This is a genomic window from Rhizobium sp. NZLR10 (assembly GCF_019685125.1).
Classification (GTDB): Bacteria; Pseudomonadota; Alphaproteobacteria; order Rhizobiales; family Rhizobiaceae; genus Rhizobium.
Genome location: NZ_JABDWE010000008.1, coordinates 169299 through 225296, shown reverse-complemented (window position 1 = coordinate 225296; position 55998 = coordinate 169299). Strand labels below are relative to the sequence as shown.

The window sequence follows — 55998 nt, the reverse complement described above, 5'->3', positions numbered from 1 at the left end:
GGCTGAAGGCTGCCCCTCACCCTAGCCCAACCGGGGGTCGAGCCGCTGGTCTCGACCCGTCCTTCGGCCCCCCGTAAAAAACGGGGAGAGGGGACGTGCCCTGCGAGAGCTTACCGAGGAACGGAGAGGTCGCGGCACACCCCCTTCGCTCCGTTTACCGGGAGCAGGGGCCGGCAGGCGGATGAAGGGCGAGCGTGGATCTCCTGGCGTGCTTCACCACGCCGGCGCGGCCCGACCATTCATCACGAAAATCGATATTCCATCACTGGATATCATGGGATTTGCCGACGCAAATCCACTATGAAGGCGGAAACCGGAGATATGCATGTCGATCGTGAAGAGCCTCAGCCCGCGCGCCATAGCGGCGCCCGAAAGCGGGATCGTCGAAGTCGTCAACTATGCCCGTGGCCGCGAAGGCCTGCTGCCGCTCTGGGTGGGTGAAGGCGACCTGCCGACGCCTGATTTCATCAGCAGAGCGGCGATGGCCGCGCTTGCTTCAGGCGAGACCTTCTACACATGGCAGCGCGGCATTCCGGAGCTTCGCCAGGCGCTTTCGGATTATTACTTCAGACATTTCGGAATCCGGCTTCCGGTCGAGCATTTCTATGTCACCGGTTCCGGCATGCAGGCGATCCAGATCGCCGTGCAGACGCTGACCTCGCCGGATGACGAACTGGTTTACTTCACCCCCGCCTGGCCGAATATCGCTGCCGCCCTCGAAATCTCGGGCGCGCGCTCCGTCGGCGTCGAGCTGCAGTTCGAAGGCGGCAAATGGGCGGTCGATCTGAACCGCGTCGAAGCTGCCATCACGCCGAAGACCAGGGGCATCTTCGTCAACACGCCGTCGAACCCGACGGGCTGGACGGCGACGAAGAAGGATCTTGCCGACATCCTGGCGCTCGCCCGCCGGCACGATCTCTGGATCATGGCGGATGAAATCTACGCTCTCTATTATTTTGCCGGCGGTCGGGCGCCTTCTTTCCTCGATGTGATGGAGCCGGACGACAAGATCCTCTTCGTCAATTCCTTCTCGAAGAACTGGTCGATGACCGGCTGGCGCGTCGGTTGGATCGTCGCCCCGCCCGAGATGGGCCAGGTGCTCGAAAACCTCATCCAGTATTCGACATCGGGCGTGGCGCAGTTCATGCAGAAGGGCGCCGTCGCAGCTCTGAATGAAGGCGACGATTTCGTCGCTGCCAATATCGCCAAGGCGGCCCGCTCCCGCGATATTCTCTGCGACGCGCTTGTCGCCACCAACCGCGTCGAGACGCTGAAACCGGACGGCGCGCTTTACGCCTTCCTCAAGATCGACGGCGTCGCCGACAGCCGCAGCGCCGCCATCGATATCGTCGACAAGACAGGCGTCGGCCTTGCCCCCGGCACCGCGTTCGGCGCTGGCGGCGAACTCTTCCTGCGCGCCTGTTTCCTGCGCGACCCTGCGCAGGTGGCGGTCGCGGCCGAGCGTCTCTGCGACTATATCCTCAAGCGTTGAGAAGCGGCTCGATCGGGCGATTTCGTGCCGGAATCGCCCGATCGATAAAACTTGAACAAAGCCCGAAATCGGCCTCTAACCACAAGTCCAAACATACCGGTTCAAAGGGCCTCGAACGGCCATTCGATAAGAAAATTGGAAAGAAAAACCGGGCCTGATGCCCCTGCTTATCAAACGAAAGCAGGGATGCGGGTCATGGCGGTTTTGGTGACGGGCGGCGCCGGATATATCGGCAGTCACATGGTTTGGGCGCTGCTCGATGCAGGTGAAGATGTGGTCGTGCTCGACCGCCTCTCCACGGGCTTTCGCTGGGCCGTGGCGCCGGCGGCGCGCTTCTATCTCGGCGACGTCGCTGATGCCGACATATTGAAGAAGATCTTCATCGAAAACGATATCGAGGCGATCATCCATTTCGCCGGTTCCGCCGTTGTCCCGGTCTCGGTTGCCGATCCGCTCTCCTATTATGACAACAACTCAGGCAAGACCCGGGCGCTGCTTTCGGCCTCGGTCGAGGCCGGGATCCGAAACTTCGTCTTCTCCTCGACGGCGGCCGTTTACGGTCAGCAAAAGACCGACCTTCCGGTGAAGGAGACGGCCTCCCTCAATCCGGAAAATCCTTACGGCCAATCGAAGCTGATGACCGAGTTCATGCTGCGCGATGCCGCCGCCGCCTATGATTTCAACTACGTCGCGCTGCGTTATTTCAACGTCGCCGGCGCCGATCCTGATCACCGGGCCGGCCAGTCGACCTCAGGCGCCACCCACCTCATCAAGGTTGCCTGCGAGGCGGCGCTCGGCAGGCGCGACAGCGTCAGCGTCTATGGTATCGATTATCCCACCCATGACGGCACCGGCGTGCGCGACTACATCCATGTCACCGATCTTGTCGATGCGCATCTGAAGGCGCTGCAGCATCTGCGCAGGGGCAAGGGCTCGCTCGTTGCCAATTGCGGTTATGGCAGCGGCTATTCCGTGCTCGACGTGCTGAACATGATCACGCGCCTGCACGGACATTCCTTCAAGATCCACATGGCGCCGCGGCGCGCCGGCGATTCGGCCAGCGTCGTCGCCGATGCTTCGCTCGCCCGGCAGGTGCTCGACTGGAGGCCCCGGCACGATTCGCTCGAAACCATCGTCCAGAGTTCGCTCGACTGGGAAATCTTCCTGTCGAACAGAAACGTCGACGACCTGCACAGCATCCACCGGGCACTGGCAGCCGCTTCGTTCTGAGTGGTGCTTGGAAAAGGGAAGATGAAGAACTTTCTGGCCTCACTGCAGCTGCAAAAAGACAATCCGACGCTTCTGACGGCGCAGTTCCGGGCCCTGTCGTCTCAGATCCCCATTCTCTATATCCTGCTGGTCATCAACGCCCTTGCGGTGGCGATCACCCACCTCAAATCCGCGCCGCTCTGGCTCTCGCTCTATATTCCTGTCGCCTTGAGCATCGTCTGTGTCTTCCGTCTCTGCTGGTGGGAGATCAGGGGCAAGGAAAACGTCACAGCCGAGCGGGCTTACAGGCTGATGAAGATCACCATATCGGGCGCCGGTATCCTCACGATCGCTTTCGGCAGCTGGGCGATCGCGCTTTACCAATACGGCGATGCTTCCCAACAGGGCCAGATCGCCTACTTCCTCGTCGTCACCGGCATTTCCTGCATCTTCTGCCTGATGCATCTGCCGATGGCGGCAGCGCTCACCACGGTCATCACCTTCTCGGCCATGGTGGCGACCTTCATGTTCTCGGGCAATCCGGTTTTCGTGGCGACCGCCGTCAGCGGCCTCTTCCTGATCCTGCCCTTCCTCAGGGTGATCAACAGCTATTTCCAGAATTTCGTCGGCCTAGTGCAATTGACCGAGGAATTGAAGCAGAAGCGGGCGGAAGCCGAGGAGCTGAACCTCGTCAACAGCCGCAACGCCCTGCATGACCAGCTGACGGGCCTCGCCAACCGCCGCAGCTTCTTTCTCTCGCTGGAAAAGCGGCTGCAAAAGGATCCGTCCGCGCCGCCCGTCCTCGGCATTCTCGATCTCGACGGTTTCAAGCCGGTCAACGATGTTTTCGGCCATGCCGCCGGCGATCTCGTGCTCAAGGAGACCGCCCGCCGCTTCACCGCGCTGGTCGGCGAAGAGGGTATCGTCTCCCGTCTCGGCGGCGACGAGTTCGGCATCATCTTCCCCTGTTCGATGACACGCCAGGCGATCGCCGATCTCGGCCAGGCGCTCTGCGCCGCCGTTCGCGATCCCTACGAAATCCCTGATGGCTCAGTTCGCGTTTTCGGCTCCTGCGGTATCGTCTATCCCGAGATCGGCAAATACACCGCCGAGGATCTCTACGAGAAAGCCGATTTTGCCCTCTACCAGGTCAAGAGCAAGCGCAGCAGCGGCGTCGAATTCTTCTCGGCGGAGCACGAGAAGATCCTGACGCAGCGCCACCTGATCGAGCTCGAGCTGCAGGCGAATGATTTCGCCAGCGAATTGAAACTCGAATATCAGCCGATCGTCGAACTGAAGAGCGGCCGCGTCGTCGGCTACGAGGCGCTTGCCCGCTGGGACAGCGCCCGCTTCGGCCGCATCAGTCCCGACGCCTTCATTCCCGCTGCCGAGCGCACGGCGGTCATTGGCCGGATAACACGCATCCTTTTTGCCAGGGCGCTCGAAGCGCTGGCGATCATTCCACGCCATCTCCGGCTCTCCTTCAATCTCTCTGCGCGCGATATCTGCGACCATGAGACATCGATGGCGCTGCTTGGCATGGTCACCCGCTCCGGCATCGATCCCAGGCGCATCGAATTCGAGATCACCGAGACGGCGCTGCTTTCCGATTTCGACACCGCCGACCAGGTCATCTCAATGCTGCGGGCTGCCGGCATCTCGATCGCGCTCGATGATTTCGGCACCGGTTATTCCAGCCTCAGCCATATCCACCGTCTCGGCTTCGACAAGCTGAAGATCGACAAGGCCTTCGTGATGAATTTCGATCGCGACGCCCGTTGCATGAACATCACCCGCTCGGTCGCCAATCTCTGCCAGAATCTCGGCATTGCCTCCGTCGCCGAAGGCGTCGAAAGCGAGGCGATCGCCGAGGGCTTGAAGGCGGCGGGCGTTCGTCTGGCGCAGGGCTATCATTTCTCGCGGCCGCTGCCGCTGGAACTTGCAATCGACTATGCCGCCCGGTGCGAAGCCGCAGCCTCCGCCCGCAATTCGCTCTCTGCCTGACCGGTCGATCCCCGGCCGATCTTAAATCGACTGGAGCGACGTTGCATCGTCGTCTATTCATGGTCTCGAGCCTTTCCCGGGCAGAATGCTTCAATCTGACCAGGAAAGACTTCGACAGCGGAGGTGAACCATGCAAGACGGCGAAGTCATCATTGAACAGCAGGGCACTGCCGGCATCATCCGGCTCAACCGGCCGCGGGCGCTAAATAGCCTGACGCTGCCGATGATCCGGACGATCACTGACGCTCTTGATGGTTTTGCCGGGGATGCCGACGTGGCGAGCGTCGTCATGAGCGGGGCGGGTGAACGCGGCCTCTGCGCCGGCGGTGATATCCGCGCCCTGCATGAAAGCGCCCGCGCCGGCGATGGTCTCGCGGGCGCCTTCTGGCGCGAGGAATTCCGCCTCAACCATCAGATCGCCGCCTACCCCAAACCCTACGTGGCGCTGATGGACGGCATCACCATGGGCGGCGGCGTCGGCCTATCGTCGCACGGCCGCCACCGCATCGTCACAGAGCGCACGCGGCTTGCCATGCCCGAAACCGGCATTGGCTATGTCCCGGATGTCGGCGCCACCTGGCTGCTGCCGCGCGCCCCCGGCGAAGCCGGAACATGGCTCGGCTTGACCGGGCTCGATATCGGTGCTGCCGACGCAATCCACGCCAGCCTTGCCGACCTTCAGATTGCGTCGTCGCGGCTCGGCGCGGTGATCGATGCGCTGTCTGTCCTGCCGCGCGCCGGCTCCCCCAGCGATGTCGATGCGGTGCTGCAGGCGCTTTCGGAGCCTGCAGGTGAAAGCCGGCTCAGGCAGAACGCATCGGTGATTGATCGCGTCTTCTGTTTCGACAGCGTCGAGGAGATCCTGGCAGCACTTGCCGGGGAGGAGGGCGACTTCGCCGCCGAGACCCGCCGGGTGCTGATGACCCGCTCGCCGACCAGCCTGAAACTCGCCTTGGCGCTGCTGAGAGCCGGCCGCCGCAGCGCTTCACTTGCCGAATGCCTCGGCCGTGAACTCGGCGCCTGCCTGCAGATGCTGGATAATCCCGATTTCTTCGAAGGCATCCGCGCCGCCGTCATCGACAAGGACCGCAATCCGAAATGGTCGCCGGCAAGTATCGAGGCTGTCGGGGCTGCAACGGTCGAGCGCTTCCTGAAACCGGCCGAGCCGCCGCTTTCGCTTTGATGGATTATCTGGTTATCGCCACATGCCGCGCATGCGGGCGCCGACATCGATGCGAACCTGCCGCGCCTGCGCTTGCGCGGCAGCTCCGGACTTTGCCTGCGGCCAGCTGCAGGCCTCGAAGAACTGCAGCAGAGTTGCCGGAATGAAGCGGCTGCGGGAGGCGTAGACGTGCCGGTCGCCCTGCGAATTCTGCCCATAGGTAAAGAAGCGTTGCGGCACGACGAGGTCGAGACCATCCCGGGCGCGGGTCATTGCCACATAGAGCAGCCGGCGCTCCTCCTCGATTTCCGCAGTGGCGCCGACGGCGAGATCGCTCGGAATGCAGCCGTCGACGACATTCAGCATGAAGACTTTCGTCCATTCCTGGCCTTTGGCGGAATGGATGGTCGACAGGATGAGATAGTCCTCGTCGAGCAGCGGCACGCCTGCCTGGTCGCTGGTCGCATCCGGCGGATCGAGAGTGAGCTCGGTGAGAAAACGCTCGCGCGAGGCATAACCGCCGGCGATCTGCTCGAGTTGCAGCAGATCGGCCTGCCGGGTCGCTGCGTCCTCGTGCAGCCGTTCCAGATGCGGCGCGTACCATTGCCGCGCCAGGCCGATTTCCGCCGGCCAGCCGGCCTTGCCGGATTTCAGCTCCTGCAGCGTCGACACGAAGGACGTCCAGTCCTCGCCGGAGCGCGGCGGCGCCGGCATGGCGGCAAGCGCCGATATCGGGCTCGCATCCTCGGCCATCAGGTCGAGCGCCTTCTGCGCCGTCGACGGCCCGACGCCCGGCAGAATCTGCATCAGCCGAAAGCCCGCCACCCGGTCGCGCGGGTTCTGCGCGAAACGAAGGGCGGCCAGCATGTCCTTGACATGGGCGCTGTCGAGAAACTTCAGCCCGCCGAACTTGACGAAGGGAATGTTGCGCCGGGTCAACTCGACCTCCAGCGGCCCGCTGTGATGCGAGGCGCGGAACAGCACGGCCTGCTGTTTCAGCGTCAGGCCTTCCTCGCGGTTGTCGAGCACCATGTCGGCGACATAACGCGCCTGGTCGGCCTCGTCGCGCACCGAAACCAGACGCGGCCGCTCGGATGATTGCCGCTCGGTCCACAGGTTCTTGGTGAAGCGCTCCGAGGCGAGATCGATGACGGCGTTGGCCGCCGCCAGAATCGGCTGCGTCGAGCGGTAATTGCGGTCGAGGGTGACGATATTGGCGGCCGGGCTGAAGGCGGCGGGAAAATCGAGGATGTTGCGCACCGTCGCGGCGCGGAAGGAATAGATCGACTGGGCATCGTCGCCGACGACGGTCAGCCCCTGGCCGCCGGGCTTCAGCGCCAGCAGGATCGACGCCTGCAGCCGGTTGGTGTCCTGATATTCGTCGACGAGCACATGGTCGAAGCGGCTGCCGATATCCTCGGCGATCACGCTCTCGCCGACCATTTGCGCCCAGTAGAGCAGCAGATCGTCGTAGTCGAGCACGTTCTGGCTCTGCTTCGCCTCGACATAACAGGCGAAAAGCTCACGGAGCTGTTTCTCCCAGGCCGCGCACCAGGGAAAGGCGTCGCGCAGCACCTGATCGAGCGCGGTTTCCGAATTCACCGCCCGGGAATAGATGGCAAGGCAGGTGCCCTTGGTCGGAAACCGGCTTTCGGTTTTTGAGAAACCGAGATCGTGCCGGATCAGGTTCATCAGATCGGCGCTGTCTTCGCGGTCATGGATGGTGAAGTCGGCATCGAGGCCGATCTGTTGGGCATAATCGCGCAACAGCCGCGCGCCGATGCCGTGGAAGGTGCCGGACCAGGACAGCGCATCGGCCATGACCCCGGCATTCGAGCCCAGCACGTCGCGGCAGATGCGCTCGACACGCCGCATCATCTCGGCGGCGGCCCGGCGGGAGAAAGTCATCAGCAGGATGCGGCGCTGATCGGCGCCCTTGACGATGAGATGGGCGACCCGATGCGCCAGCGTATTCGTCTTGCCGGAGCCGGCGCCGGCAATGACCAGCAGCGGCCCGGCAATATGACTGCCGTCGATGAGCGTGCCGTGCTCGACGGCCATGCGCTGCTGGGGATTGAGCTTTTCGAGATACATCCAGCCGTCCGGTCGGGCTCTCGCAGAATCACTGCGGAAAATTAGATGTTCCTTGAATGTTCGCGATTTCAGCCGCTGTCAAGCCTGCCGCTCCAACGCAACGTCAATCGGGGAAATCCGGTCCGATCACGCGCCGCACCAGCTTCAGGCTGCGGTCCGGCTGAAGAATATAGGTTTCCTCCACGCGCTGGCCGGTCCCATTGTAGAACTGGTTATAGACGGCGCTGCCGACCGGCGACTTGGTGAGCTTCGTTCGCGGCTGCCCGCCATAGGTGATGCTGCCGGGAATGGGGTCGAGCGCCGGCGTATCGGCCGACGAGCAGCCGGCAAGCAATACCCCGGCAAACAATGCCCCAGGGAATAAGGCGGGCAGCAGCACTTTCATCGTCGTCATCTCTCTTTCGACTACAAGCAAATATGGAAACCGCATCACCTTTCGCCAAGGGCACCGACGCCACGACCCGCAGGAAACGCTCTTGATAGCCCCACGACCGCAACGAAATGCCTCGCTGCAGCGTTACCCCACATCTACCAACATCAGGAGCGGTAACGGTGCCTGGCTTTCCAGCATTCACGGCCCATGAGGAGCCCGGCCGGCAGGGCCACAGCGATGCGGCGACCCGCGCCTCGGTAGAGAGCGCCCTTCATGCGGCCGGCGATATCGAAGCCGGTGAAATCATCGTCGGCATATCCGGCTCCTATGTCGTTCTGGAAGGTTTCGTGCACCGGCGGGGCGATGTCGAGCGGGCAGTCGAGATCGCCGAGAGCATTGTCGGCCGGGGCTACGTCCGCAGCCGGCTGCTCCGACGCTGAAACGCCTACAAATGAGAAGCTGCGCGACTCCTGTGCTCACGTGCCCTGACCACACATGACGGGAACCAAGTGCTCTCCCGCGTGTTGAAATGCCGGATCGAAACGCTGGAGACCCTCATGCAGTCCCTTCCTCGCCTCTCGGCAATCACCTTGATGTCAACCGGTGTCTTTGCCGGTTCCGCCTATGCCTCGCTGGAAACCGGCACCAATTATTCCGCTCTGCCGAAGGACCAGATCGCACTCAACGAATATACCGGCGCTGTCGCCTGCACGCCGGCAGAGCCGCATTATCTCCCCTCCTTCATCCGCGCCGGCGATGGCACGATCATCGGCGTCGGTTATATCGAGGTCGGGAATGAGGGCGCCGCGGACTGCTGAAATAGCCTCCTGCTCAAACGAGGCTCGCCTGCGTTTCCGCAGAGGTGACGAGCCTCTGACCATCATCATGATGGCTGCGCGTCTTCTATGAAGACACCGGTACCAGGCGCAACGCCCATTGCACCAAAACCCGGCACAAGTTCGCTGCAGGGTTAAGTAAATTAAAGCCTTATGCCGTTCCGGCACGCTTTATTTACGGAAAAGCCAATAGGGTCGGCAATGCTGACCGAAATACCAGTTCAATGTGATCAAGCGCCTGTGCGCTTCCTGTCGAACGCGCGAGTTAATGCAGCTTCAGCTTCGCCTCTTCGGCCGCCGCCAGGAATTCAGCTCTCGCCTCTTCCACGCTCTTGCGCCCGTCGAGTGCTGCCCGGCAGGTGCTGCGCGCCTTGATGTAACGGAGACCGCGCAAGTTCGGCCAGAAATCCGCCAGGCATTTCAGCGCGTCGAACGGCCCGTTGACCGTTCGCGCATCGGCATCTTCGAAACCGACCTTGACCGGGCTGTTCCATCTTTCAGTTGCCATCAATGCTCCTCCACGATTGTCGACAGAAACAAAGGATGCAGCGTCTCCGTATTCCTCCGCGGAGACGCCGGCCATGATCGCTATTCTAGCGTGATTTTCACGGCCAACAATGGTGAATCGTTTCTTGCTGCTGAGGCTCAAATGTCAGCCTGCGCAGGAGGGATCGCGGGTGCGCGCGCCAAACGAAATTTTTCGCAGTCGCAAATGAGTTGTATGGCGCAGGCCCCTTACCCTCTTCCCGCAAAAAAACGGGAAGACGGGACGTGCCACGCGAAACGTTGACGGGGAACGGAGAGGTCGCGACATATCCCCTTCGCCCCGTTTACGGAGAGAAGTGCAGGCTGCAAAGAGAGATCGGAAATACCAAGACCCCAAATGCGAGAAAACGCTTTCGGCGAATTGCTTCCCCTTCCCGCGTCGATTGAGGCTTTGACGAAAACGGCGGTGACGAATCGCAATCTCACTCCAGCAAATGCATATTTCTACAAGTGCAAACTGTGAATTAGGCGGAAGGGGCAGTCTCATCGCGAGTTTTCACAAGTATTTCATGACGTTAGTGTTTCAGGTGAAACACGTTGATTTTAAACAGCTTTTATCTGTGGATGAGGAAAAACATAGTTGGCGCAGGTGCTTATCGCTTGCGCCTGTTCCACAGGAGTTAATTTTCAACCCCTTGACGGAATCGTGCGAATGAAACTTTAATTTCCCTACTGTTCGCCTATCGGAAGAGCAGGGCACGAAAAAGGCCGGGGTTACAGCCCCGGCCTCGTGTCGACCCCAAGGATACTTGGGGAGGATGGCCTGTCAAGCTGATCGAGGTTTCCTAACCAAAAAGGAAACTCGAAAATGAATCGTACGAACCACCGCCTCACTCTCGATGACGCCGTACAGGTCTGGCTTCACAGTTGGACCGGCGAATATCAGCACGAGATTGCTGCCCGCTTTGGCGTCAACCAGGGGCGTGTAAACGAGGTCCTGAAGGGCAAACGCCACGCTGGCAGCGAGCAGATCGCTCGCGAAAAGCGGAATATCCACTAAGAGGATGTGGGTGCAACCCGCACCCTTTGAAGTCGGACATCACCCGCCGAAACTATGGTTCCGACGGGACAACCCGACCAATTTCTTTGAAGATGCCCGCGCCCGTTGCGCAGGCAATTAGCACTTCAGCTATGCGATGATCGAGTAAATGTAGTCGGGAGAGGTAGGGGCAGCTAAGAAGATGACGGACGCTGGACAAAGTGAGATCGAGGCCGAAGGATTAGAGCAGCAGCCGGCGGAGCTGCCGCCGTTCGTCAACGTGTTTAATGGATTGGCCGAGATCCAGATTAAGAAAATCTACGAGAATGTCGTCATCCCAACATCTCTATTTCACTACACGAGCGCTCAAGGGCTCATTGGCATTTTGGGCGAACATAAGCTTTGGTTTTCCGACTCCACGTTCATGAATGACGGATCAGAGGTCGTGTATGGCGTTGAAGTTGCCGCATACGCTATCCGTGAATTCGTCGAAGACAAAACGGAGGCGGAAAAGAATGCAGGCTCTTACCTGATCGATCAAATCGCCGACGCGATGCGACACTATCAGCCCATCATCTTTTGCATGAGTGCGCGCAACAACCTTCTCAACCAGTGGCGCGATTATGGGAAGGATGTCGTTCCATACTGCATAGAGTTCAACGCGGCTGAACTCGAAAACTGGCAGTCTCGAAACTTCCCGCACTTTCTGACGAAGGTTGTCTACGACGGACACTTTCAAAAGGAACTGACGATCAGCTTGGTTAAAGACATCTACGACAGAGCCATCGCCGTAAAGGGCGAACGTGAAGAGTTCGATGATGAGGAAGCGAAGCGTTTGGCAATTGGCGCGGCGATGGAGATTGCAAAACTCATAACGCGGTTCAAAAACGCGGCTTTTGAGGCAGAGGAGGAGTATCGCGCAGTTTGCTATCGCCCTGACATTGAGGGAACCGTGTCGCGAAAGTATCGAGCCAGTTCTCTGGGCGTCGTGCCCTACTACGAGTGGGTTGGCAAGGGCGGGCCACTGCCGCTGCCGGTCTTGAGTGTAACCGTCGGTCCGTCGCCATATGCGACCGTCTCCGATCTTGCATTTAAAGCAGTTTCTTGCTGACCAAGGATATGATGTCCCAACTTACTATTCGAAAATTCCGATCCGACGTTAGGTGGAACGAAAACTAGATATCTCCCACCGGCGCAAAACAAATCGGTGAGTATTGCGGTCGCGCGATCTCGGTGGCCGCTCGACCCTTGGCCGAGTGGGCTTCAAAATCAGATCACGAGGGATAGCGACGCCAGCAGCCTCAAGCACGCGATCCCAATGCTGCAGCCATGATATGATGTCTTCGCCCGTCGGCGGACTCCTCGGGCATCCAAATGCCTTTCGGCCGATCCGATAGCGTCTCGCGAGAATTATGGCTTCGATTGCTTCGGAGGATGTCAAATCGAAGCGATCGCTGAAATCGACGGATGATATTTCTCGCCCATTAAGCTGCTCAGCCAACCATTTGAGCAGCGTCAACCAATAGCTGACAACTAATTTGCGTCAAACATTCGCGGAGCGACGCCCGGATTTGCTCGGGAAATCCTTCTTTGCTCTGTTCGTTCCTTCCGAGCGGAAGGGCGCGTTCAATTGAGAAAGTGGAGGTTTTCAACTGGTTGACTGGTGCTGCCGAGTGGGATTGAACCACCGACCTCACCCTTACCAAGGGTGTGCTCTACCACTGAGCTACGGCAGCAGGACCAGGACCCGTGCGAGCCGTGTGGCTCAATCGCGGGAACGGGGCGGCTATTGCCACAGCTTGGCGGCCAGTGCAAGCAGCAAATTCCAACTTTGCGTGGATTGGGATGCAAGGGCCTTTTGGATCGGTGCGAATTCGGCTAATCCTGTCACATGAATGAAAAGACCGAAACCGGCCAGCAGAGCCGCAAAGAGGCGATCGAGGCACAGGCGAAACTGCGCCGCGAGCGCGCCGCCGAAAAACTCCGGGAAAATCTTTCAAAACGCAAACAGCAGGTGCGCGCCCGCCGTTCCGGGCAAGCTGACGAAACAAGTGGACTGCCTGCCGCAAAAATGGACGAATCGTAATGTTCCGTCCGCGGCGAATTGAAGCGTCGCGAAAAATCCCTTAAACACCCCACTCCTATTCCAAGGCAGTACTTTCAGGAAAGGCGGGCGCGGCCCGTAAGCGCACATGGATCGTATCAGAATCGTCGGCGGTAATGAGCTGAATGGCATCATTCCGATTTCCGGCGCCAAGAATGCCGCACTGCCGCTGATGATCGCCTCGCTTCTGACCAGCGATACGCTGACGCTCGAAAACGTGCCGCATCTGGCCGATGTCGAATTGCTGATGCGCATCCTCGGCAATCATGGTGTCGATGTCGCGGTCAACGGCCGCCGCGAGCGCCAGGAAGATTCCTACTCGCGCACCATCCATTTCACCTGCCGCACCATCGTCGATACCACAGCCTCCTATGAGCTGGTCTCGAAGATGCGCGCCTCCTTCTGGGTCATCGGCCCGCTGCTGGCGCGCGAAGGCCATTGCCGCGTATCGCTGCCGGGCGGCTGTGCCATCGGCACGCGCCCCGTCGATCTTTTCATCGACGGCCTGACGGCGCTCGGCGCCACCATGGAGATCGAAGCCGGTTATATCAACGCCAAGGCGCCGAATGGCGGCTTGATCGGCGCGCGCTACACCTTCCCGAAGGTCTCCGTCGGCGCCACCCATGTGATGATGATGGCGGCAACGCTTGCCCGCGGCACCACGGTGATCGGCAATGCCGCCCGCGAGCCTGAGGTCGTCGATCTCGCCAACTGCCTGAACGCCATGGGCGCCAAGATCTCGGGCGCGGGGACTGCGACGATCACCATCGAAGGCGTCACCTCGCTCTCCGGCGCCCGCCACCGGGTGCTGCCGGATCGTATCGAGACCGGCACCTATGCCATGGCCGTCGCCATGGCCGGCGGTGATGTCGTGCTCGAGAATACCGATATGGCGCTGCTCGAAACCGCGCTGGAAACGCTGCGCCGCGCCGGCGCGGACATCTCTGAAACCAACAACGGCATGCGCATCAAGCGCAACGGCGCCGGCATCAGGCCGGTCGATATCGTCACCGATCCGTTCCCGGGTTTCCCGACCGATCTGCAGGCGCAGTTCATGGCGCTGATGACCCGCTCGTCCGGCATCTCGCACGTCACCGAGACCATCTTCGAAAACCGCTTCATGCATGTGCAGGAGCTTGCCCGCCTCGGCGCCAGGATCACGCTGTCTGGGCAGACGGCGAAGATCGAGGGTGTCCAACGCCTGCGCGGTGCGCCCGTCATGGCGACCGATCTGCGCGCCTCCGTTTCGCTGGTCATCGCCGGCCTTGCGGCCGAGGGCGAAACCACCGTCTCCCGCGTTTATCACCTCGACCGCGGTTTCGAGCGGCTCGAGGAGAAGCTGACCCGCTGCGGCGCCGTCGTCGAGCGCATCAGCGAGTAAGCTGCGCTCATCCCGGTTGCGTAATTGGCCGCAGCATCTTATTTCCCTTGTCTACGCATTGCCATTCCGGCGGTGCCTGCTGGGGTAAGACTGAATGACCGATCTGAAGCTTGTTGCGCTCGATGACGAGGACCTCGCGATCATCTCCGCGCATATGCAGGACAGCGTCTTCAAGGTCGGCGACATCGACTGGTCGCCGCGCGACGCGCAGTTCGCCCTGGCCGTCAATCGTTTCGTTTGGGAAGGCGCCGAACGCAAGCGCAAGGGTTTCGAGCGCCGCCGGGCCGCCCTGGTCTTCAAGCGCGTGCTGGCCGTGCGGTCGCTCGGCATCGATCGTGGCAAACGGGACGAGGTGCTGTCATTGCTGGCGCTGCGATTCGATAAGAAGGGCGACGGACCGGAAGGTACGATCGAGCTGTCGCTGTCCGGCACCGCCTCGATTGCGCTCGATGTCGAATGCATCGAGGTGCAGCTCGCCGATATCGGCGGTGCCTGGGAGGCCTCCTCCAAGCCTCGCCATCGCTGACGCCGCTGACGCTTGACGTTTGAACATCGCAGTTTCGAGTTGAGAAGGAAAATCGGCCTTGGCAATCTGGCTGGATCAGGCATCGGAAGGTTTCGAGCAGCATTTTGCCGCCTTTCTGACGACGAAGCGTGAAGTTTCCGAGGATGTGAACACCGTCGTTCGCGCCATCATCGATGATGTCAGGGCCCGCGGCGATGTGGCGCTTGCCGAATATTCGCTGAAGTTCGACGGCATCGATTTCGCCACCGTACCGATGCGTGTCACGCCGGAAGAGTTCGACGCCGCCGTTGAGGCGGTGCCGTCGGAAGTGCTGGGTGCGCTGAAGCTCGCGGCACTGCGCATCGAGAGCCATCATCGCCGGCAGCTGCCGAAGGACGATATCTACGAGGACGACCTCGGCGTCGGTCTCGGCTCGCGCTGGACGGCGATCGAAGCGGTCGGGCTCTATGTTCCGGGCGGCACCGCGAGTTATCCGAGCTCGGTGCTGATGAATGCCGTGCCGGCCAAGGTCGCCGGCGTCGATCGCATCGTGATCGCCGTTCCGGCCACCGGCGGCGCGGTCAATCCGGCGGTGCTTGCCGCCGCCAAGCTTGTTGGTGTCACGGAGGTTTATCGTGTCGGCGGCGCCCAGGCGATCGCGGCTCTGGCCTATGGCACTGAGACCATTGCCCCGGTCGCCAAGATCACCGGCCCCGGCAATGCCTATGTCGCTGCCGCCAAGCGCCATGTCTTCGGCACCGTCGGGATCGATATGATTGCCGGCCCCTCCGAGGTGCTGGTGATTGCCGACAAGGACAATAATCCGGATTGGATCGCCGCCGACCTCCTGGCGCAGGCCGAGCACGATGTCAGCGCCCAGGCGATCCTGATCACCGACAATGCCGACTTCGGCAAGGCGGTGGAGCAGGCGGTCGAACGCCAGCTGATGACGCTGAACCGCGCCGAGACGGCGGCGGCAAGCTGGCGCGATTTCGGCGCGGTCATCCTCGTTGCCGATCTGAAACTGGCTATTCCCTTGGCGAACCGCATCGCTGCCGAGCATCTCGAACTCGCCGTCGCCGATCCGGACCGGCTGCTCGACGGCATCCGCAATGCCGGCGCGATCTTCATCGGCGCCCATACGCCCGAGGTGATCGGCGATTATGTCGGCGGTTCGAACCATGTGCTGCCGACGGCGCGCTCGGCGCGCTTCTCATCCGGTCTTTCGGTGCTCGATTTCGTCAAGCGCACCTCGATCCTGCGCCTCGGCCCGCAGCAGCTGCGCACCCTCGGCCCAGCGGCGATCGCCCTTGCCGTCTCCGAAGGCCTCGATGCCCATGCGCGATCGGTCGCGATCCGCCTGAACCTCGAAAGGTGAGGGCATGGCGAAGGGCGATTTCCGGCTTTGCGACGTCGTCCTTGACGATACGATCGGCCGTTCGACGCCCGATGTCGAGCATGAACGCGCCGTCGCCATCTTCGATCTGATCGAGGAGAACAGTTTTGCGCCGCTCGGCCATTCCGGCGGGCCCTACCGGCTGAAGATCTCGCTGGTCGATTCGAAACTGGTTTTCGCCGTCACCACCGAAGAGGGCGGCGACGTCGCCACCCATATCCTGTCGCTCACACCCTTCCGGCGGATCGTCAAGGATTACTTCATGATCTGCGAGAGCTATTACGAAGCGATCCGTTCATCGACGCCGAGCCGCATCGAGGCGATCGACATGGGCCGGCGCGGCATCCACAATGAAGGTTCGCAGACGCTGAAGGATAGGCTGACCGGCAAGATAGAGGTCGATTTCGACACCGCCCGGCGCCTGTTCACCCTGGTCTGTGTGCTCTACTGGCGCGGATGACGGCAATGGATCGCGCCGCCGACATCGAGGAGGGAAAGAGGCCGGGCGCCATCCTTTTCATGTGCGGGATGAATTCCATCCGCTCGCCAATGGCCGAAGCGATCGCCCGTAGTATTCTGCCTGGTAATACCTATATCAGGTCGGCCGGCGTACGCGCCGGCGAGCGCGATCCTTTCGTCGATGTCGTGCTCGATGAGATCGGGCTTTCCCTCGGGCGCCGCCTGCCGCAGACGCTGGAAGAGCTCGAGGACGATTATTTCGATCTGATCATCACGCTGTCGCCGCCGGCCCATCATGCCGCACTCGAGCTGACGCGATCGAATGCAATCGACGTCATCTACTGGCCGACCATGGATCCGACGGTTGTCAGCGGAACACGCGAGCAGATTCTGGAGAGTTATCGCGAGGTCCGCGATCACCTGGCTGGCCTCATCGAAAGCCGGCTACTCAAACGAAATGGCATTGCCGCGCAAACGGCATGAAAACAAATAAAGGAAAGGCCGTTCAACAAGGTTCACAAACCTGCGTTGATTGTGTAGTTTCCGCGCAAATTTTAAAGGCGCGCGCTGCGCTGCCTATTCAACCCACAGGAAGAAAACACTTATATGCCGAAAGAAGAAGTCCTCGAATTCCCCGGTATCGTCACCGAACTTCTGCCGAATGCGACGTTCCGCGTGAAGCTCGAAAACGAACACGAGATCATCGCCCACACCGCCGGCCGCATGCGCAAGAACCGCATCCGCGTTCTCGCCGGCGACAAGGTGCTTGTGGAAATGACGCCCTACGATCTGACCAAGGGCCGCATCACCTACCGTTTCAAGTAAATTTGCCAAAGGTCTTGCAAGGGGTGTTCCCCCGCCTGCCGATGGTCGAGGTTCCATGGCGCTGAAATACAAGCTCATTCTGGCCTCGGGCTCGCCCCGTCGCGTCGACCTGCTCAACCAGGCCGGCATCGAGCCCGCGCGCCTGATGCCGATGGATATCGATGAGGCGCCGAAGAAATCGGAGCATCCGCGTTCGCTCGCCCGCAGGCTTTCGGCCGAGAAGGCCGAGGCAGCGCTCGCCGCCATCAAGGGCGACATCACCTGGAAGGGCAGCTATATCCTCGCCGCCGATACGGTGGTCGCCGTCGGCAGGCGTATTCTCGGCAAGGCCGAATTTGCCGACGAGGCGTTGAGTTCGCTGCATCTGCTGTCGGGACGCAACCATCTCGTCTACACCGGCGTTTGTCTGGTGACGCCGGATCGCAAGATCCGCCAGAAGATCGTCGAGACCAAGGTGCGCTTCAAGCGCCTCTCCGGTTTCGAGATCGAGAACTACCTGGCCTCCGGCCAGTGGCGCGGTAAGGCAGGCGCCTACGGCATCCAGGGCCTTGCCGGCACCTTCGTGCAGAAGATGGTGGGCTCCTACACCAATGTCGTCGGCCTGCCGCTTTATGAAACCATTGTGCTTCTGACCGGCGAAGGCTTCGATGTGCATAGCCGGTGGCCCGAGGGTTGAAGCCCGCGGCCAATTCCTGAATTAGGACGGACCGATTATGCCTGAAGACAAAAAAGCCGCCGCCAAGGTCGAACCGCTGCGCAAGGCGCGCCCTTGCCCCGAATGCGGCAAGCCCTCTCACCGCGAACATTACCCCTTCTGCTCCAACCGCTGCCGCGAGGTCGATCTCTCCCGCTGGCTGACCGGCGCCTATGCGATTCCCGTTGCCGACGACGAGACCAAGGCCGAATATCCGGATGAGGAAAACTGAAGCATGTCATCAGGGAGCGTGAAGCGATTCCGGGAGTATGACATGCATAAAACAACGAGCTAAAGCGCCCGCGAAGCTATTATTTTTCCTCATGAATCGGCAAAACCGGCAGGACCGTCAAAAAAGAGTCATTTGACCGCTTGCCATGGCCGAACAAGATGCTATAACCCCGCTCGCTTCCGGGGCGCACCAAGGCCCCGCGGTTCTTTTTCTGAAAAAGGTCCATCGGAAGCTGGTTAGCCCAGGTAGCTCAGTTGGTAGAGCAGCGGATTGAAAATCCGCGTGTCACTGGTTCGATTCCGGTCCTGGGCACCACACATTTCCCTACTAATCGTATGCATAGTATCGGATAGCCTTAGCCAGAAGGCGGCCAACAAACCCCTCTGCTGACAGTTTAGTTTCGCCCTTTCGATGTCTTCGCCAGCATCTCGCTCAGCGTTGCCGCCGAGAGCATGGATTCGGCCAAAAGCTTCTTGAGCTTCTGGTTTTCTTCCTCCAGGGCTCTCACCCTTCTGACATGAAGACCGACATTTCCGAACTGCAGGGATTGCCACCGATAGAAGGTCGGCTCGCTGATGCCGTACCTGTGGCAAACATCTGCCACCGTCACCCCGGCTTGGTGCTCCTTCAGAATGCCCGTAATCTGGTCGTCGTCGAATTTTCTCTTGCCCATCACCGCTTTAGTCCTCACGAAATGCTCTGTTGAAACTGTCGAGAAGAGGTCTGAGTGCATAGAGTGCCACGCTGCTTTTGCCGGTCTCGATCAGGGTCTGTGCGGGCATGCCGGCGACCATTTCGACATCCTTCATTTTCGCCAACCGCTCGTCCGTTACGCGGATTGTCGCGGCATAGTAGGGTTGGCCGCTTGCCGTATCGGTGAGACGGTCCGCCGATACATACTCGACCCGACCTTTCAGGAGTGGAACGCGCCGCTGATTGTATGGAAGGAGGTGAACCTGTGCCGCGAGCCCGGCACGAACGACATTGATATCTTCCGGCCTGACGTGGACAGACACGACAAGGCGATCGGAGCGCGGCAGAAGATCGACGAGCGGTTCGCCCGCGCCGACTACCCCACCGGCTGTGTGGATGCGCAGGTTCATGATTGTTCCATCTTCGGGCGCACGGATATCGGTCCTTGAAAGCTGGTCGTCGATCGCCCGCAAGCGCTCGCGCAATTGCATGATCTGGCTTTCCGTAGCACGCATGCCCTGGGCGACTTCACTCAACCGGTCGCTCTCAAGCTTTGCGAGATCGGCCTGTGACTCGCTGATCACCTGGTAGGCGCGAGAGATCTGTGCCTCTACTTGACCCTGCTGGCCGTCAAGGTCTGCTTTTTCCCGCTGGAGGTTGAGAAGCCTGCTCCTTGTTTCCAGTCCCTTGGCGTTGAGGGCCGTAACCTGATCCAGTTCTTGGCTCGAGATTGCGGCTCTGTCGGCCAATGCTGCCTTTTGCGCGCCAAGTCCGACGATTTCCTGCCGCACCTGCGCGATTTTTTCATTGGCGATCTGAATTTCCGCCTGCATGACCCGGCGACGGGCTTCGAAGATTTTCTGTTGACCGATCAGAATCGCGCTGACCGAAGGATATTTGTCGATTGCTGCCCTGAGATCCTCAGGATAGGCGACATGGTCGTCGCCCGTCTGCTCCGCAAGCAGGCGGGCGCGGCTTCCTTCGGCGTCCCAAAGTTGCCCTTGGATGCTGTCGCGCTCCGAGCGAGACTTCGTGTCGTCGAGTTCTATCACGATTTGCCCGGCCATGACCGCATCGCCGTTTCTGACGAGGATCCGTCGCACAATTCCGCCTTCCAGATGCTGAATGGTCTTGCGGCTGGACTCCGGTTCGATAACGCCCGATGCGATCGCAGCGCTTTTCAGCGGCGCCAGAACCGACCAGATTCCCAATCCGACGATGAAAACCAGGATCAACAGGTTACCCGTCCAAACAACGCCTCTCAGCCCCGGCATGGGCGAAGACGGGGCCGGTCCGCGCTGTTTCTGTTCGATCACCGGCGAATAGACCGTCTGTTGCCTGGCTGTCGCTGTCGATCGTTGAGCGAACCGCTGGTCCGTCCTTGGCGAATTTGAAACTCTCGCCGGCGTTGCGTCCAGTTGAACAAGGGTCATGGCGGCGTCCCTCCCTACGTTCCTGTTCGAGACGGTGGTTGAAGATAGGTTTCATAAATCCGCTCACTGTCGCCGATGGCAGCCACAGTCCCGTTACGCATGATGGCAATCTTGTTGGTGACTGGCAGGATCCCCATCCGGTGCGTTATGATAACGACGGTCATCCCCCTGGATTTCATGCGCTCGATTGCAGTGAACAGCATCCGTTCGCCGTCATAATCCAGGCTCGAGTTTGGATCGTCGAGAACGATCAGAGATGGATTTCCATAAGCCGCGCGTGCCAGTCCCAGCTGTTGACGCTGAGCTCGAAGGAGCAGGTTCCCACCCTCACCGATATCGGTCTCGTAGCCCTGGGGCAGCCGCATGATCGCGTCGTGCAATCCAACCAGCTTCGCGGCGTCGATTGCTTTGCCGGGATCTCCTCCGTCCAGCCGGCCGATCACATCCTTGATCGCTCCTCCGAAAAGTTCGATGTCTTGCGGCAGGTATCCGACGTGGCGGGTCCCCCCGCAAAGGCGCAGAGCCGTGATATCGACCCCGCCGAGAAGAGCACAGCCGCTCGTTGCTTGCACAACGCCTGCCATGACGCGACCGAGAGTCGATTTCCCCGATCCCGACGGACCGATGAGCGCTATGCAGTCGCCGGGCGCGAGGCGCAACGTGACGCCTGTCAATATCGGCCGATCGGCGAATGGCTGGATGTAGCTGACGTCATCGAGAACGAGGCCGTTACGTTCCGGTACCGGCACCATTCGGGCATCCTGGTTCGATGCAACGGCGATCAGCATTCTGTTCAAGCGATTGAAAGCATTGCGTGCAAAGGTAAAGGAGCGCCATGCACCTATTGCGCCCTCGATCGGTGCAAGCCCGCGCCCGAGCAGCAAGCTCGCAACGAAGATGATTCCGGGACTGCCGTTGTTTACGAGCACCAGCCATGTAGCAGATCCCATCATGAGGATCTGCGCGAGTGTGCGGATCGATTTGGAGAATCCAAGAATGATCTCCGTGCGATGCATCGCGATGTCCTGCGTTCTTCTCGCCATTTCCGCCTCGCGATAGACCATCATCGCTGCGCCATCCTGCATGCCCATTGCCCGGATCACCTCGATGTTTTTGAGGGCGGTCGCAAATCGGAAATAGCTCCTCGAAAGGGCAAGGTTGGCGTGGGCAAGCGGCTCTCGCGTCGCCAGTTCCGTCAGGAACGCGAACAGCAGAAGTGCAAATGCGCATAGAAGACCGATGGTCCCAAGCAGCGGGTGAACAAGAAACAGCAGGAGCAGGAATACTGGCGCCCAGGGAACGTCAAAAAAAAGGGCGCTAGCCGGTGAATCGAGGAATTGGCGTAGTGCGGCCAGGTCCCTGTAACACTCCGTGGCGGCTCCCGCATCGGCGAGCGCGGCATATTCGAATGATGCGGTCAGCACCATGGGCCGGAGCCTGTGGTCCAGCCAGCTACCGATGCGCGAAAGAGCTGCCCTGCGCACGATGTCCAGCATGGACCCGACCAACACGGCGATGGCGATGATCATCGTCAGCATCAGCAGCGTGTCGGCACTTCGGCTCGACAGGACCCTGTCATAGATCTGCAGGAGATAGATGGAAGGCGTCAGAAGAAAGAGGTTATAGCCGCAGCTATAGAGGAAGACCAACCCGAAGGCTCCGGCACAAGCCCGGAGCGCCGCAACGAGGTGTGTCTGCGGCCGCGATGGCTTTATCGATGGCTTTATCGAAATCGTTGTCATCGTCAGATCTCGCTGCACTGGATACTGACAAGAAGAGGCTGCGGGCTGGTTCAGTAAGCCTGAGGGTCGCCAGTCGAAACGAGCGACCCTCAAGGGAGATGAGTTCATGAGCCAAGATGGCTGACATCGATATGGCCGAAGGCGTTTATGAAATGATCGAGATCATTGTGCACCGTCGTCGTTTCTGGATTGGTGTGAACCAATGCTGACGAGATGTCGCCGCCCAGAGCGTAGTTCCCGTTGCCGCCGTTACCGCCGACGCCTGCGAGAATGGTGGCATGCTGATCGGCCACGAGCTGCGTATATTGTGTCGCGGTCGTAGCCGCAGCCACCGCAGCCGTGTCGTGGCCGCTTGAGTTTCCTTGACTGCCGTTGGAGTCGGAATCTCCCCCCGCGCCGCCGGCGCCGCTGTTTGAGATTGCCGCCAGGAAGCCGTTCTGGGCCTGGGTAAAGCCACCGGGTCCGCCATTGCCGGCGTCCCAATCTGCCGTCTGCCAAACGTGATCGCCGTTGTGCAGATGGGTAGATGCCCCGTCGACCGTTTGCACGGGGTCTACATATGCAACCGGGTTGTAGTCAATATTCCCATTATTGTGGCCATCACCGCCGTTGCCGGCATTCGCGTCACCTGCATCTGGGTGATTAAGGTGAATCGTGTCAGATATTTGTGGGATAGGCATTTCAGTCACTCCTTCTACTTTGGTTCGTCCGTTTTAATTCTACGGCGTTCCCCCTACGGCGTGGGTATTAGTATGTCACCGCCAGACAATACAGCCGCAGGCGAATATTGCCCGCGATTCAATCTGCGTACTATCTAGATATTCGGCGACATTCCTTCGGGCGTATGCTTGGAGGTGGCGGAGCGTTATTTTGGATTGGTATTTGGTGATCTTGCGCCGGATGGGATGAGCATGAGCATGTCTGCGGCCTCGTCGAAGCGACGTCGTTTTTCCCAAACGGCCGCCGAAGCGAACCGGCCGTATTCCGAGGTCCTGACCAGGCTGCGCTTGGCGGAGGAGATTCTGTTTGGGGCGAGAAAAATCAACCCGCCACGAAAACGGAGGCCAATGCAGGACTCTAGCCCGAAGGCGGGTTGAGTGCTGTCAAACCTGCACAACGGGGCGTTACGGCCATGATAGCCAAATGGCTATAGACCTAGCCGACGGGATGTAGACGAATTGCAGGCTCTGCTTTTCTTAACTTCAGAGGCACAATGGCTGAATAATTCAGGCTACATGCGCGACACGCTTGGCGGACGTGCGGTTGACCGCGGATGGAGACGGCAATGACGGAAATTCGTCCCTTCTTGGAAGATTCGCCCAAAGCGGGCACCGATCAAAACCTCGCCTCCAGTCTGGCCGCGGGGCATCTGGCGCTGGTGCCGACCTGGCTTCCATTGGATGTTGCTTCCGGTTCGAGCTCCAATTCAGCCGGCAGCGGCGGTGACGGGATAAGCGAAGGCGTGATCAGCAGCAACGCATTGGCCGTCTTCATGCCGTCCAATGCCGCTATTGCGGGACCTCATTCGAGCGCCGACGCTTTCCAGGGCAACGATGCGCTCATCAATCAGCATCCCACCGAAATGGCCGGGATAGGCGGGAATGGCGGAAGCGGCAATGTTGCCGTGGGCAGCGGCGATGGCGCCAATCATGCCGGCACTGGGGGAGATGGCGTCTTCTACGGTGGACTCGTAAGCACCGAAGTCGCGCTGTTTGCCCCCGTGAATACCGCTGTGGCTGCGGGCCCTGGCGCGGAGGCGCACGCCGAGCAATCGAACAATGCTTTGTTTCTGCAGGGCGCAACCCAGATCGGCGGCATGGGCGGCTCGGGCGGAGACCATAACGTCGCGAGCCATGGCTCGTCGATGAGCCCGGGAACGGCGCTGACATTGACCGGCGACTTTTATGCGGGCCACGGCGGCGATGGATATTTCGTCGGCAGCATGGTCGACATAAGTATAGCCATCTTCTCGCCGATCAACATCGCCATCGGCGCCGCAGGCGGCTCGGCGGAGGCTCATCAGACAAACAATGTCATTTTCGATCAGGGCACTGTGCAGATCGCCGGCATCGGCGGCAACGGCGGTGGCTTCAACCTGTCGTCGGACACGATCTTCACCGGCAACCATGCGGGTGGCGGTGGCGGCGACGGATCGTCAACCGGCAGCATGGTCGACGTCAATGTCGGCTATTTCCATCCCATCAACATTGCCGTTCCCGCCGGTGGGACGGCGGACGCCCAACAGATCGATCATGTTCTCTATGATCAGCATGCGCTTCAATTGGCCGGCATCGCAGGCCACGGCGGAGACGGTAACCTCACCGACGCCCATTCCGCTCTGGTAGACGACATTCTGAGCTTCATGCATGGCTAGAGCGCCGCGATCTTTCAGTTTCGCTCCTCGCGCTTGAGGTCGTTGGTTTTACGCATGTCGTTATCGCAAAACTTTTTGCGCGACATGCTCGCTAGCGGATAGCTCCCCACCTGCATCCGACATGACCCCCGAACGGCCGGCTCACTGGGATGCCGAACAATCCACCATGATCGCATCCGCATTGTCGCCGATTCGGCCGTCAGAGGCCGTGACCTCTGTCCGGCATCTGGCTGGTGCCGGCGCGATGCTGCCTAAGTGAAAACAATGCCCAACTGGGTAATAATGCATCGATAGAGCCGAATCATTTAGTAATCATAATGGGTAGTCGGTGATCTTGTCCGTCTGTTGCTTTTCGCGTTTGCTGTTTTGCTGTCGGGTCTGCGACAATTTTGAATTGAGATATGGTAACAAAGCCAAGATGATCGGAATCTAGTTATATCAAGTAGATCTTTTCTGAATTGATCTTCATTATATACGTTGCCTTTTCAGTGCCTTTGAAAGCTCTGTTGACCTGCTTGCCGTACGTGAACTCGGAGAAGACCGGTAAGTCTGAAGCGACAAGTCGAATCTGCATGTCATCATGAACAAGCTCTTCAATGTGCTCTGCAGGGCCCAGTCATCTCTCGCTGAAACCTTAGCTATAAGAATTATCATGAGAGATCTGACTATCGATATCGACAATAGACTCTCTTTTTATCATGACATGTAGTGAGAACAGGCATAGTATGAATGCCTGTTGGTTGCAAATATTCTGGGGAGCACGCAAGTGTCCGACAGTGCTGGAATTAAGCGCCGTATGGGGCGCAATGCACCAACTGTGATCATCGTTGGGCATTCTACACTGGCGCGCACGACCGTAGTGAAGCTTCTTGAGCGTGAACTCGCCGGCTGGAACTTTATCGATTTGATCTCGACCGAGAGTCTCGATCGAGCACTTGGAGCCGAGGTGCGTTTGATTGCATTGGATCTGGCCGGAAGAGGTGTTGAGAGCTCCAGCCTGCGTGATGACCTCGCGGCGATTACGGCACGTTTTCCTGAGGCTCCTATCACGTTGCTCTCAGGTACGGATGACGCCATCATAGCGCGTCAAGCGCTCAAGGTGGGCATCCGCGGCTTTTTCTCGACTTCACTTCCCGTTGACATTGCCCTTGCCGGTCTTGGTCTCGTTCTGGCAGGAGGAACCTTTTTCCCGCAGCTTTTGGGAGCGGTCACAAACGGCTCAAACGAACATAGTCCGGCCAGAAACGAGGCTGAAAAAAGATTGGATGATAGGACGCAGTACTTGGCGATTGCCGATTTCACTCCTCGCGAAGCGGATGTCCTCGCAGAGTTGCAATGTGGATGCTCAAATAAGGTAATTGCAGGAAAACTCAATTTGTCGGGGCATACGGTAAAGATGCATGTGCAACACATCATGCGCAAGCTGCAGGCGCAGAACCGCACTGAAGTGGTTGCCCGTTTGGTTCAAAGAGCCGCCGACGGGCGTGACGCCTTGCCGAATTAGGCAGTGTCGCCAGTACCGGGAGCTGTCTCAACGAAAGCGTCTACACCAGGGAAACACCACCGCCCGCGCGGCGGCCGTGGTGTATGCGAGCGTTCGTTTCACCCGGTCTTATATCGTGAATCCCTAATGGGAACTGCGAGTCCGGCCATCCGTTATCCATTGAGCAACGGAGGACATGAATATGCGCAAGAAGAAAGCCATCGTCGAGGCGGCGCTCGAGTCCGAGTATGAGCGCCAGCCGCTCGGGATTATGAATACGGAGCAAGCCCTGGAGCTTGAGGATTCCGACGGTCTTGTTTTCAGTCATCCGGATAAAGAGGCCGGCGTGACAGATCATTTTGTTGATCAGGACCAGTTGCGCCGATTGGTGCAGTAGATCCCTGAAAAGACGCGCGGCGCCGTCGACGTCACGCAATCATGAAGCCGCCGTCCACCGGCATCGATATCCCGTTCACCATCGCAGCCTGATCTGAGAGCAGGAAAAGAACGACGTCGGCAATATCGCTCGGCTCGGCGAAGCGGCCGACGGGAATTCGCTGCTTCATCCCGGCGGCCTTGTCGGGATCGCTCCATGCCTTCACCGCCATTGGCGTCAGCGTCACCGTTGGGTGGACGCCGTTCGCGCGTATGCCGTGCGGCCCAAGTTCCTTTGCCATGACACGCGTCAAGCCGTCCAATCCACCCTTCGACGCACAATATGCAGCGTGGTCGGGGATGCCGATAAACGACGCGATCGATGAGACATTGACGATGGCGCCCTTGCGGCCCTCCTTAATCAGCGAACGAGCATATTCCTGCGCCACGATCATCGGAGCACGCGTGTTGACCGCAACAAGACGGTCGAATGCTTCGACTGTCGTATCCAGGAAAGGCTGCAGTTCGGTTGTGCCGGCGCAGTTGACGAGGAAATCTGCCGGAAGGGCCGCGATCGCCGCCTCCCTGGTCGCATCGGCGTCCGCGAGATCGACCTGTATGGCGCGGCAGCCGGGTTCCTCTCGCAGCAGGTCGACGTCGCTCGCACTGCGGGTCAGAGCGACGACCTCAGCACCACGCTCGATGAGCATCCTCGCAATTTCGCGTCCGATGCCTTTTCCGGCACCGGTAACGATGACGGTTTTTCCTTTGAAGTCCATGGTGGTCTCCCTCACAGTCTCTGGCCCGTTTCCCGATCGAAGATATGTGCACGTCGGGGATCGATGTGGAAGTACATCGTCCGTCCGGGATCTACCTCGATGCGCTCGCGGATCAACGCGTCGATGGGCACGCCTCCGACGCGGCCGAAGATCAATGTCTCCGAACCCGTGGGCTCGAACACCGATACCTCTACCGGAACGCCGTCGTCGCCGATGGTGATATGCTCCGGTCGGATGCCGTAGGTCACGGCCCTTCCTTCATCCACCTTGGTGTTTTCCATGGGAAGGGCGACACCTTGGTCGGTGACGACAAACTTCCTGCCGTCGCGGGTGGCGACGCGGCCCTGAAGAAGATTCATCGATGGGCTGCCGATGAAGCCGGCGACGAAGAGGTTGACCGGGAAGTCGTAAAGATCGAGCGGCTTGCCGATCTGCTCGACCCTGCCGTCGCGCATCACCACGATCTTGTTGGCCATCGTCATCGCCTCGATCTGATCGTGGGTGACGTAGACGGTGGTGGTCTTCAGCCGCTGGTGAAGCTCCTTGATCTCGACGCGCATGGTGACGCGAAGTTTGGCGTCGAGGTTCGACAACGGCTCGTCGAACAGGAAGACCTTCGGATCGCGGACGATGGCACGGCCCATCGCCACGCGTTGACGCTGCCCACCCGACAATTGCTTCGGATAGCGGTCGAGATAACGCGTCAGGTCGAGGATCTCGGCCGCCCTGCCGACCTTCTCGTCGATCTCCGCCTTGGGGCGCTTGGCCATCTTCAGCGGAAAGCCCATGTTCTCGGCGACGGTCTTATGGGGGTAGAGCGCGTAGCTCTGGAAGACCATCGCGATGTCGCGCTCCTTCGGAGGAGCGTTGGTGACGACACGGCCGCCGATCCGGATGTCACCGCTGCTGACGGTCTCGAGACCGGCGATCATCCGCAGCAGGGTAGACTTGCCGCATCCGGAGGGCCCGACCAGCACGACGAATTCGCCGTCCTCGATGTCGACGCTGACGCCGTGCATGACCTGAAGCGCGCCATACTTTTTGGTGACGTCGCTTACCTGTACGTTTGCCAATGTCGTTCCTCCCTAAAGCAGCGCGGCTTGTGTCTCTGTGGTGTTACTCATCGGCTCATCCCTTCCAGACGACGTAGACGCCGAGGACTGCCGCGATTGCCGCCGCGAACCATACCGAAAGCCCGAACGGCTCGATGAACCGCATCCAGAACAGCGAGAGCGCGACCCAGAGCACCACCGAGATGAAGAGCCGGTCGAACCAGTTCGTTTCGATCGGCAGAAATCCCGGCTTGCGTTCGTTATTTCCTGATTGAGACGTCATTGCTTCATCCTTTCACTGCGCCGAAGGTCAGGCCGGCAACGATGTGACGTTGCACCACCGAAAAGACGATGAGCGCCGGAACCAGTGTCAGCATTGAGATCGCGGCCATGATGCCCCAGGCCGTCCCCGTGGTCGTCACGTATTCCGACAGGCCGGTGGTCAGTGTCCGCGCATTGAAGTTGGTGAGCGTCGCAGCGAGCAGGTATTCGTTCCACGCAAATACCCAGGTCAGGATCAGCGTCACTGCAAGTCCGGGCCGCGCCAAAGGAAAGACGATGTCGTAGAGGACGGTCCATGGGCTGGCGCCATCCATATAGGCCGCCTCGTCCAACTCCTTCGGAATTCCCTCTACGGTCGGGCGTAGCGTCCAGATGGCGAAGGGAAGGTTGAAGGAGCAGTAGACCAGGATCATGCCCAGCCGGGAATCGGCGAGCGAGAAGTCGCCGATCCTGTAGACCTGCGTCAACAGCAGGAAAAGTGGCAGGAGGAAGACCGCCGGAGGCGCCATGCGGTTGGTGATCGTCCAGAAGAAGATGCTCTCCTTGCCGGCGAGGTCGAAGCGTGTCAGCGCGTAGCAGGCAAAAAAGCCGAGCGTCGTGACGAGCAGCGCGTTGCCTGACGAAATGATCATCGAGTTCAGCATGTATCCGCGCAAGGTCGGATTTGTGAGCACGTCCTGGTAGTTCTTCCAGAAGAAGCTGCGGAGAATAACATCGGGCGTCGAGAACAGATCGAAGGGCTGTTTCACCGATATGACGAACAGCCAGTAGATCGGGAAAAGGGTCGCTAGGCTTATCAAAGTCCAAAGTACGACCGGAAGCCAGGGGTTCTGGGTCTTCATCGCGTCAACCTCTCTTCACGCGGGGCGCAATCAAGCCGACGTAGAGCAGCCAGCAGACGACGATCGTCAGGTATAGGACGATGACGGAGATCGCCGAACCGTAGCCGTAATTCGTCTTGGGGAAGACTTCCTTGAAGATATGGACACCGATGTAGCGTGTCGATGAACCCGGGCCGCCTCCGGTCAGCATCAGCACTTCGTCGACGGTGCGTAGCGCGTCCATCAGCCTAATGAACACCGTGGCGAGCAGGGCCGGGCGGATCAAGGGGAGCGTTATGTGCCAGAAGATCTGGCTCTTGCCCGCGCCGTCAATCTGCGCCTGCTCGAACGGGTCTGACGGAAGCGAGACCAGTGCGGCGATCAGCGAGAGGGTGACGAGCGGCGTCCAGTGCCAGATGTCCATGATCACCGTGACGGTGAAGGCCGCGGCAGCACTCTGGCCGATGTTCAGATCGTAGCCGAACCAACTCCTGAGAAGATAGGGAATGATGCCGATGGACGGTGTGGTCATCAGCTTCCAGACGGAACCGACGATGATCGGCGCCATGATCAGCGGCAGGGTGTGGATCGTGCGAAACACCGCTTTCCCAGGAAAGTCCTTCAGCAGCGCCTGGGCGAGGATGTAGCCAAGGACCAGCTCCGACACGACCGCGAAGAAGACGAATGTGAGGGTGATGCCGAGCGAGGCCAGGAATTGGGGATCGAAGACGAGCCGCCGATAGTTGTCAGCCCAGTTGAAGACCATGCCCGGGTTGGCTGCGAACGGGTTCCATGCATGGAACGAGACCCAGAGGACGTAGATGAACGGAAAGATCCCGAACAGCCCCAGGATCACGATGGTCGGTGACAGCAACAGCCACCCGAGCTTCTGTGAATGCATCGCCTATCCCCCATGAACGTTGTGTCGACGTCCGCCCCATCCCGGAGCGAAAGATGACGGGTCGTAGGACACGACCCGTCAGTTGGGGAGGATGTTTATTTGCGATAGCCGAGCGATGTCAGTTCCTCTTCGGCCTTGGCCGCCATCTGGTCGAGGCCTTCATCGGGAGCGATCTTGCCGGTCAGGATGTCGTAGAAGATCGGAGCGGTCGCTTCACGCACCTGCGCATGGAAGGGGTAGGGAGGAGCGCCGGCGAAGAGTTTGCCCTCGTCCTTCAGCATCGTGTAGAAGCCGCCGAGCTTGATATCCATCTCCTTCACCTTCGGATCGTCGAACGTCGCCTTGTTGGTGATGCGTGGTGCGGCGATGGCCCAGTCGGGCTGCACTTCGTTCTGGCCGATGAATTCGAGGAACAGCAGCGATGCTTCCTTGTTCTTCGACGTGATCGGCACGCCGAAGGCGCCGCCATCGTAGTAGCCGATGTAGCCCTTTCCGGCTTTCGCATCGTCCAACACGCCTGGCTCGAGCGGCGGCAGAGCGAATCCGACCTGTCCCACAACCTTCGACTGCGCGGGATCGCTTGCAATCCACGCAGCATTCTCACCGTAGATGAGCCCCTGGGCGACACGGCCGGCGGCGAAGGTCGTTGCGGTTTCCGTCCAGGTCGACTGCGTCGATTCAGGCGGAGCGATGTCGCGCAGGTGCAGCCAATACTTCAACGCGGCCTTCGCCTTGTCGCCGTTCATCGTGCCGCCGTGTTCGACCGTCGCCGCATAGTTGTTCTTGGCGTCGATGCCCCAATTGTAGACGCCGAACGTCGGTACGATGGACTCGAAGAATTCATACCACGACGCCGGATGGCCCGTATGGGCTTGAGCGGTCGTGCCCCAGAGCTCCATGCCATTGTCCTTGCCGTACTTCGTGAAGAATTCGGCGATCTGAGTGTATTCCTCGTGTGTGGTCGCCGGCTTCAGGTCCTTGCCGGTTTCCTTCTTGAAGGCCTCCTTGATCTTCGGATCGTCGAAAAGGTCCTTGCGATAGAGATATGTCTTCAGAAAAGCTTCCATCGGAGTGCCGAAGAGATCGCCACTCGCATCCTTGAAGTAGTCGGAGAAGCTGGTGAAATTCGAGTCGTCGTAGGTCGGCGCCTTCAGATCCGGCTGATCCTTCAGCGTCTTGGTGATGTCGACGAGGAAATTCCTGGCCAGATAGGAGTAGATGATGTCCTGCTCGATATAGACCATGTCATAGATGCCGGTCTTGGCTTCCATGTCCTTGATGGCCTTGTCGTACATCTGATCCCAGGACGTCGTCTCGATTTCGACCTTGATGCCGGTCTTCTTTTCGAATTCCGGAGCGAGCACGTTCTTGATGTAGTTCGATGGCGGGGTGCTTTCGGTGACGCCGTGCAGTGTCACACCCTTGAATTTTGCGCCGGCGTCGGACCAGAAGTCAGCCCAGGCCGGCGAAGCGGTCGTCGCGAGGCCGAGCGTCAGCGCAAGCGCGCTAGCCTTCAAAGCATAGTGCATTTCCAATCCTCCCAGATAGCAGCGAGATCATTTCGCCGGTGCTTTGTGTAGGCCAAAAAAACTGACAGCGCAACATTTGTTGTCTAACCATGCAAATAGATGGTCTATCCCATTGATTTTCGCAGGAACAAATTTCCCCAGCGAATGTGAGGCGATGGCAATGGGCATAAAATGCTGCATTGCAAAGTAATTTTGCGAGGCAATAAAAGGAGCGTGTCGAAATTTATTTGTTGTCTTGCCAAACTAAATGGCATAGCACTGGGCGAAATCACTGGCATATCGTGGAGGAAAAACCTATGCGTCGATTGGGTATCCATTCATTTGTATGGACAGGCGGCCAAACGCAGGAAGGCCTGGAAATGGCCCTCAACAAGACGGCGGAACACGGATATCGCACCATCGAATTTGCCTATCTGCGCCCCGAGAAATTCAATCTCGATCGACTGGCAAAGCTTGCACAATCTCTCGATCTGGAGATTGGCGTGACCATGGGCCTGCCGCTCGACAAAGACGTATCGAGCGAGGATGCTTCTGCGGTGTCCGCCGGCAAGCAGACGCTGGCCGACGCCGTTCGTGCGGTCCGCGATATCGGCGGCAACAAGCTCGGCGGGATTCTTTATTCCGCGCACACCAAGTACAATCGCCAGCCGACGAAGAAGGGCTGGGACAACAGCGTCGCCGCGATCGCCGCGACCGGCGAAGTCGCCAGGCAGGCGAACGTCGACCTGGTGCTGGAGGTAGTCAACCGGTTCGAGACGAACCTGCTGAATACCACGGCGCAAGGGCTCAAGTTCATCTCCGAGACAGGATCGCAGCATGTCCGTCTCCATCTCGACACGTTCCACATGAACATCGAAGAAGCCAATCCGGCCGCCGCGATCCGTCTTGCCGGCGATAAGATCGGTTACTTCCACATCGGCGAAAGCAATCGCGGCTATCTCGGAGACGGCGTCATCAACTTCGATCTGATCTTCGACGCGCTGCTCGACATCGGTTACAACGGCGACGTCGTGTTCGAGAGCTTCTCGACGACGGTTGTCGATGAAGGCCTGTCGCTCGCCTGCGCGATCTGGCGCGATACCTGGGAGGATAATGATTTGCTTGCGGCGCACGCGAAGCGCTACATCGAGCTGAAATATGACGAGGCCAAGCGTCGCCGCGCCACAAGCGCGCGGCCCTGAATATCCTTCTGACAGCCTGTTCCAGTCGTGTAAGGGTTGGGCGACTTGGAGGGAACTGAAATATGAACGACACCGTCTCCATCGGAAGTTCGCCGCGCAGGATCCGGCAGAACAATATCGTCGCCGCCTTGCAGACGATTTACGCCCACCGAAGCCTCAGCCGGGCCGACCTCGCCCGCAAGCTCGGCATGAACCGCTCATCCTCGGGAGAGATCGTCGCCGAACTGACGGAGGGCGGATTCGTTCAGGAGTCGGAGGAGAGCGGCAAGCAGCGCCTGGAGCATTCCCGTGCCGGTCGTCCCGGTATCATGCTCGAACTGGTTCCGGATGCTGCATTCTTCGTCGGGATCGAGATCGGCGTCGAACATATATCGGCTGTGGTTGTCGACCTCTCCGCCGAGGTTCGGGCATGTCGGAAAATGGCGTTCGACACACCGTCTTCGACGGTGGAGGAGGCCGTGGCGCAGGGTATCGAACTGATTATCGGCGCAATGGCTAAGAGGATGATCGACAGGTGCAAAGGCTTGGGCCTATCGACGCCGTCCCACGTCCGTCCGGATGGGTTTGTCACGCTGGCGCCGATCATCGGCTGGCGAGACGTGCCGTTGAAAGAGATTGCCCGGTCAGCCTTCCCGGCCGCCGTGCCGATCGCGGTCGAAAACGATGCCAATGCGTTTGCGATCGGCGACAGCTATCGTCACGGCGTCGCAGGGGTGACCCTGTTTCTGCTGATGGAAACGGGCGTCGGCGGCGGCATCATGATCGATGGCAAGCTGTTTCGTGGCGGCCACGGTCTGGCGGGAGAAATCGGCCACACCCTGGTGCCGGGAAGCGGCGGTCAGAAGCTTGAACAACTGATCGGTCGCGAGGTGCTCATCAAGCAGTATCGCGAGGCTATTGGACGCGACGACGCGGATCTGCAGGATTTCCTTGGCGGCGTTCGTGATCGCGTCCCGGCCGCGGTCAATATCGCCGAAACCTGGTCGCGCCATCTCGCATATGCATTGCTGCAGGCCTGTCGTCTGCTCGACCCGGACAGGATCGTACTCGGCGGCTCCGTTGCATCCCTCTACCCGATGGTGGCTGCCCGCGTAGCGGTCCATATGTCGGAAGGCCAGAACATCGCTTTCCCCACGCCGGAGATCGTCGTGGACGATGATGCGGAGTTTCGTTCGGCCTTCGGGGCGGCATGCATGTTGCACCGGCGCTTTCTGTCGCTGGAAAGCGAGGAGTTCGGCAGCGAGGACGGTGTGCCGGTCCCATCGGCGATGAGTTAACGACAACAGGGATCGAAAGCAGGATTGCAAATGGCTTCAATACTGGCTCCGGACGCGCTTGGTCCCACGGTTTGCGTGGGGGAGATCCTCGTGGAGATCGTCGCCACGACGGTTGGAGACGGGTTCCTCGAAGCCCAGCCGCTCGTCGGTCCGTTTGCGAGCGGAGCGCCGGCGATCTTCATTTCGCAGTGCGGCCGCCTCGGCGGTAAGGCGGCAATGGTGGGCGCCGTCGGCGATGACGATTTCGGCTGCGTCAATACCGATCGCCTCAAACGCGACGGCGTCGATGTTTCGGCGATCTCGATTGATCCGGACTATCCGACGGGAAGCGCCTTCGTTCGTTACCGGAAGGATGGCTCCAGAGATTTCGTCTACAACATCGCCACCTCGGCCGCCGCGCGCTTCGGCTGGTCTGAATTGGTCGGCAATCTCATTGACCGGAGCGGACATCTTCACGTGATGGGCTCCGCCCTGTCGGTTCCGAGTGCGCGCGCGGTGATCGACAAGGCGGTCGACATCGTCAAGGCGCGCGGGGGAACGCTGTCGGTGGATCCGAACCTTCGCAAAGAGCTGAAGCTGGACGAGGACACCGAGCGCCGGTTTTCCAAGCTTGTCGCCGCCGCCGATCTGCTTCTGCCTTCCGGAGAGGAGCTCGAGCGTGCCGCAGGTGTCGAAGGCGAGGCAGAAGCGATCGGGCGCCTGTTCGAGATTGGCGTCAAGGAGATCGTGCTGAAGCGCGGAGCCGACGGCGCGACCTACTTCGGCAGCCAGGGAGACCGCGTCGATGCTCCGGCCTTTGTCGTTCGGGAGGTCGACCCTACGGGCGCCGGCGACTGCTTCGGCGGTGCCTATCTCACCTGCCGGCGGCTCGGAATGTCTCCGCAGCAGGCTCTGACCTATGCCTCGGCCGCCGGCGCCCGCAACGTCATGGTGCTGGGTCCGATGGAAGGCGCCGGCAGCCGCTCAGAACTCGATGCGTTTATCGCTTCAACGGAAAGGCGGCGGTAATGCAGGTGCATCTCAACGAACTGGCCAGGCAGAGGATCGAAGGCCACCCGAGAGGCGTGACCTCCGTGTGCTCCGCCCATCCGATCGTGCTTCGAGCTGCGCTCCGACACGGGCGGCAACAGGAGAGCACCGTGCTGATCGAAGCGACCTGCAACCAGGTCAATCATCTCGGCGGCTATACCGGGATGACGCCAAGCGACTTCGCGTCCCTCGTCATGACGATCGCGGCGGAGGAGGGTTGCCCCGAAAAACTGATCGTTCTCGGTGGCGATCACCTCGGCCCCAATCCCTGGCGCGACCGCCCGGCGGAAGAGGCCATGGCCGAGGCGGAGAAGATAGTTGCCGCCTATGTCGACGCCGGATTCCGCAAAATTCACCTCGACGCCTCGATGGGCTGCAAGGGCGAGCCGACGGCGCTTGACGACGAAACCACCGCCCATCGCGCCGCCCGGCTTGCCGCGGTCGCCGAGGCTTCGGCCAAAAACACCGGCGGCGCAATGCCGGTTTACGTCATCGGCACCGAAGTGCCGCCGCCAGGCGGGGCCGACCATGCCCTGACGACGATCGAGCCGACGGCCGCCGCGGCGGCGCTGAAGACGATCGAAGTCCACCGCCGGATCTTTGCCGAGGCTGGCCTCGGGCAAGCGTTTGGACGGGCGATCGGGCTGGTCGTTCAGCCGGGCGTCGAGTTCGGCAATCAGAATGTCATCTTCTACGACCGCAGCAAGATAGACGGCCTGAAATCGGTGCTCATCGACGAGCCGCAATTTGTGTTCGAGGCCCACTCGACGGATTATCAGCGGACTAGGCCGTTGACCGCGCTGGTGAAGGACGGGTTCCCCATTCTGAAGGTCGGTCCCGAGTTGACCTTCGTCCTGCGTGAAGCGCTCTACGCGCTCGACGCGATCGCTTCGGACCTCTTGCCCGACTACGGCCAGCGTCCGCTCTATGCGGCGATGGAAGCGCTGATGCTCGATCAGCCGGGCAATTGGAGCCGCCATTACCACGGGACAAAAGCCGAGATGTGTTGGTTGCGGCATTACTCGCTGTCTGACCGCATCCGCTATTATTGGGCGTCGGCTGAAGCGCAAGATGCCGTCCGGCGCCTGTGCAGGGCCCTTCGAGGGCAATCCGTCCCGCTGCCATTGTTTTGGCAGTATATGCCGGCCGCGCAGGATTTTGCAGACGCGCCGCTCGATCCGGATGAGGTTCTGATCTGGAGAGTGATGAACAGTCTCGCCGACTATCACGCCGCCTGCGGCGTCGGGAAGAATTAGCAATCAGGATCAAGCAGGAGGAGAAATCGATGCAGGAATTGAACGGGAAGATCGCGGCGGTCACGGGCGCAGCGTCCGGCATAGGATTGGCCTCGACGGAGGCGATGCTCGCCGCAGGCGCGACGGTCGTGTTGGTGGACCGGGATGAGAAGGCCCTTGAGACGGTTTGCAGCCGGCTTGGCGAGCGCGCTATTCCGCTCGTGATCAATCTGCTGAATCCGAACGAGTGTGCGGGACTGCTCGAGGGTGTCCTGTCGAAGACGGGCAAACTCGATATTCTGCATGCCAATGCAGGGACCTATATCGGCGGAGACCTGACCGAAACTGACCTCGACACCATAGATCGGATGCTCAATCTCAATGTGAATGTCGTCATCAAGAACGTTCACAATGTCATTCCTCACATGATCGAACGGGGCACTGGCGACATTGTCATCACCAGCTCCGTCGCTGGACATTCGGCTATCCCATGGGAACCGGTATATTCGTCATCGAAGTGGGCGATGACCTGCTTCGTCCAGACGATGCGACGCCAGCTTCTGAAAAATGGCATTCGCGTGGGGTCGGTGTCTCCCGGGCCGGTGATCAGCGCTTTGCTCGCGGATTGGCCGGAGGAAAATCTTCGCAAGGCCAAGGAGGCCGGAGCTTTGATCGAACCCAAGGAGGTCGCCGACGCGATCATCTTCATGCTGACCCGGCCGCGCAACGTCACCATCCGCGATATCGTGGTACTTCCAAGCGCATTCGACATCTGAAGGAGCCTGATATGAGCTACCAGGAGAAATTTCGCCTCGACGGTGAACGTGCGGTGGTCACGGGGGGAGGGCGTGCGATCGGGCTGTGCTGCACCGAGGCGCTGGCGGAGGCAGGCGCCGCTGTCGTCGTCATCGAACGCAGCGAGGCCGACGCCCAGCAAGCGCTTGCGTTGCGCGATAAGGGGTACGATATCGAAGTCCGGGTGGGCGACGTCACCGACGCCGGCCGAATGGATGTAATCGCCAATGAGCTTGCCGGCGGAGCCCGGCCGGCGACGATCCTCGTCAACAATGCCGGGATCGGTCAGAACGGCATCGCGGCGGAGGATCTCACCGATGCCGATTGGCTGCGCATGATGGACGTCAATCTCAACGGCGTCTTCTGGTGCTCGCGCGCCTTCGGTCGTCACATGATCTCGATGAAGCGGGGCGCCATCGTCAACCTCGGCTCGATGTCGGGGCACATCTGCAACCGGCCGCAGCCGCAGACGGCCTACAACGTCTCCAAGGCGGCAGTCCATCACCTCACGCGCTCGTTGGCCGCCGAATGGGCGCAGCATGGCATCAGGGTAAACGCCGTCGCGCCCACCTACATCGAGACACCGATGGTGGTGGCCGTCGAAGCCAATCGCGAGCGGATTCCAATCTGGCTCGCCGACACGCCGATGGGCAGGATGGGAACGCCGGAGGAGGTCGCAAGCGCGGTCCTCTTCCTCGCCTCAGGCGCTGCCAGCCTGATGACCGGCGCCATCGTCAACGTCGATGCTGGGTTCACCTGCTGGTAGCGCTTTCGGGACGAGGCGCGAGCAGCGCCTCGTCCGAATTGGAAAACTGCCTGGCGCGATAATCAGCGGGTATGGAAACGTTACCACATCTTGTTGACTCGCATTCCTGCCCGATTTATTTGAATGTGGAAACGTTGCCATATCAGGGAGGAGCTTGATGAAGTCCGCACGGTTGAACCGACTTTTCGGCGTGTCCGGAAATTGTTTTGACGTCGCTATCGATCACGGCATGTTCAATGAACGAACATTCCTTGCCGGCATCGAGAATATGAAGACAGCCATCGAGGTGATCGCGCAGGCGGCGCCGGATGCCATTCAGCTTCCGCCGGGGACCGCACCCATTCTGCAGGCCATTCCCGGCAAGCATCGCCCGGCGCTGGTGCTGCGCACCGACATCGCAAATATCTATGGCAATCCCCTGCCATCTCAATTGTTTTCCGAAATGATCGACAGGCCGGTGGAACAGGGCGTTGCCTTGGATGCTGCCTGTGTCGTCGTCAATCTTTTGATGCTGCCGGACCAGCCGGAAGTCTATCGTGCCTGTGTGCGCAATGTGAACAGCTTGAAGCGCCAATGTGAGATCTACGGCATGCCGCTGATGGTCGAGCCGCTCGTCATGCAGGACAATTCCAAGGGCGCCTATATGGTCGATGGTGCGATCGACAAGATCCTGCCGCTTGTGCGCCAGGCGGCCGAACTCGGCGCTGATATCATCAAGGCCGACCCATGCGACAATGTCGAGGAATATCACCGTGTGGTCGAGATCGCCCAGGGCCTGCCGGTGCTGGTGCGCGGCGGCGGCCGCGTTACGGATCAGGAAATCCTGACCCGCACCAAGCAGTTGATGGAGCAGGGCGCCCGTGGCATCGTCTATGGCCGCAACGTCATTCAACACAAGAATCCCGGCGGCATGACGCAGGCCTTGATGGCGATCGTCCATGACAAGGCTTCCGTCGAGCAAGCCTCGCTGCATCTTGGCTGACGCGTCTGGGAGGACATGTCATGACGAAAATATTCCGCTTCGGCGTCATCGGCTGCGGTCTGATGGGGCGCGAGTTCGCGAGTGCCGCGGCGCGCTGGCTGCATCTGGCCGATGTGAAGGCGCGACCGGAAATTGTCGCCGTCTGCGATACCAATGCGACGCTGCTCGACTGGTTCAGGGATCATGTGCCGACCGTTCGCCAGGTCACCGCCGACTATAAGGAGCTTCTGGCCAATCCCGAGGTCGATGCAGTCTATTGTGCTCTGCCGCATGTGCTGCATCAGCAATTCTATGTCGACGTGCTGAAGGCCGGAAAGCATCTTCTCGGCGAAAAGCCCTTCGGCATGGACGCGGCTCAGAACCGGGAGATCATGGCGGTTCTCGCCGAGCACCCCGAACTCCTGGTCCGCTGTTCGTCGGAAATGCCGTTCTTTCCCGGCGCACAGAAGGTCATCGCCCTCGCAAAGAGCGGCGAGATGGGGGACATAATCGAAGTCGAGGCAGGTTTCCTGCACTCTTCGGATATCGACCGGCAAAAGCCGATCAACTGGAAGCGCATGGCCGAGATCAACGGTGACTATGGCTGCATGGGTGATCTCGGCATGCATGTGCTGCACGTGCCGCTGCGTCTCGGCTGGCGACCGACGACCCTGCATGCGCAATTGGTCAAAAAGGTCACCGAACGTCCGGACGGCAAGGGCGGCATGCTGCCCTGCACCACCTGGGACAATGCGACGATCAGCAGCCGCGTGAGCGCCGGGAATCAGGATTTCCCGATGGTGCTGAAAACCTGGCGCATCGCGCCCGGCGAATCCAACACCTGGTACATCCGCGTTCTCGGCATGAAGAAAAGCGCATTCTTCAGCACCAAGTCGCCGCGTCAGTGGCAGTGGATGGATTACAACGGCGGCGCGCAGGCTTGGAGCACCGAGGATCTCGGATACGGCTCGCTGTTTCCAGCCATAACCGGCAAGATCTTCGAATTCGGTTTTGCCGACGCCATCCAGCAGATGTGGGCGGCCTTCCTCGACGAGCTTGCCGGAGGCAATGCGAACGGGTTCGGCTGTGCGACGCCGGCGGAGGCGCAGGCGCATCATGCGGTCCTGACGGCAGCTCTGAAATCCGGCCGTGAGGACGTCGTCGTGCCGGTCGAGTATGAGGGGGCGTCCCTCTGATGCAGCGCTCCGAGATCAATGCCGCGTTGCAGCGAGCAATCGCGACCCTTAAACGTTGGCACTGGTCCTTGCCGGCATGGGGCTATTGGACAGCGGCGGATTTTGCCCTTCATCCCGAGGCATCGGCCTATTTGCGCGCCCATCAACTCGGGTGGGATGTCACCGATTTCGGCTCGAACCGATTTGCCGAATGCGGCCTCGTGCTGTTTTGCCTGCGCAATGGCATCGTTGATGTCGAGGGTGAACGGACCTATGCCGAAAAGCTGCTCTTCGTCGAGGAAGGGCAGCTCACGCCGACACACCGTCATGCAGCCAAGATGGAAGACATCATCAATCGCGCCGGCGGCGATCTCGTCATCGAATTCGCCGCCACCGATACCGATGGCCATCTGCTGAAGGATGATGTGACGGTTCCGGTCGACGGGCTGCCGCGCCGGCTCGCTGCATGGGAGCCGCTGGTTCTTCGACCTGGCCAGAGCGTGACCATCCGCACCGGGCTTTACCACCGCTTTTACGGCAGGAAAGGCGGCGGACCTGTCCTTGTCGGCGAGGTCAGCCAGGTCAACGACGACAACAGCGATAATTTCTTTTTGGAGCCGATCGGGCGCTTTGCCGCGATCGAGGAAGACGAGCCGCCGCTCAGGCCCTTGTGGAACGAAGGGGTCTGCTGATGCGAACCGGGGAGGAGGTTCACCAGCGCGACAGTCGCAAGCAGGGCGGCATCGTTTGCGCCGGAAATTTCATTGTCGATCGCGTCCACACCCTGTCCTATTGGCCAGAACAGGGCAATCTTGCGCATATCCTGCACCAGGATCTGGGCGTTGGGGGCGGGGCTGCCAATGTCGTCACCGATCTTGCCTCGCTTGGATTTCCCGGAAGACTGGCGGCGGCGGGATGCATCGGCGCCGATCCGGACGGAGAGATCGTCAAATCCAGGCTTGCAGTGGCCGGCGTCGATGTCGATGGTCTCACAGCGCTTGCCGACCGGGTGACGGCGCATACGCATGTGATGAATGTGCCCGGTCAGAACCGGACCTTCTTTTATCATGGCGGCGCCAACGATGCCGTCACGGACAAGCGCATCTCACCCGCGACCTTCGCCGAAGCCGGCTATCGGCTGTTCTACCTCGGTTATCTCATGCTGTTGCCGGGTCTCGACCGAATAGGGGCCGACGGTCTTTCGGGCGCCTCGCGCCTGCTCGAAGCCGCACGCCGCGCTGGGCTTACGACTTGCGTCGATTTCGTCTCGAGTGAAGACCCGGAATTTTCAGCCAAGGTCGGCGTCGCTCTGCCCTTCTGCGACTTCCTGATCATCAACGAGATGGAGGCGGGTCGGGCAACCGGCACTATCGTTCGCGATGCGAACGGAGATTTGATCGAGGCGGGGCTTTTGAAGGCGGGCGAGCGCCTGCTTGCCGCGGGCGTCACGAAGGGAGCGATCATCCACGCGCCGGAAATCTGTCTCTGGTTCGCGCCCGGCGCCTCCCCGATCATGACGCGTTCACGACCCGTCGATCCCAATGACATCGTCAGTACTGTCGGCGCGGGAGACGCCTTCTGTGCCGCCGTGCTCTACGGCCTGCATGAGAACTGGCCTGTCGAGCATATCTGCGCCGTCGCCCATGCTGCTGCTGCGCGTTGCCTGACGGGTGCGACGGCCACCGACGGTATCCCCGACATGTCTGTTCTGCTGCGGGAGGCGAAGGAGCCTAACCCGGCCTAGCCGATAGGCGTCGCCTCGGCAGAGGGCGGCTCCGACGAGCGTCCAGTCAAAAAGGGAGGAGCAAACATGAAGCGATGCATAATGGCCGCCGTGCATGGCGACTTTGCCGGTTTAGCGACGATCGGGGAGGCAGCGCGATGACATATACAGAAAACGCGCGGCTCTCCGGCAAGGTGGCATTGGTCACCGGAGGCGCCAGCGGTATTGGCAAAGCGGTATGCGAACGCTTCGCCGCTGACGGCGCCAAGGTTGTCGTCGCGGATCTCGACGGTGGACGCTGCGCGCGGGTGGCCGAGACGATCGGCGCTGATGCCTGGGGTTTAGCACTTGATGTGACCAGCCAGGACAGCATCGAAGAAGCCCTGCGCTTTTCCATCGCCGCCGCCGGCAAGATCGACATCCTGGTCAACGCCGCAGGCATTTACGACGTCGAGTCTATTCTGGAAATAACCCGGGAGCGAACCGCGAAGGTGTTTCAGGTCAATATCGAAGGCCTGATTTTCATGACACAGGCCGTTGCCCGGCACATGGTGGAGAGAGGAGAAGGTGGGCGCATCATCAACTTCTCGTCTCAGGCTGGACGTCGGGGCGAAGGACCGGCGGTGGCTTACTGCGCTTCCAAGGCGGCCGTCATCAGCATCACGCAAAGCTGCGCTCTGGAGCTGATCCGTTACGGGATCAACGTCAACGCCATCGCTCCCGGCGTCGTCGATACGCCGATGTGGGACGTCGTCGATGCAAAACTCGGCAGCCGGGAAGGTTTGAAACCCGGCGAGGTGAAGGCTCGCGTGGCCGCCGCCGTCCCCGCCGGACGATTTGGCGCCGCTGCGGAACAGGCTGCCATGGCAGCCTTCCTGGCCGGGCCTGATGCAGCATATATCGTGGCGCAATGCTACAATGTCGACGGCGGCAATGTCATGAGCTGAGCGCTTGGCCTAATCAGCAGGAATAGGCAATCGAACTTGAGGTCTGGAGGAGTGGAATGAGGGCTGTACGCTTGGAGTCGATCGGGTCTTTGACCATGCGCAGCGTTGAGAAACCGGTTACCGGACCTGGCGAGCTGCTGGTCCGGGTCGCGGCGGCAGGCATATGCGGTTCCGACCGACACATGTACAAGGGCGAATACCCGACTTCTATCCCCGTCACCATGGGCCACGAATTTTGCGGCATAGTCGAAGAGATTGGCAATGAAGTCGCCCGGTTTACTGGCGGCGAGTTGGTGACGGTCGACCCGAATATCGCCTGCGGCACCTGTCCGGCTTGTGCGCAAGCGCGGCCGAACCTGTGCGAGAGCTTGACCGCCATCGGCGTGACACGGGATGGCGGCTTTGCGGAATACGTGGCGGTGCCGCACGCGCAGGCATTCCTGTTGCCGGCCGACCTCGATCCCGTTCACGGCGCCTTCTGTGAACCGCTGGCCTGCTGTATCCATGCCATCGACAAGGCAAGGATCCGTCCCGGCGACGGCGTCGCTATCCTCGGCGGGGGAGTGATCGGCCTCTTGATGGTGCAACTGGCTCGTCTGGCTGGGGCAGGCAAGGTCATTTTGATCACGCGCCAGCAATCGAGACGCCAAACCGCTCTGCGCCTGGGGGCCACCCACGCCTTCGACCCGACCTCTTCGGACACAATCGCTTGTGTTCGGGAGATCACCAAAGTCGGCGCAGACGTGGTCATCGAGTGCGCCGGCGTGAGCGAAACTCTGCAAAGCGGCCTGAGGATGGCGCGGCGCGGTGGTACCTTTGTGCTTTTCGGGGTGACGCCGACAGGTGTCGAGGTGCCGGTTCTGCCCTTCGATCTTCTGATCAATGAAGTCGACATAAGGCCGGCCTACCTCAACCCCTTCACCCATTCGCGCGCCGCGGCACTGGTGGCAAGCGGGGCATTGGAACTGGACGCATTGGTCACCAAAACCATAGGTCTCGAGGAGGTCGCCGACGCGGTGGGCAACGCGCCATTGCCAGGCGAGATCAAGGTCATCGTCCGGCCCTAAAGCGGGTTTTTTCCGCTGCGGACGGGGCCGGTGGAATCGCGCGCGATCAGCGTGACCGGCACTTTGACGATCGAACCCTGTCGAGATCCGTGCCCCGTTTGCTGGTCCCCGATCAGCGCTTCCAGCAGCCGTGCTGCCTGCTGCCCGACATTGCGGATCGGCTGCGCGACCGTTGTCAGCCGTGGAAAGACGTAGGCTGCCTCTGGCAGGTCGTCGAAACCGACGACCGAATAATCGTTCGGAACGGAAAATCCGCGATCCTGGATCGCATGAATTGCGGCAATCGCGGAAACGTCGGTGGTGCCGATGATCGCGGTGACCTCCGGTCGAGACGCCAGCAATTCTCGCGCCAGCCGGTAGGTCTCGGCAAAGCTGTGCTCTTCCGCCATTGCCACGGCGGCAGGCGTGATGCCGTCTTTCGCCATTTCCGCCGTGATGCCTTGAAGGCGCAGCTGGATAGGCTGGCTGTGTGCCGGCGCCCCGACGATGGCGATCGCCCGGTGGCCGAGGCCGATGAGATGGCGCGCCATCAGCCGACCGCCGTCCTCATGATCGGCCATCACCGCGTCGTCGGCGATGCCCTTCAGCTCGCGGTCAATGGCGATGATCGGAATGTGGGCGTCCCGCAGTGCCCCGAAATGCTCGATGCTGCCGAAAGCGCTTGCGACGATGACCCCATCGACGCGCTGGGCGAGCAGCATGGAGATATAGCGTGCCTCGTGATTGATATTTTCCGCCGTGCTGCAGATCAGCGTCTGATAGCCGTGCTGAAACAACTCCTGTTCGATGGCATGGGCGAGGATGCCAAAGAACGGCACGTCAATCGACGGCAGCATCAGTCCGATCATCCGGCTTGGTGCACCGCGCAGCATACGGGCACCCTTGCTGGGGGTGTAGTTCAGTGTTCGGATTGCCGCCTCGACGCGGTCCCTGAGCTCGGGCGAGGCGTAACCGCTGTTGTTGAGCACACGCGAGACCGACGAGACTGACGTTCCTGCGAGTTTAGCGATATGTCTGATGCTGGTCGTCACGTGCTCGCATTTCTCTTTCTCGACAGCGCAAACGTCTTTTCAGATGCTGTAGCACTTTGAATGCCGCACAACTTATCCTTAAATCGACTCCGATTTAAGGAATTCGTACGCCACAACGAAGCCATTCGAATTTTTGGCTATTCGGCATTGATCGACAGCGGCCGGTTTAGCGGACAGGTGATGAACGACACAGTCATCCTTTTTCACGGCATTGCCCGAACGAAGAAAAGCATGGAGAAGCTCGCCGTCTTCCTGTCCGGAAACGGTTATCGCGTCGTGAATGTCGTTTCTCCGGGATGGGCGCTTCGTAAGCTGACACAGGATATGATCGGGAGTAGATGATTTCCGAATATTCAAACATCCGCCACACCTCCTCTGCTTAAATCCCGCTGCACCGCTATCGAAGGGAAATGCCATGCCCGCCATCCTGCGAAAGAAAATTCACGGCGCCGCGACAAGGGGACAGGTCATCGACGGGGCTGACGATATCGGCGTCGCCTATCAGGTGTTTTCCGATACGGTGGTGGAGGACGTGATCGTCAAGAATTCGCCTCGCGGCTTCAAATTTCACAACGGCCAAAATCTCACCGTCAGGCGATGCGAAACGGAGAATGTCAGGGGCGACGGCATCTATCTCACGAAGACGGCGCATGTGTTGCTGGAGAACAACCGCATGGGCGAGGCGCCGGGCGAGGGCGCAGATTGTTGCCAGTTTGCCTATCAAAACAGCGACGACAATATCAGCTCCGATGTCACGATCCGCGGCAACCTCTTCCTTCAGTCGCCGACGAGCACATCCAACAAGGGTGCACTGGTCTGCGACAAAACAAGACGATACCTTGTCGAATACAACTTCATCGGCGGCAAGAATTTTTCCTTTTCGTCGATCGGCGACGAAGCCGTCGTCCGCAGCAACATCATGCGCGACGGCAGGATGAATGACTATTCCTTCGGCTACGGCATCGGCGACAAGGCCGACCACGCCGGCCACCACGTCTATGACAACTGGATCGAGAACACCAATCGCGGCGTCAGCCTGAGCGGTTTTTCGGATCAGGAACAGGCATTTCGCAAAGACATTGATATCCACGACAACGTCATCAGCCAATGCGACATCGCATTCTTCGCCAACCGTCCGTGGTCCGGGAGCTTCCGGCGCAACATATTCCTGCGCTGCGAGCAGGATATCGTTTTGAAGGGAAAGGGCAAAGCGACCGCGGGTGATATCGATGGCAATTATTTCAATGACGGCAGCTTCCTGAACATCACCCCGCCGCCGCTTGCCTTCAAGCCCGACGGAAAAGCGTCCGTTTCGTCTGGCCAATGGTCATCCGAGCCCGATGAGATCCGCATCCAGTGGCGGGACAAGGGGATCGATATTCCAGGCGCCAACCGGCCTTCCGTCACCGTTGCGCCTGGCATGGAATTGTCCTGCGTGCTGCTGGCCCGCAAGGCGCAGAATTGGATGCTGGCGATCGCCGAGACGGCCTATGACGACTTCACGCCGCGCGCATGGCAGGAGCATAGGCTGCCTTGGCAGAAGCGCTATCTCTCGATCTAGATCGACCTATCGCTGGCAGCGCTGGAACTGGGGCGCGTGCCAACGCCATACAAGCCATCCGGGAGGCGCGCCAGACGTCGAGCCCTTCCCTCAGGCTCAGGGCTGGTGTAGATTCCGGTTTGTCCGCAACCTGGGACGCAGTTCGGAGAGCGCCATGACCATGTGGGGCCAGAGAATGAACGGTGCCAGCATCATGCCTGCCTCGGTCATGGCTCCAAGCATGATGAGGATGATGATGGCAATCTCCTTTCGCCTGGCGCCGGATTCGGCCGGATCGGCGTCGACGATGGTCATCTTCCTGAACAGGCGGGTCAGCAAAAACAAACTCCATGCGGCAATGCCTGGAATGCCGATATTCAGCGCTAACTCAAGATAGGTGTTGTGGGTCGAGCGGGCATCGAAGGTAACCTTGACATATTGCTCCATGACCTCGGGCTGACGAAACATCGCAAAGCCATAACCGGTTAGGGGCTTATCCCATATCAATGGCAATAGCTGTTCCCAGATGTTGGTGCGGCCTGAGAAAGTAATGTCTTTGCCGAATGCTTCTGCAACTGCTGAGGCCACCCCGAGATAAATGAAGCTGGCGCCGAAGCCGACGATCACGAACAACAGGAAAACGACGAAGGAACGAAAAAGACGGTTCGGGTAGATGTGAATAATGCGAACGCCGTACAGCATCATGCTGCCGAACATCGTCAAGACGACTGCTGTCGAGGACTTCGTTGCCACAATCAAGGCAAGAAGGCAAAGCATCGCAGCCCAGCGTATCAGGGTGCTGTAACGAAGCCGGCCGAGCTTTTCCGTCGATAACAGGCAGACAAAGCTGACCGAGCAAAACTGTCCCAACGTGTTCTTATGATAAAAAGCACCTTTGACCATGCCCGCATAGCTGCCACGCATGATGGCGAATTGTGGGAAAGCGACTGTGTAGAGAACGTTGATAAATGCCGCCGCTATCGCAAAACGCCCGAGTATCCGGAACGCTTCGACATTGCCGTAGCGCGCACGGTACAGAAGAGGTGGGATTGCGAGAACGATGACCGCGGCCAATCCTTTTAAGGACGCGGCCTTGTCGATGGAGAAGACTATTGATGTCAGGCACGAAATGCCAACAACGACGATGAACGGTGAAATCCTTGAAAAGACCCGCAGGAACTGCTTTTGCTCCAACAGAAAATACAAGCCCGACAAAGGAATAAGGCTGTAGAGCAAGAGCTTCATCGGAAGTGGATCGACAAATGCGCCGTCTTCGAAGTTTGCGGGCAGGCCGTACCACATGCTTGTGGCCCGCCAAAGAGCAGCATAAAATGCTATTGTAAGAACAAGTTTTGCCAGCACATCGCGTCTGACGCGCCACCGGGGCACAGACTGCCGGTGGTAGCCCGCCGGATAGTGGTGTCTTGCTAAAGCTGCATCTTCTATCGTCATCAAAGGCTCACATAGATCAATCTGGAAAACTCCGGCTGTTCGCCACGATCAAGGCATGCCGGTATTCGATTGAACGGAGCCAGGAACTGATTTTCTGCATTCCTCGGCTTCCGCTCGCGAAGAACGAATTCGTTTGGGCGTTTCGATAACGTCGTCCTAGTTTCGCAAACTGCCCGTTCCGGCGGGCGATGCAGCCAGGGCAAACCTGCCCAGTGGCCCAAGCCTGTTGAAGCGGCACGTCTCACTTCGCTATGCGGCGCGACTTTAAGCGAACTCATTCCGCGAATCCAGCCGATAAAATCACGTCATGATGTCGCGTCGTTTGACTGTCCATTCAGTAGCCAAAGAGAAATTGTCTCGCGACGGGTTTAAGGCACGCGTCGTCCTCGATGACGATGTAATCGCCATTCTCCAGCGGATAGCCCTTGACCTGTTCGTCGCGCTCGACCGCCGGTCTCGCCGTCGACGAATTGCCGCTCCACCCGATGGCCGGTCCTGCGGTTGATGATGTTGAAGGAGACGCGGTCGGAGGAGGAAATGGCGGTGTAAAGCCCGACGGCACAGGCAAGGTCACCCACTTTCAGATGACCTTTCCAGCCTGCCCGCGCGGCCATTCCATCCTCGCTGCAAATCAGAGCCGACTGTTGCTCTTATCGGTTTCGATTTCCTGAAATGCCCAGCCGCCGCCATCGGCCGCGGGATAGGCGAGCAGCGCGTCGCCATCGCCGATCTTCTGGCGTGACGCAGCGTCTTTGGCATGGACTATCGCCTCATCGGCCGTTGCATAGGTTTCCGAAAGCGTGTCTCCGAGCTTATAGGCCCAGCCATTGTCGTGCGGCACGACCTGATAGGTGATATCGGCCATTTCGGATCTCCTCTCTTTTCGTTTTCACGCAATTCCGAATGCAAACCACTGCACACTTTGCTGGAATTGCGCCTAGTTCCGATTTGGTTTGCGCCGCTCGTCGAGGGCGATGATCTTCTCCAGCGAAGCGATATCCTCGCTGGTGACGACAGGAACCGGATCGGCAGCGATCGCTTCAAGCACTTCCTTCGAGACGGCGCCGTTGCGGATCGCCCATTCCAGCGTTTCGCGCGTTTCCCGCTCGGCTTTCAGCTGCGCATAGAGCGCAACGATCAGCCGATCGCGCGCGTCCATGCGCCCGCTTTGACGGTCCACGCTACGGACATCAGGCATCGCAATTCACCTTTGTCGCTGATTTCGTTCAGGTGTAATCAACTGATAGGGAATGCAAAGGTTCCGAAACCGCCGGGCGGCCCTTGCCCGTTGCGGCGCCGGGCGGAAATTGCCATCTGCAGACAGTTCGTCAAAAGGATTTCATTATGGTCGATCTCAATGCCCGTCCCCGCCCGACCGGTGCCACCGCCGTTCTCGGCCGCACGGGTTTTCCGCATGTCACCTCCGCCACCGGGGGTGAGATCGATATCGTCACCTCGCCGTCGCAGCCGGGCTTCAATCCGCTCGATCTGCTCTATGCCTCGCTCTCGGCCTGCCTCGTGCTCAGCGCCCGCATGGCCGCCAGCCAGATGGGTGTTCTCGACAAGATCGGCGAGATCACTGCCGAGGTCACCGGCGAGAAGGCGACGGAAGGTCTTTCGCGTGTTGCCAGGTTCAATATCGCCTTCTCGATCAAGGGCGACATCGACGAGGAAACCCGGCAGAAGATCGTCCATGCAGCCGAGGATGAAATCTGCACGGTGAGCAACACGATCCGCGGCAACCCCGATTTTTCGATGACGATATCGGCATAGATTGAATCTACACAATATTTATAGACAATTGCCGGGGAGGATTGCGCGACCCATGCCCGGCTTCTATGCTTGGGCATCGAAAGCGATGATCCGGCCACCATGCAGTCTAAGCCTTTCCCGAAGTCCGAACGGCCCGTCGTCGCTATCATCGGTGGCGGCGTCTCCGGCGCCGGCGTCGCCTATCACCTCGCCCGGGCGAACTACGGCGAGCCTCCCGTCATCCTGGTCTTCGAGCCGCGCGCCGAACTCGGCCGCGGCCTTGCCTACGACACGGCCGATCCCGCCCACCGCATCAATGTCCCGGCCGCCAAGATGAGCCTGCAGCCCGACGACCAGGGCGAATTCCAGGCCTGGATCGAAGCCCGCGACGCCGTCGCCGGCGACCCTCAGGCCAGACAGCCCGATGGCTCGCTCTTCCCGCGGCGCCGGCTGTTCGGAGATTATGTCGCCTCCCTGCTGAAGCCGCTCGTGAAAGACGGTCGCGTGCGGCATTGCCAGGCGGCGGTGACCGGTGTCGAGCGCCGTGCCGGCCGCTGGACCATCCGCGATGATAAGGGCGGCGTGACCGAGGCCGATATCGTCGCGATCGCCACCAGCCATCCGCCGCCCGCAGCCCCCGGCCGGCTGGCGAGCCGGCTTGCGGCCCATCCCCGTTTCGTCGCCGATACCACGAAGCCGGGCGCGCTCGAGGTGATCCGCCCGCATGACCGGGTACTGGTCATCGGCAACGGCCTGACGGCCGCCGATGTCATCGCCTCGCTTGCTGAGCGCGGACATGACGGTCCGGTGTCCGCGATCTCGCGCCGCGGTCTGCGTTCGCGCGGGCACGCGCCGGTGCCGCAGCCGCTCTTTGGCGACTTCGTCGTGGATGCGGCACATTCTTCCGGCTCGCTGCTGGCAAGGATCCGCGCCGCCATAAAAGCGGCGAAGGCTGAGGGCATTAGTTGGCACGGCGTGATCGATCAGGTGCGGGCGCAGGGACACGATCTCTGGCAGGCGCTGCCGGACACTGAGCGACGCCGTCTCGTCCGCCATCTGCGTCCCTATTGGGATGTGCACCGTTTCCGCATCGCGCCGCAGGTCGAGGCTGTGCTCGACGCCGCGATTGCCGCGGGCCGCCTCGACATCCTGGCCGGTTCGGTCGCGGATGCACGCATCGAAGGCCAACTCATTCTGTGCGCCCTGCAGCCGCGTCATCAGCGCCTGCCGCTGGAGCGGTGCTATGACGCCGTCATCGTCACCACCGGCCCGGCCCATGGCGGCATCCTTGACACCCAGCCTTGGCTTGCAGCCCTTGCGACAAGCGGCCACCTGTCGCTCGATCCGACCGGCCTCGGCCTTGCCTGCACCGAGCGTTCTGAGGCAATCGGCCCGTCGGGAACGGCCGATCCTTCGCTGCTGATCTCCGGCCCGCTGGCGCGGGGTACATTCGGCGAGTTGATGGGCCTGCCGCAGGTGACCGAGCATGCCTTCTTCGTCGCGTCCGAGATCGCCGTCAAGCTGCGGGCAACCTCTAAAAATATCCATCCGCTCTGATTTTCGATCGATCTGTCGCTCCTCGGCTGTCGCCGACGACCGACTTCTGATAGTTCCTCGCGGTATTGTCCCGCCGCCGGGCATCCGGGTGGCTTAGAAGAAGCATCAAGATCATGTCGCAGGCTGCCTCCACCCTTTCCGAAGCCTCGCCTTCCAATCGCCTCGCCCTCGCCGCCCTCATTCTGGGCGGGGCAGCGATCGGCGGCTCGCCGATCTTCGTCCGGCTGTCCGAAGTCGGACCGATGGCCACGGCCTTCTGGCGCGTAGCGCTGGCGCTGATCGCGATCTTCATCGTTTCGCTCATGAAAAAGGATGCAGGCCCGAAGCCGCAGAGCCTTTCCGATTACGGCATGCTGATCCTTCCGGGCGCCATGCTGTCGCTCGACCTCGCCGCCTGGCACCTTTCGCTCACCATGACCTCGGTTGCCAATGCGACGCTGCTGGCCAACCTCGCACCGGTCTTCGTCACGGTGATCGCCTTCGTCTTTTTCGGGGCGAGGATCAGCGGCGTTTTCCTGTTCGGGCTTGCCCTGGCGCTGGCAGGCGTCGTCGTTCTGAAGGGCGGACCGGCAGCCATCGGCAATGGCGATCTCAGCGGCGATGGCATCGCGATGATCGCTGCCTTCTTCTACGCCTGCTACATCCTGGCGATCGGCAGGCTGCGGAGCCGGTTCGATACGATCAGAATCATGCTGTGGAGCACGGCGTCCGCTGCCATTTTCATCTTCCCGATCGGCTTCTTTTACGAAGGTCAGATGCTGCCCGCGACCGTCTATGGCTGGTCGATCCTCTTCGGTCTTGCCTTTATCAGCCACGCCGGCGGACAGGTGGCGATCACCTACGCGCTGGCCTATCTGCCGCCGGCCTTTTCCTCTTTGACGCTGCTGTTGCAGCCGGTCGTCGCGGCAATCCTTGCCTGGGCACTGTTGAACGAGGCAATCGGGACGATGCAGGCGCTCGGCGCTGCCGTCGTGCTCGCCGGCATCATGGTTGCCCGCGCTTCTCGCGTTCAGGTTTAGCCGTTTTCGGAAACGACGCTCAGCGATTCTCCTGCAGCAGCCATTTCTGGATGATCGGCACGTCGGCATCGCCGAGATCGTGGCCGCCGGGAATGACGTCGGAATCGACGGTGGCGCCCGAACTCTTCAGCCGCGCTTCCAACTCGCTGGCATATTTGCCGTAGGCATCGGTCTTGCCGCTGATGACGAGCAGGTCGGTGCCTTTGAGATCGGCATGCGGATAGTCGCTGAGAACCGGCATGGAGCGCAGCAGCACTGCCTTGTGAACCAGGTTCGGGTGCAGGTAGAGCAGCGAATTCAATAGGTTGGCGCCATTGGAATAGCCGACATAGACGACTTTCTGAGGATCGAGCCCGTAGGATTTGACGGCACCCTCGATAAAGGCAGCGAAGGCCTCCGCCTCGGTCTTGATGTCGTTCTGATCGAAGGAGAAGGGGGTAAGGCGCTTGTACCAGCGCGGAAAGCCTTCCTCCGTCGCGCGGCCGCGCACGCCAAGCAGCGTCGCACGCGGTGCCGCCTTGTTCAACAGTGGCATCAGCGTCGTCTCATTGCCGCCGGAGCCGTGCAGCAGCACGAAGACGCTGCCGTCGGGGTCCGGCGGCGTATAGAAGCGATGGACGAATGGCAATTCGCGGTAATTGATGCGCGGTTGGCCGGGCATGGCAAATTGCGGCAGCATGACCTTCAGGTCGTGGAGATTGGTGATCGCTTCGGGCGGCGCGAACAGCTTCGACCCAAGGGCGGCCTGCTGTTCGTCAACGGTCATGCCCGGCTTGTCGGTCGCCAGTTCTATCAGCGTGCCGCCGGGCTCGCGGGCATAAAGCGAGCGGAAATACTTGCGGTCGTGCATGCTGGTCGGCGAGGCGTCGGTCGCCTCGAGTGCCTTGCGGACGGAAAGCACCGTCTCCTCGTCCGCGGCGCGGAAGGCGACGTGATCGACCGTGCCGGTGCCCGGCGCGCCGGACCAGAAGCCACGCGCATCGCGCACGTCGATGACGTCGCCGGATTGCGAAATCAGCCTGTCGATCGTGCCGCGGCTCGCCTGGAAGCGGTAACCGAAATGGCTTTCGAGAAAGCTGCGGCTTTCGGCAGGCTTCTCGGTCAGCATGGTTACCCCGCGCACGCGCTGGACGGCATGTTCGACCGGGATCGATGCGCCGTCCCAGGCAGCCGGCGACACCAGGGTCTTTGCGCCCGCGAGCTTGAGGATGATGTTGTCCGGATCCTTCAGCCGCAGCACAGGCTCGCCGAATTCAGCGGCCGGCCCTTCCGAGCGCAGGCCGAAACTCATGGCTCGCGTCAGCCAGTAGCCGATGCTGGCGGGGTCGATCGACAGTGATATTTCACTGATCTGGCCGAAGCCCGCCCGGCCTGGCGCGCCATCTTCCCAGGCGAGGAAGGTGAGGAGCGAACCCGGCGTTCCTGCCGCGTCGCCGTAGAAGAGATGAAGTTGTGTCGCGTCCTCGTAGCCGGCCGTCTGCTTGACGAGCCGCATGCCGAGAAAACCGACGTAAAAGTCCACGTTCGCCTGCACCTTTCGGGTGACGGCCGTCACGTGATGTATACCTGATACCATCGGAAGCAGTCCTGATTGAAGCGGTGTCGTCAGGAGCGCGAGTATGAGAGCTGCGAAGGTCATACCGTTGCCAATGACCACCGCTTAGTTTTGTTCCGCACAAAGCGCAAGCGAATCGCCGCGCTGCAGCAACTCCAAATGTTCGACATCTTCGAGTGCCTCTTCGAGTTGCTGCAGGGTCGGCGGCTTGACCATATAGGCGCGCGCGCCGAGATTTCTGGCCCGCTGTCGGTCGCTCTCATCGCCTGACGTGCTGAGAATGCAGACGGGAATCTGGTTGAGGCGGATATCGGCGGAAAGCGCACGCAGCACCTCGAAGCCATCCATGATCGGCATGTTGATGTCGAGCAGCATCAGGTCGATTTGCGGCACATCGGCGCTACCGGCGCGTTCTTCGAGCAGCCGCATCGCCTCGCGTCCGTTGGTGGCGACATGCAGGTGGAAATCCACCTTCTCCCGCCGCATCAGCTTGATCTTCAGAAGTTGGATGTCGGCCGGGCTGTCCTCCACTAGCAGCACTTCGGCGAGCCGGCCTGCACCTTCGCCTGGCTGCTCCGCCGGCTTGCTGTTGTGCGGGATGGCCGAAACAGCAGGCGGCGCGGGCCTCGTCTCGGAGAGCGGCACGTCGAGAATGAAGGTGGCGCCCGGCCCATTTTCCGCCTCGCACCAGATCGAGCCGCCGTGCAGCTGTGCGATGCGGCGGCAGATGGCAAGGCCGAGCCCGGTGCCCTCGATGCCGCGGCCGACGAGGCGCTTGAATGGCTGGAAGATCAGTTCGCGATGCTGAGGATCGATGCCCGGCCCGTTGTCACGCACGGTGAGGCGACAGAAATCGCCATGCGCTTCGCCCGAGATCGTGACCTCCGGAACCTTCTGCTCGCAGTAGCGGATGGCGTTCGACACGAGATTCTGCAGCAGCTGGGTCAGCAGCGTCGCATCGCCCATAACCTCCGGCAGCGCCCCGCGGATGATGACGGCGCCGCGGCTTTCGGTCTGCTGGCGCAGATTGTTCTCCACCTGATCGAGCACATCAGAGAGTGAGACCGGCGTCAGCACTGGCCCGCCGGAGGCCTCGAGTCTGGTGAAACCCGACACCTTGACGATCAGATCTTCCATATGGTCGGCGGCGCTGAGCACGTAATCGAGCAGTTCCCGGTCTTCAGCCGGAAGCGCTGCAGAACCGTGCAGGATGCGGCTGAAGGATTTGATCGTCCGGAGCGGCTCCTTCAGATCATGGGCCATGGCGCGCGTGAAGATCTCGAGCGATTGCCGCTTCTGCTCCAGCCGTGCTTCCAGCATGCCGTGCATGATGGCGTTCTGGATGCAGCGATGCAGTGTTTCCGGCGACAGCGAATCCTTCGTCAGATAGTCGCGCGCGCCGCTCTTCATCACCTCGACGGCAACGGTTTCGTTGCCCTGGCCGGTCAGCATGATGACGTTGGCGGCGGGATCGTTCTCCAGGATATCGGCAAGAACGCCGAGCCCATTGCGCCCCGGCAGCGAATAGTCGAGCAGGATGCAGTTCGGCCGTTTCCGGCCGTTCAGCGCAAGGCCCTCCTCACCCGTTTCCGCTTCCAGGACGGAATAGGCGGTACTGGAGACGCGGCCCAATATGCGGCGATACGCCTCGCGATCGTCGATATTGTCGTCGATGATGAGAATGCTGCAGTTTTCCGCCAATCTGTCAGTCCTCAAGCGGCAGGATGGCGATTTCGAACCAGTATTCCTTCAGCCGCTGGATCGCCCCGAAGAGCCCGTCGAGATCGACCGGCTTCTGCACATAGGTATTGGCGCCGAGCGCATAGCAACCTTCGATATCGCGTTCGTCGTCGGAGGTGGTGAGGATCACCACCGGGATCTTGCGCCAGCCGGCGTTCGACTTGATCGCCTCCAGCGTCTTGCGGCCGTCAAGCCCCGGCATGTTGAGATCAAGCAGGATCAGCCCCGGTTTCGGCACCATCGCGCCGAGCATGTCGAGCGCTTCCTGGCCGGAGGCCGCCCAGCGGATCGAGTTGCGCAGGTTGGTGCGTTTGAAGGCGCGCATCGTCGCTTCGAAATCGTCTTCGCTGTCCTCGACGATCAGGATGGGTTGCGTGTCACGCTGCTGCATTCTGCCCCTCGCGCTTTTTTCCCAGAGTAAAATAGAATGTCGTGCCGGCG

At 60.3% G+C, this 55998-nt stretch carries 57 protein-coding genes, 2 tRNA genes and 2 pseudogenes (1 of these 61 cut by a window edge); 38 read left to right on the top strand and 23 right to left on the bottom strand.

Going from position 1 to position 55998, the window contains the following annotated elements; all coding sequences use genetic code 11:
* The first annotated feature begins 325 nt into the window (after nucleotides 1-325).
* From HJB82_RS14710 to HJB82_RS14695, 4 genes are all read left to right on the top strand, one after another.
* Nucleotides 326-1492: a pyridoxal phosphate-dependent aminotransferase gene (locus HJB82_RS14710; RefSeq protein WP_207582856.1), complete on the top strand. Its 1167-nt coding sequence runs from the start codon at nucleotides 326-328 to the stop codon at nucleotides 1490-1492.
* A 195-nt stretch (nucleotides 1493-1687) separates the two neighbouring features.
* Nucleotides 1688-2722: a UDP-glucose 4-epimerase GalE gene (gene galE, locus HJB82_RS14705; RefSeq protein ID WP_207582857.1), complete on the top strand. Its 1035-nt coding sequence runs from the start codon at nucleotides 1688-1690 to the stop codon at nucleotides 2720-2722.
* 21 nt (nucleotides 2723-2743) lie between these two features.
* Nucleotides 2744-4705 carry a bifunctional diguanylate cyclase/phosphodiesterase gene (locus HJB82_RS14700; protein WP_207582858.1) on the top strand — a complete coding sequence of 654 codons (1962 nt, stop codon included), beginning with the start codon at nucleotides 2744-2746 and terminating at the stop codon, nucleotides 4703-4705.
* A 130-nt stretch (nucleotides 4706-4835) separates the two neighbouring features.
* Nucleotides 4836-5888, top strand: coding sequence for an enoyl-CoA hydratase/isomerase family protein (locus HJB82_RS14695; RefSeq protein ID WP_221140350.1), 1053 nt, complete (start codon nucleotides 4836-4838; stop codon nucleotides 5886-5888).
* 12 nt (nucleotides 5889-5900) lie between these two features.
* Here the strand turns inward: HJB82_RS14695 and HJB82_RS14690 are convergent, their stop codons facing one another.
* A complete protein-coding gene (locus HJB82_RS14690; protein ID WP_221140348.1) occupies nucleotides 5901-7961 on the bottom strand; it encodes an ATP-dependent helicase in 2061 nt (686 codons plus the stop codon).
* A 103-nt stretch (nucleotides 7962-8064) separates the two neighbouring features.
* Entirely contained in the window at nucleotides 8065-8346 is a 282-nt protein-coding gene (locus tag HJB82_RS14685) for a hypothetical protein (protein ID WP_207584249.1), read from the bottom strand.
* A gap of 167 nt (nucleotides 8347-8513) precedes the next feature.
* Between HJB82_RS14685 and HJB82_RS14680 the strand changes: the two genes are divergently transcribed.
* Together HJB82_RS14680 and HJB82_RS14675 are read left to right on the top strand one after the other, a co-directional pair.
* Nucleotides 8514-8774, top strand: a complete 261-nt coding sequence (locus tag HJB82_RS14680; protein ID WP_207582861.1) for a BON domain-containing protein — start codon at nucleotides 8514-8516, stop codon at nucleotides 8772-8774.
* Between the two features lie 117 nt (nucleotides 8775-8891).
* Nucleotides 8892-9152: a hypothetical protein gene (locus tag HJB82_RS14675; protein ID WP_207582862.1), complete on the top strand. Its 261-nt coding sequence runs from the start codon at nucleotides 8892-8894 to the stop codon at nucleotides 9150-9152.
* 283 nt (nucleotides 9153-9435) lie between these two features.
* On the opposite strand, the gene HJB82_RS14670 is transcribed toward HJB82_RS14675, so the two are convergent.
* Entirely contained in the window at nucleotides 9436-9678 is a 243-nt protein-coding gene (locus HJB82_RS14670) for a DUF982 domain-containing protein (protein WP_164006462.1), read from the bottom strand.
* 846 nt (nucleotides 9679-10524) lie between these two features.
* Here HJB82_RS14670 and HJB82_RS14665 point away from each other — a divergent pair.
* A complete protein-coding gene (locus HJB82_RS14665) occupies nucleotides 10525-10716 on the top strand; it encodes a hypothetical protein (RefSeq protein ID WP_207582863.1) in 192 nt (63 codons plus the stop codon).
* Nucleotides 10717-10897: 181 nt separating this feature from the next.
* Nucleotides 10898-11806 carry a DUF2971 domain-containing protein gene (locus tag HJB82_RS14660; protein WP_221140346.1) on the top strand — a complete coding sequence of 303 codons (909 nt, stop codon included), beginning with the start codon at nucleotides 10898-10900 and terminating at the stop codon, nucleotides 11804-11806.
* Nucleotides 11807-12356: 550 nt separating this feature from the next.
* On the opposite strand, the gene HJB82_RS14655 is transcribed toward HJB82_RS14660, so the two are convergent.
* A tRNA-Thr gene (locus HJB82_RS14655) sits at nucleotides 12357-12431 on the bottom strand.
* A 155-nt stretch (nucleotides 12432-12586) separates the two neighbouring features.
* Between HJB82_RS14655 and HJB82_RS14650 the strand changes: the two genes are divergently transcribed.
* The 10 genes from HJB82_RS14650 (at nucleotide 12587) to HJB82_RS14605 (ending at nucleotide 18606) form a co-directional block, all read left to right on the top strand.
* Complete coding sequence (locus tag HJB82_RS14650) at nucleotides 12587-12781, top strand: hypothetical protein (RefSeq protein ID WP_207582865.1); 195 nt, start codon at nucleotides 12587-12589, stop codon at nucleotides 12779-12781.
* Between the two features lie 106 nt (nucleotides 12782-12887).
* Entirely contained in the window at nucleotides 12888-14180 is a 1293-nt protein-coding gene (gene murA / locus HJB82_RS14645; protein ID WP_207582866.1) for a UDP-N-acetylglucosamine 1-carboxyvinyltransferase, read from the top strand.
* A 94-nt stretch (nucleotides 14181-14274) separates the two neighbouring features.
* Entirely contained in the window at nucleotides 14275-14706 is a 432-nt protein-coding gene (locus HJB82_RS14640; RefSeq protein WP_207582867.1) for a DUF2948 family protein, read from the top strand.
* A gap of 58 nt (nucleotides 14707-14764) precedes the next feature.
* On the top strand, nucleotides 14765-16063 hold the full coding sequence (hisD, locus tag HJB82_RS14635; RefSeq protein WP_221140344.1) for a histidinol dehydrogenase: 1299 nt from the start codon (nucleotides 14765-14767) through the stop codon (nucleotides 16061-16063).
* A 4-nt stretch (nucleotides 16064-16067) separates the two neighbouring features.
* Nucleotides 16068-16541, top strand: a complete 474-nt coding sequence (locus HJB82_RS14630; RefSeq protein WP_221116117.1) for a UPF0262 family protein — start codon at nucleotides 16068-16070, stop codon at nucleotides 16539-16541.
* Nucleotides 16538-17023, top strand: a complete 486-nt coding sequence (locus HJB82_RS14625) for a low molecular weight phosphatase family protein (RefSeq protein WP_221116116.1) — start codon at nucleotides 16538-16540, stop codon at nucleotides 17021-17023. The genes HJB82_RS14630 and HJB82_RS14625 overlap by 4 nt, the downstream gene beginning before the upstream one ends.
* Nucleotides 17024-17146: 123 nt before the next feature.
* A complete protein-coding gene (infA, locus tag HJB82_RS14620) occupies nucleotides 17147-17365 on the top strand; it encodes a translation initiation factor IF-1 (protein WP_003545338.1) in 219 nt (72 codons plus the stop codon).
* Between the two features lie 55 nt (nucleotides 17366-17420).
* Nucleotides 17421-18041 carry a Maf-like protein gene (locus HJB82_RS14615; protein WP_007633452.1) on the top strand — a complete coding sequence of 207 codons (621 nt, stop codon included), beginning with the start codon at nucleotides 17421-17423 and terminating at the stop codon, nucleotides 18039-18041.
* A gap of 37 nt (nucleotides 18042-18078) precedes the next feature.
* Nucleotides 18079-18291, top strand: coding sequence for a DNA gyrase inhibitor YacG (gene yacG / locus HJB82_RS14610; protein ID WP_049732883.1), 213 nt, complete (start codon nucleotides 18079-18081; stop codon nucleotides 18289-18291).
* Between the two features lie 239 nt (nucleotides 18292-18530).
* Nucleotides 18531-18606: transfer RNA gene (locus HJB82_RS14605), tRNA-Phe, on the top strand.
* Nucleotides 18607-18685: 79 nt separating this feature from the next.
* Here HJB82_RS14605 and HJB82_RS14600 read toward each other — a convergent pair.
* From HJB82_RS14600 to HJB82_RS14585, 4 genes are all read right to left on the bottom strand, one after another.
* Nucleotides 18686-18964, bottom strand: a complete 279-nt coding sequence (locus HJB82_RS14600) for a transposase (RefSeq protein WP_207582871.1) — start codon at nucleotides 18962-18964, stop codon at nucleotides 18686-18688.
* Between the two features lie 7 nt (nucleotides 18965-18971).
* Nucleotides 18972-20417: an HlyD family type I secretion periplasmic adaptor subunit gene (locus HJB82_RS14595; RefSeq protein WP_221131280.1), complete on the bottom strand. Its 1446-nt coding sequence runs from the start codon at nucleotides 20415-20417 to the stop codon at nucleotides 18972-18974.
* Between the two features lie 14 nt (nucleotides 20418-20431).
* On the bottom strand, nucleotides 20432-22159 hold the full coding sequence (locus HJB82_RS14590; protein WP_207584250.1) for a type I secretion system permease/ATPase: 1728 nt from the start codon (nucleotides 22157-22159) through the stop codon (nucleotides 20432-20434).
* Nucleotides 22160-22263: 104 nt separating this feature from the next.
* A complete protein-coding gene (locus HJB82_RS14585) occupies nucleotides 22264-22839 on the bottom strand; it encodes a PE-PGRS family protein (protein ID WP_207582873.1) in 576 nt (191 codons plus the stop codon).
* 605 nt (nucleotides 22840-23444) lie between these two features.
* Here HJB82_RS14585 and HJB82_RS14580 point away from each other — a divergent pair.
* The 3 genes from HJB82_RS14580 (at nucleotide 23445) to HJB82_RS14570 (ending at nucleotide 26413) form a co-directional block, all read left to right on the top strand.
* A complete protein-coding gene (locus HJB82_RS14580) occupies nucleotides 23445-24533 on the top strand; it encodes a hypothetical protein (RefSeq protein WP_221116114.1) in 1089 nt (362 codons plus the stop codon).
* 796 nt (nucleotides 24534-25329) lie between these two features.
* Complete coding sequence (locus HJB82_RS14575) at nucleotides 25330-26037, top strand: response regulator transcription factor (RefSeq protein ID WP_221116146.1); 708 nt, start codon at nucleotides 25330-25332, stop codon at nucleotides 26035-26037.
* 175 nt (nucleotides 26038-26212) lie between these two features.
* Nucleotides 26213-26413, top strand: a complete 201-nt coding sequence (locus HJB82_RS14570) for a hypothetical protein (protein ID WP_207582875.1) — start codon at nucleotides 26213-26215, stop codon at nucleotides 26411-26413.
* Between the two features lie 31 nt (nucleotides 26414-26444).
* On the opposite strand, the gene HJB82_RS14565 is transcribed toward HJB82_RS14570, so the two are convergent.
* The 6 genes from HJB82_RS14565 to HJB82_RS14540 all read right to left on the bottom strand — a co-directional run bounded on the left by HJB82_RS14565 (nucleotide 26445) and on the right by HJB82_RS14540 (nucleotide 31755).
* Complete coding sequence (locus HJB82_RS14565; protein WP_221116113.1) at nucleotides 26445-27170, bottom strand: SDR family oxidoreductase; 726 nt, start codon at nucleotides 27168-27170, stop codon at nucleotides 26445-26447.
* An 11-nt stretch (nucleotides 27171-27181) separates the two neighbouring features.
* On the bottom strand, nucleotides 27182-28243 hold the full coding sequence (locus tag HJB82_RS14560; RefSeq protein WP_207582877.1) for an ABC transporter ATP-binding protein: 1062 nt from the start codon (nucleotides 28241-28243) through the stop codon (nucleotides 27182-27184).
* A 55-nt stretch (nucleotides 28244-28298) separates the two neighbouring features.
* Nucleotides 28299-28505, bottom strand: coding sequence for a DUF2160 family membrane protein (locus tag HJB82_RS14555; protein WP_221116112.1), 207 nt, complete (start codon nucleotides 28503-28505; stop codon nucleotides 28299-28301).
* 4 nt (nucleotides 28506-28509) lie between these two features.
* On the bottom strand, nucleotides 28510-29346 hold the full coding sequence (locus tag HJB82_RS14550; RefSeq protein WP_207582879.1) for a carbohydrate ABC transporter permease: 837 nt from the start codon (nucleotides 29344-29346) through the stop codon (nucleotides 28510-28512).
* Between the two features lie 4 nt (nucleotides 29347-29350).
* Nucleotides 29351-30226 (bottom strand): carbohydrate ABC transporter permease, encoded by an 876-nt coding sequence (locus HJB82_RS14545; RefSeq protein WP_007633420.1) that lies wholly within the window; start codon nucleotides 30224-30226, stop codon nucleotides 29351-29353.
* 95 nt (nucleotides 30227-30321) lie between these two features.
* The gene (locus HJB82_RS14540; RefSeq protein ID WP_207582880.1) at nucleotides 30322-31755 is read right to left on the bottom strand and encodes an extracellular solute-binding protein; all 1434 of its coding nucleotides are present in this window, start codon (nucleotides 31753-31755) and stop codon (nucleotides 30322-30324) included.
* Nucleotides 31756-32051: 296 nt separating this feature from the next.
* On the opposite strand from HJB82_RS14540, the gene HJB82_RS14535 reads away from it, so the two are divergent.
* The 12 genes from HJB82_RS14535 (at nucleotide 32052) to HJB82_RS14480 (ending at nucleotide 43911) form a co-directional block, all read left to right on the top strand.
* The gene (locus HJB82_RS14535; RefSeq protein ID WP_221116111.1) at nucleotides 32052-32936 is read left to right on the top strand and encodes a sugar phosphate isomerase/epimerase; all 885 of its coding nucleotides are present in this window, start codon (nucleotides 32052-32054) and stop codon (nucleotides 32934-32936) included.
* Between the two features lie 62 nt (nucleotides 32937-32998).
* Nucleotides 32999-34213: an ROK family transcriptional regulator gene (locus HJB82_RS14530; RefSeq protein ID WP_207582882.1), complete on the top strand. Its 1215-nt coding sequence runs from the start codon at nucleotides 32999-33001 to the stop codon at nucleotides 34211-34213.
* Between the two features lie 30 nt (nucleotides 34214-34243).
* On the top strand, nucleotides 34244-35221 hold the full coding sequence (locus tag HJB82_RS14525; protein ID WP_207582883.1) for a sugar kinase: 978 nt from the start codon (nucleotides 34244-34246) through the stop codon (nucleotides 35219-35221).
* On the top strand, nucleotides 35221-36498 hold the full coding sequence (locus tag HJB82_RS14520; RefSeq protein ID WP_221140341.1) for a D-tagatose-bisphosphate aldolase, class II, non-catalytic subunit: 1278 nt from the start codon (nucleotides 35221-35223) through the stop codon (nucleotides 36496-36498). Before HJB82_RS14525 ends, HJB82_RS14520 begins: the two co-directional genes overlap by 1 nt.
* 29 nt (nucleotides 36499-36527) lie before the next feature.
* Nucleotides 36528-37253 (top strand): SDR family oxidoreductase, encoded by a 726-nt coding sequence (locus tag HJB82_RS14515; protein WP_207582885.1) that lies wholly within the window; start codon nucleotides 36528-36530, stop codon nucleotides 37251-37253.
* Between the two features lie 11 nt (nucleotides 37254-37264).
* A complete protein-coding gene (locus tag HJB82_RS14510; protein WP_207582886.1) occupies nucleotides 37265-38038 on the top strand; it encodes an SDR family NAD(P)-dependent oxidoreductase in 774 nt (257 codons plus the stop codon).
* A 157-nt stretch (nucleotides 38039-38195) separates the two neighbouring features.
* A complete protein-coding gene (locus HJB82_RS14505; RefSeq protein ID WP_221140329.1) occupies nucleotides 38196-39020 on the top strand; it encodes a class I fructose-bisphosphate aldolase in 825 nt (274 codons plus the stop codon).
* A 20-nt stretch (nucleotides 39021-39040) separates the two neighbouring features.
* Nucleotides 39041-40195 (top strand): Gfo/Idh/MocA family protein, encoded by a 1155-nt coding sequence (locus HJB82_RS14500; RefSeq protein WP_207582888.1) that lies wholly within the window; start codon nucleotides 39041-39043, stop codon nucleotides 40193-40195.
* The gene (locus HJB82_RS14495; RefSeq protein ID WP_207582889.1) at nucleotides 40195-40866 is read left to right on the top strand and encodes a D-lyxose/D-mannose family sugar isomerase; all 672 of its coding nucleotides are present in this window, start codon (nucleotides 40195-40197) and stop codon (nucleotides 40864-40866) included. Before HJB82_RS14500 ends, HJB82_RS14495 begins: the two co-directional genes overlap by 1 nt.
* Nucleotides 40866-41918, top strand: a complete 1053-nt coding sequence (locus tag HJB82_RS14490; protein ID WP_221140326.1) for a carbohydrate kinase family protein — start codon at nucleotides 40866-40868, stop codon at nucleotides 41916-41918. Before HJB82_RS14495 ends, HJB82_RS14490 begins: the two co-directional genes overlap by 1 nt.
* 137 nt (nucleotides 41919-42055) lie before the next feature.
* On the top strand, nucleotides 42056-42844 hold the full coding sequence (locus tag HJB82_RS14485) for an L-iditol 2-dehydrogenase (RefSeq protein ID WP_207584252.1): 789 nt from the start codon (nucleotides 42056-42058) through the stop codon (nucleotides 42842-42844).
* Between the two features lie 56 nt (nucleotides 42845-42900).
* The gene (locus HJB82_RS14480) at nucleotides 42901-43911 is read left to right on the top strand and encodes a zinc-dependent alcohol dehydrogenase family protein (protein WP_221140323.1); all 1011 of its coding nucleotides are present in this window, start codon (nucleotides 42901-42903) and stop codon (nucleotides 43909-43911) included.
* Here the strand turns inward: HJB82_RS14480 and HJB82_RS14475 are convergent.
* Complete coding sequence (locus HJB82_RS14475; protein ID WP_221140321.1) at nucleotides 43908-44942, bottom strand: LacI family DNA-binding transcriptional regulator; 1035 nt, start codon at nucleotides 44940-44942, stop codon at nucleotides 43908-43910. The genes HJB82_RS14480 and HJB82_RS14475 overlap by 4 nt on opposite strands.
* A 180-nt stretch (nucleotides 44943-45122) precedes the next feature.
* Between HJB82_RS14475 and HJB82_RS14470 the strand changes: the two are divergent.
* Nucleotides 45123-45236 (top strand): annotated as a pseudogene (locus HJB82_RS14470) (lipase); the annotation flags it as partial.
* A 121-nt stretch (nucleotides 45237-45357) separates the two neighbouring features.
* The gene (locus HJB82_RS14465; protein ID WP_221140319.1) at nucleotides 45358-46503 is read left to right on the top strand and encodes a right-handed parallel beta-helix repeat-containing protein; all 1146 of its coding nucleotides are present in this window, start codon (nucleotides 45358-45360) and stop codon (nucleotides 46501-46503) included.
* A gap of 96 nt (nucleotides 46504-46599) precedes the next feature.
* On the opposite strand, the gene HJB82_RS14460 is transcribed toward HJB82_RS14465, so the two are convergent.
* From HJB82_RS14460 to HJB82_RS14445, 4 genes and pseudogenes are all read right to left on the bottom strand, one after another.
* Entirely contained in the window at nucleotides 46600-47934 is a 1335-nt protein-coding gene (locus tag HJB82_RS14460) for an O-antigen ligase (RefSeq protein WP_221116103.1), read from the bottom strand.
* 379 nt (nucleotides 47935-48313) lie between these two features.
* Nucleotides 48314-48548: pseudogene (locus HJB82_RS14455) on the bottom strand (Ku protein); the annotation flags it as partial.
* A 17-nt stretch (nucleotides 48549-48565) separates the two neighbouring features.
* Nucleotides 48566-48799 (bottom strand): DUF2188 domain-containing protein, encoded by a 234-nt coding sequence (locus HJB82_RS14450; protein WP_207582895.1) that lies wholly within the window; start codon nucleotides 48797-48799, stop codon nucleotides 48566-48568.
* A 72-nt stretch (nucleotides 48800-48871) separates the two neighbouring features.
* Nucleotides 48872-49132 (bottom strand): hypothetical protein, encoded by a 261-nt coding sequence (locus HJB82_RS14445; protein WP_207582896.1) that lies wholly within the window; start codon nucleotides 49130-49132, stop codon nucleotides 48872-48874.
* 146 nt (nucleotides 49133-49278) lie between these two features.
* Between HJB82_RS14445 and HJB82_RS14440 the strand changes: the two genes are divergently transcribed.
* The 3 genes from HJB82_RS14440 (at nucleotide 49279) to HJB82_RS14430 (ending at nucleotide 52262) form a co-directional block, all read left to right on the top strand.
* On the top strand, nucleotides 49279-49707 hold the full coding sequence (locus HJB82_RS14440; protein ID WP_221140309.1) for an OsmC family protein: 429 nt from the start codon (nucleotides 49279-49281) through the stop codon (nucleotides 49705-49707).
* 99 nt (nucleotides 49708-49806) lie between these two features.
* A complete protein-coding gene (locus HJB82_RS14435) occupies nucleotides 49807-51243 on the top strand; it encodes an FAD/NAD(P)-binding protein (RefSeq protein WP_221116101.1) in 1437 nt (478 codons plus the stop codon).
* Between the two features lie 113 nt (nucleotides 51244-51356).
* Nucleotides 51357-52262 (top strand): DMT family transporter, encoded by a 906-nt coding sequence (locus tag HJB82_RS14430; RefSeq protein ID WP_207582899.1) that lies wholly within the window; start codon nucleotides 51357-51359, stop codon nucleotides 52260-52262.
* A 19-nt stretch (nucleotides 52263-52281) separates the two neighbouring features.
* Here the strand turns inward: HJB82_RS14430 and HJB82_RS14425 are convergent, their stop codons facing one another.
* The 4 genes in view from HJB82_RS14425 to HJB82_RS14410 are tightly spaced (at most 21 nt apart) and all read right to left on the bottom strand, a layout consistent with a single transcriptional unit that may run on beyond the window.
* A complete protein-coding gene (locus HJB82_RS14425; RefSeq protein WP_221116099.1) occupies nucleotides 52282-53901 on the bottom strand; it encodes a VOC family protein in 1620 nt (539 codons plus the stop codon).
* 21 nt (nucleotides 53902-53922) lie between these two features.
* Nucleotides 53923-55518 (bottom strand): response regulator, encoded by a 1596-nt coding sequence (locus HJB82_RS14420; RefSeq protein ID WP_221116098.1) that lies wholly within the window; start codon nucleotides 55516-55518, stop codon nucleotides 53923-53925.
* A gap of 4 nt (nucleotides 55519-55522) precedes the next feature.
* A complete protein-coding gene (locus HJB82_RS14415) occupies nucleotides 55523-55948 on the bottom strand; it encodes a response regulator (RefSeq protein ID WP_007633372.1) in 426 nt (141 codons plus the stop codon).
* Nucleotides 55935-55998 carry the end of a PAS domain-containing sensor histidine kinase gene (locus tag HJB82_RS14410; protein WP_221140307.1) on the bottom strand. Its footprint extends 2078 nt past the window's final position, so 64 of the gene's 2142 nt are visible here — the last part of the coding sequence; the start codon falls outside the window, past its right edge; the stop codon is at nucleotides 55935-55937. The genes HJB82_RS14415 and HJB82_RS14410 overlap by 14 nt, the downstream gene beginning before the upstream one ends.

Coding starts and splice junctions, on each gene's coding strand:
- HJB82_RS14630 (WP_221116117.1), top strand. CDS start 16,068: ATGGCGAAGGGCGATTTCCGGCTTTGCGACGTCGTCCTTGACGATACG.
- HJB82_RS14660 (WP_221140346.1), top strand. CDS start 10,898: ATGACGGACGCTGGACAAAGTGAGATCGAGGCCGAAGGATTAGAGCAG.
- HJB82_RS14615 (WP_007633452.1), top strand. CDS start 17,421: ATGGCGCTGAAATACAAGCTCATTCTGGCCTCGGGCTCGCCCCGTCGC.
- HJB82_RS14665 (WP_207582863.1), top strand. CDS start 10,525: ATGAATCGTACGAACCACCGCCTCACTCTCGATGACGCCGTACAGGTC.
- HJB82_RS14600 (WP_207582871.1), bottom strand. CDS start 18,964: ATGGGCAAGAGAAAATTCGACGACGACCAGATTACGGGCATTCTGAAG.
- HJB82_RS14685 (WP_207584249.1), bottom strand. CDS start 8,346: ATGAAAGTGCTGCTGCCCGCCTTATTCCCTGGGGCATTGTTTGCCGGG.
- galE (WP_207582857.1), top strand. CDS start 1,688: ATGGCGGTTTTGGTGACGGGCGGCGCCGGATATATCGGCAGTCACATG.
- HJB82_RS14415 (WP_007633372.1), bottom strand. CDS start 55,948: ATGCAGCAGCGTGACACGCAACCCATCCTGATCGTCGAGGACAGCGAA.
- HJB82_RS14625 (WP_221116116.1), top strand. CDS start 16,538: ATGACGGCAATGGATCGCGCCGCCGACATCGAGGAGGGAAAGAGGCCG.
- HJB82_RS14580 (WP_221116114.1), top strand. CDS start 23,445: ATGACGGAAATTCGTCCCTTCTTGGAAGATTCGCCCAAAGCGGGCACC.
- HJB82_RS14545 (WP_007633420.1), bottom strand. CDS start 30,226: ATGCATTCACAGAAGCTCGGGTGGCTGTTGCTGTCACCGACCATCGTG.
- HJB82_RS14495 (WP_207582889.1), top strand. CDS start 40,195: ATGCAGCGCTCCGAGATCAATGCCGCGTTGCAGCGAGCAATCGCGACC.
- murA (WP_207582866.1), top strand. CDS start 12,888: ATGGATCGTATCAGAATCGTCGGCGGTAATGAGCTGAATGGCATCATT.
- HJB82_RS14450 (WP_207582895.1), bottom strand. CDS start 48,799: ATGGCCGATATCACCTATCAGGTCGTGCCGCACGACAATGGCTGGGCC.
- HJB82_RS14445 (WP_207582896.1), bottom strand. CDS start 49,132: ATGCCTGATGTCCGTAGCGTGGACCGTCAAAGCGGGCGCATGGACGCG.
- HJB82_RS14535 (WP_221116111.1), top strand. CDS start 32,052: ATGCGTCGATTGGGTATCCATTCATTTGTATGGACAGGCGGCCAAACG.
- HJB82_RS14460 (WP_221116103.1), bottom strand. CDS start 47,934: ATGACGATAGAAGATGCAGCTTTAGCAAGACACCACTATCCGGCGGGC.
- HJB82_RS14690 (WP_221140348.1), bottom strand. CDS start 7,961: ATGTATCTCGAAAAGCTCAATCCCCAGCAGCGCATGGCCGTCGAGCAC.
- HJB82_RS14540 (WP_207582880.1), bottom strand. CDS start 31,755: ATGCACTATGCTTTGAAGGCTAGCGCGCTTGCGCTGACGCTCGGCCTC.
- HJB82_RS14515 (WP_207582885.1), top strand. CDS start 36,528: ATGCAGGAATTGAACGGGAAGATCGCGGCGGTCACGGGCGCAGCGTCC.
- HJB82_RS14465 (WP_221140319.1), top strand. CDS start 45,358: ATGCCCGCCATCCTGCGAAAGAAAATTCACGGCGCCGCGACAAGGGGA.
- HJB82_RS14485 (WP_207584252.1), top strand. CDS start 42,056: ATGACATATACAGAAAACGCGCGGCTCTCCGGCAAGGTGGCATTGGTC.
- HJB82_RS14565 (WP_221116113.1), bottom strand. CDS start 27,170: ATGGACTTCAAAGGAAAAACCGTCATCGTTACCGGTGCCGGAAAAGGC.
- HJB82_RS14695 (WP_221140350.1), top strand. CDS start 4,836: ATGCAAGACGGCGAAGTCATCATTGAACAGCAGGGCACTGCCGGCATC.
- infA (WP_003545338.1), top strand. CDS start 17,147: ATGCCGAAAGAAGAAGTCCTCGAATTCCCCGGTATCGTCACCGAACTT.
- HJB82_RS14710 (WP_207582856.1), top strand. CDS start 326: ATGTCGATCGTGAAGAGCCTCAGCCCGCGCGCCATAGCGGCGCCCGAA.
- HJB82_RS14520 (WP_221140341.1), top strand. CDS start 35,221: ATGCAGGTGCATCTCAACGAACTGGCCAGGCAGAGGATCGAAGGCCAC.
- yacG (WP_049732883.1), top strand. CDS start 18,079: ATGCCTGAAGACAAAAAAGCCGCCGCCAAGGTCGAACCGCTGCGCAAG.
- HJB82_RS14480 (WP_221140323.1), top strand. CDS start 42,901: ATGAGGGCTGTACGCTTGGAGTCGATCGGGTCTTTGACCATGCGCAGC.
- HJB82_RS14490 (WP_221140326.1), top strand. CDS start 40,866: ATGCGAACCGGGGAGGAGGTTCACCAGCGCGACAGTCGCAAGCAGGGC.
- HJB82_RS14675 (WP_207582862.1), top strand. CDS start 8,892: ATGCAGTCCCTTCCTCGCCTCTCGGCAATCACCTTGATGTCAACCGGT.
- HJB82_RS14505 (WP_221140329.1), top strand. CDS start 38,196: ATGAAGTCCGCACGGTTGAACCGACTTTTCGGCGTGTCCGGAAATTGT.
- HJB82_RS14595 (WP_221131280.1), bottom strand. CDS start 20,417: ATGACCCTTGTTCAACTGGACGCAACGCCGGCGAGAGTTTCAAATTCG.
- HJB82_RS14590 (WP_207584250.1), bottom strand. CDS start 22,159: ATGACAACGATTTCGATAAAGCCATCGATAAAGCCATCGCGGCCGCAG.
- HJB82_RS14525 (WP_207582883.1), top strand. CDS start 34,244: ATGGCTTCAATACTGGCTCCGGACGCGCTTGGTCCCACGGTTTGCGTG.
- HJB82_RS14440 (WP_221140309.1), top strand. CDS start 49,279: ATGGTCGATCTCAATGCCCGTCCCCGCCCGACCGGTGCCACCGCCGTT.
- HJB82_RS14670 (WP_164006462.1), bottom strand. CDS start 9,678: ATGGCAACTGAAAGATGGAACAGCCCGGTCAAGGTCGGTTTCGAAGAT.
- HJB82_RS14425 (WP_221116099.1), bottom strand. CDS start 53,901: ATGACCTTCGCAGCTCTCATACTCGCGCTCCTGACGACACCGCTTCAA.
- HJB82_RS14430 (WP_207582899.1), top strand. CDS start 51,357: ATGTCGCAGGCTGCCTCCACCCTTTCCGAAGCCTCGCCTTCCAATCGC.
- HJB82_RS14575 (WP_221116146.1), top strand. CDS start 25,330: ATGGGGCGCAATGCACCAACTGTGATCATCGTTGGGCATTCTACACTG.
- HJB82_RS14700 (WP_207582858.1), top strand. CDS start 2,744: ATGAAGAACTTTCTGGCCTCACTGCAGCTGCAAAAAGACAATCCGACG.
- HJB82_RS14435 (WP_221116101.1), top strand. CDS start 49,807: ATGCAGTCTAAGCCTTTCCCGAAGTCCGAACGGCCCGTCGTCGCTATC.
- HJB82_RS14640 (WP_207582867.1), top strand. CDS start 14,275: ATGACCGATCTGAAGCTTGTTGCGCTCGATGACGAGGACCTCGCGATC.
- HJB82_RS14530 (WP_207582882.1), top strand. CDS start 32,999: ATGAACGACACCGTCTCCATCGGAAGTTCGCCGCGCAGGATCCGGCAG.
- HJB82_RS14570 (WP_207582875.1), top strand. CDS start 26,213: ATGAATATGCGCAAGAAGAAAGCCATCGTCGAGGCGGCGCTCGAGTCC.
- HJB82_RS14650 (WP_207582865.1), top strand. CDS start 12,587: ATGAATGAAAAGACCGAAACCGGCCAGCAGAGCCGCAAAGAGGCGATC.
- HJB82_RS14500 (WP_207582888.1), top strand. CDS start 39,041: ATGACGAAAATATTCCGCTTCGGCGTCATCGGCTGCGGTCTGATGGGG.
- HJB82_RS14585 (WP_207582873.1), bottom strand. CDS start 22,839: ATGCCTATCCCACAAATATCTGACACGATTCACCTTAATCACCCAGAT.
- HJB82_RS14550 (WP_207582879.1), bottom strand. CDS start 29,346: ATGAAGACCCAGAACCCCTGGCTTCCGGTCGTACTTTGGACTTTGATA.
- HJB82_RS14510 (WP_207582886.1), top strand. CDS start 37,265: ATGAGCTACCAGGAGAAATTTCGCCTCGACGGTGAACGTGCGGTGGTC.
- HJB82_RS14555 (WP_221116112.1), bottom strand. CDS start 28,505: ATGACGTCTCAATCAGGAAATAACGAACGCAAGCCGGGATTTCTGCCG.